At 40.5% G+C, this 57,671-nt stretch carries 54 protein-coding genes, 1 tRNA gene and 2 other annotated features (1 of these 57 cut by a window edge); of the genes, 45 read left to right on the top strand and 10 right to left on the bottom strand.

Going from position 1 to position 57,671, the window contains the following annotated elements; genetic code table 11:
- Positions 1 to 782 precede the first annotated feature (782 nt).
- The 3 genes from DWX65_RS01700 (at position 783) to DWX65_RS01690 (ending at position 3,468) form a co-directional block, all read left to right on the top strand.
- Positions 783 to 1,598 carry a hypothetical protein gene (locus tag DWX65_RS01700; RefSeq protein ID WP_118172651.1) on the top strand — a complete coding sequence of 272 codons (816 nt, stop codon included), beginning with the start codon at positions 783 to 785 and terminating at the stop codon, positions 1,596 to 1,598.
- Between the two features lie 140 nt (positions 1,599 to 1,738).
- Positions 1,739 to 2,104: a GntR family transcriptional regulator gene (locus DWX65_RS01695; protein ID WP_117697075.1), complete on the top strand. Its 366-nt coding sequence runs from the start codon at positions 1,739 to 1,741 to the stop codon at positions 2,102 to 2,104.
- Between the two features lie 5 nt (positions 2,105 to 2,109).
- Positions 2,110 to 3,468, top strand: coding sequence for a DUF5808 domain-containing protein (locus tag DWX65_RS01690; RefSeq protein WP_158564682.1), 1,359 nt, complete (start codon positions 2,110 to 2,112; stop codon positions 3,466 to 3,468).
- Between the two features lie 116 nt (positions 3,469 to 3,584).
- Here the strand turns inward: DWX65_RS01690 and DWX65_RS01685 are convergent, their stop codons facing one another.
- The 3 genes from DWX65_RS01685 to DWX65_RS01675 are packed head-to-tail and all read right to left on the bottom strand — an operon-like array spanning position 3,585 to position 6,007.
- A complete protein-coding gene (locus DWX65_RS01685) occupies positions 3,585 to 3,818 on the bottom strand; it encodes a hypothetical protein (protein ID WP_117697081.1) in 234 nt (77 codons plus the stop codon).
- Positions 3,819 to 3,833: 15 nt separating this feature from the next.
- Positions 3,834 to 5,024, bottom strand: a complete 1,191-nt coding sequence (gltS, locus tag DWX65_RS01680; RefSeq protein ID WP_117697084.1) for a sodium/glutamate symporter — start codon at positions 5,022 to 5,024, stop codon at positions 3,834 to 3,836.
- Positions 5,025 to 5,035: 11 nt separating this feature from the next.
- Positions 5,036 to 6,007 (bottom strand): TAXI family TRAP transporter solute-binding subunit, encoded by a 972-nt coding sequence (locus tag DWX65_RS01675; protein WP_118172649.1) that lies wholly within the window; start codon positions 6,005 to 6,007, stop codon positions 5,036 to 5,038.
- Positions 6,008 to 6,184: 177 nt separating this feature from the next.
- Between DWX65_RS01675 and DWX65_RS01670 the strand changes: the two genes are divergently transcribed.
- The 3 genes from DWX65_RS01670 to DWX65_RS01660 all read left to right on the top strand — a co-directional run bounded on the left by DWX65_RS01670 (position 6,185) and on the right by DWX65_RS01660 (position 8,217).
- Positions 6,185 to 6,442 (top strand): heavy-metal-associated domain-containing protein, encoded by a 258-nt coding sequence (locus DWX65_RS01670; protein WP_117840965.1) that lies wholly within the window; start codon positions 6,185 to 6,187, stop codon positions 6,440 to 6,442.
- Positions 6,443 to 6,532: 90 nt separating this feature from the next.
- The gene (locus tag DWX65_RS01665) at positions 6,533 to 7,363 is read left to right on the top strand and encodes an undecaprenyl-diphosphate phosphatase (protein ID WP_118172648.1); all 831 of its coding nucleotides are present in this window, start codon (positions 6,533 to 6,535) and stop codon (positions 7,361 to 7,363) included.
- Between the two features lie 101 nt (positions 7,364 to 7,464).
- Positions 7,465 to 8,217 carry a DUF6033 family protein gene (locus DWX65_RS01660; RefSeq protein WP_118056764.1) on the top strand — a complete coding sequence of 251 codons (753 nt, stop codon included), beginning with the start codon at positions 7,465 to 7,467 and terminating at the stop codon, positions 8,215 to 8,217.
- Between the two features lie 85 nt (positions 8,218 to 8,302).
- Here DWX65_RS01660 and DWX65_RS01655 read toward each other — a convergent pair whose 3' ends face one another.
- A complete protein-coding gene (locus tag DWX65_RS01655) occupies positions 8,303 to 9,244 on the bottom strand; it encodes an AraC family transcriptional regulator (RefSeq protein ID WP_117840968.1) in 942 nt (313 codons plus the stop codon).
- A gap of 130 nt (positions 9,245 to 9,374) precedes the next feature.
- Here DWX65_RS01655 and DWX65_RS01650 point away from each other — a divergent pair, with 130 nt between their 5' ends.
- Both DWX65_RS01650 and DWX65_RS01645 read left to right on the top strand, forming a co-directional pair.
- Positions 9,375 to 9,683 carry a hypothetical protein gene (locus tag DWX65_RS01650; protein ID WP_147339115.1) on the top strand — a complete coding sequence of 103 codons (309 nt, stop codon included), beginning with the start codon at positions 9,375 to 9,377 and terminating at the stop codon, positions 9,681 to 9,683.
- Between the two features lie 78 nt (positions 9,684 to 9,761).
- Entirely contained in the window at positions 9,762 to 11,459 is a 1,698-nt protein-coding gene (locus tag DWX65_RS01645) for an alpha-glucosidase (RefSeq protein ID WP_118172647.1), read from the top strand.
- Positions 11,460 to 11,488: 29 nt separating this feature from the next.
- Here DWX65_RS01645 and DWX65_RS01640 read toward each other — a convergent pair whose 3' ends face one another.
- Positions 11,489 to 12,268, bottom strand: a complete 780-nt coding sequence (locus tag DWX65_RS01640) for an ATP-binding protein (protein WP_118172646.1) — start codon at positions 12,266 to 12,268, stop codon at positions 11,489 to 11,491.
- Positions 12,269 to 12,354: 86 nt separating this feature from the next.
- Between DWX65_RS01640 and DWX65_RS01635 the strand changes: the two genes are divergently transcribed.
- The 7 genes from DWX65_RS01635 to DWX65_RS01605 all read left to right on the top strand — a co-directional run bounded on the left by DWX65_RS01635 (position 12,355) and on the right by DWX65_RS01605 (position 18,898).
- Entirely contained in the window at positions 12,355 to 13,029 is a 675-nt protein-coding gene (locus DWX65_RS01635) for a Crp/Fnr family transcriptional regulator (RefSeq protein ID WP_117697103.1), read from the top strand.
- A gap of 115 nt (positions 13,030 to 13,144) precedes the next feature.
- Complete coding sequence (pta, locus tag DWX65_RS01630; RefSeq protein ID WP_117697104.1) at positions 13,145 to 14,128, top strand: phosphate acetyltransferase; 984 nt, start codon at positions 13,145 to 13,147, stop codon at positions 14,126 to 14,128.
- A 25-nt stretch (positions 14,129 to 14,153) separates the two neighbouring features.
- A complete protein-coding gene (locus DWX65_RS01625; protein WP_118172645.1) occupies positions 14,154 to 14,654 on the top strand; it encodes a GreA/GreB family elongation factor in 501 nt (166 codons plus the stop codon).
- Between the two features lie 285 nt (positions 14,655 to 14,939).
- A complete protein-coding gene (locus tag DWX65_RS01620) occupies positions 14,940 to 15,689 on the top strand; it encodes a DeoR/GlpR family DNA-binding transcription regulator (RefSeq protein ID WP_118172644.1) in 750 nt (249 codons plus the stop codon).
- Positions 15,686 to 16,600 carry a 1-phosphofructokinase gene (pfkB, locus tag DWX65_RS01615; RefSeq protein WP_118172643.1) on the top strand — a complete coding sequence of 305 codons (915 nt, stop codon included), beginning with the start codon at positions 15,686 to 15,688 and terminating at the stop codon, positions 16,598 to 16,600. The genes DWX65_RS01620 and pfkB overlap by 4 nt, the downstream gene beginning before the upstream one ends.
- Before the next feature lie 18 nt (positions 16,601 to 16,618).
- Positions 16,619 to 18,529 carry a PTS fructose transporter subunit IIABC gene (locus tag DWX65_RS01610; RefSeq protein ID WP_118172642.1) on the top strand — a complete coding sequence of 637 codons (1,911 nt, stop codon included), beginning with the start codon at positions 16,619 to 16,621 and terminating at the stop codon, positions 18,527 to 18,529.
- Between the two features lie 111 nt (positions 18,530 to 18,640).
- On the top strand, positions 18,641 to 18,898 hold the full coding sequence (locus DWX65_RS01605; RefSeq protein ID WP_117697112.1) for an HPr family phosphocarrier protein: 258 nt from the start codon (positions 18,641 to 18,643) through the stop codon (positions 18,896 to 18,898).
- A 124-nt stretch (positions 18,899 to 19,022) separates the two neighbouring features.
- Here the strand turns inward: DWX65_RS01605 and DWX65_RS01600 are convergent, their stop codons facing one another.
- Positions 19,023 to 20,510 carry a hypothetical protein gene (locus DWX65_RS01600; RefSeq protein WP_118172641.1) on the bottom strand — a complete coding sequence of 496 codons (1,488 nt, stop codon included), beginning with the start codon at positions 20,508 to 20,510 and terminating at the stop codon, positions 19,023 to 19,025.
- Between the two features lie 183 nt (positions 20,511 to 20,693).
- Positions 20,694 to 20,996, top strand: a binding site (T-box leader).
- A gap of 79 nt (positions 20,997 to 21,075) precedes the next feature.
- Between DWX65_RS01600 and trpE the strand changes: the two genes are divergently transcribed.
- From trpE to trpD, 7 genes are read left to right on the top strand one after another with little or no spacing between them, the layout of a single operon-like run.
- Positions 21,076 to 22,482, top strand: coding sequence for an anthranilate synthase component I (gene trpE / locus DWX65_RS01595; protein WP_118172640.1), 1,407 nt, complete (start codon positions 21,076 to 21,078; stop codon positions 22,480 to 22,482).
- On the top strand, positions 22,479 to 23,048 hold the full coding sequence (locus tag DWX65_RS01590; protein ID WP_117840978.1) for an anthranilate synthase component II: 570 nt from the start codon (positions 22,479 to 22,481) through the stop codon (positions 23,046 to 23,048). Before trpE ends, DWX65_RS01590 begins: the two co-directional genes overlap by 4 nt.
- Positions 23,049 to 23,051: 3 nt before the next feature.
- On the top strand, positions 23,052 to 23,864 hold the full coding sequence (gene trpC / locus DWX65_RS01585; RefSeq protein ID WP_118172639.1) for an indole-3-glycerol phosphate synthase TrpC: 813 nt from the start codon (positions 23,052 to 23,054) through the stop codon (positions 23,862 to 23,864).
- 11 nt (positions 23,865 to 23,875) lie between these two features.
- Positions 23,876 to 24,487 carry a phosphoribosylanthranilate isomerase gene (locus tag DWX65_RS01580; RefSeq protein WP_118172638.1) on the top strand — a complete coding sequence of 204 codons (612 nt, stop codon included), beginning with the start codon at positions 23,876 to 23,878 and terminating at the stop codon, positions 24,485 to 24,487.
- Positions 24,480 to 25,667, top strand: coding sequence for a tryptophan synthase subunit beta (trpB, locus tag DWX65_RS01575; RefSeq protein ID WP_022242610.1), 1,188 nt, complete (start codon positions 24,480 to 24,482; stop codon positions 25,665 to 25,667). Before DWX65_RS01580 ends, trpB begins: the two co-directional genes overlap by 8 nt.
- A gap of 10 nt (positions 25,668 to 25,677) precedes the next feature.
- Entirely contained in the window at positions 25,678 to 26,469 is a 792-nt protein-coding gene (trpA, locus tag DWX65_RS01570; protein ID WP_118172637.1) for a tryptophan synthase subunit alpha, read from the top strand.
- A gap of 14 nt (positions 26,470 to 26,483) precedes the next feature.
- Positions 26,484 to 27,497 (top strand): anthranilate phosphoribosyltransferase, encoded by a 1,014-nt coding sequence (gene trpD / locus DWX65_RS01565; RefSeq protein ID WP_118172636.1) that lies wholly within the window; start codon positions 26,484 to 26,486, stop codon positions 27,495 to 27,497.
- 258 nt (positions 27,498 to 27,755) lie between these two features.
- On the opposite strand, the gene DWX65_RS14805 is transcribed toward trpD, so the two are convergent.
- On the bottom strand, positions 27,756 to 27,950 hold the full coding sequence (locus tag DWX65_RS14805; RefSeq protein WP_147337963.1) for a hypothetical protein: 195 nt from the start codon (positions 27,948 to 27,950) through the stop codon (positions 27,756 to 27,758).
- Between the two features lie 210 nt (positions 27,951 to 28,160).
- Here DWX65_RS14805 and DWX65_RS01560 point away from each other — a divergent pair, with 210 nt between their 5' ends.
- Complete coding sequence (locus DWX65_RS01560; RefSeq protein ID WP_117697125.1) at positions 28,161 to 28,700, top strand: biotin transporter BioY; 540 nt, start codon at positions 28,161 to 28,163, stop codon at positions 28,698 to 28,700.
- Here DWX65_RS01560 and sigG read toward each other — a convergent pair.
- A complete protein-coding gene (gene sigG / locus DWX65_RS01555; protein ID WP_118087404.1) occupies positions 28,679 to 29,464 on the bottom strand; it encodes an RNA polymerase sporulation sigma factor SigG in 786 nt (261 codons plus the stop codon). The two genes, DWX65_RS01560 and sigG, sit on opposite strands and share 22 nt — an antisense overlap.
- A 123-nt stretch (positions 29,465 to 29,587) precedes the next feature.
- On the opposite strand from sigG, the gene DWX65_RS01550 reads away from it, so the two are divergent.
- From DWX65_RS01550 to DWX65_RS01515, 8 genes are all read left to right on the top strand, one after another.
- Positions 29,588 to 30,088, top strand: coding sequence for a hypothetical protein (locus DWX65_RS01550; protein WP_118172635.1), 501 nt, complete (start codon positions 29,588 to 29,590; stop codon positions 30,086 to 30,088).
- 65 nt (positions 30,089 to 30,153) lie between these two features.
- Positions 30,154 to 31,002: a diaminopimelate epimerase gene (gene dapF / locus DWX65_RS01545; RefSeq protein ID WP_022242604.1), complete on the top strand. Its 849-nt coding sequence runs from the start codon at positions 30,154 to 30,156 to the stop codon at positions 31,000 to 31,002.
- A gap of 67 nt (positions 31,003 to 31,069) precedes the next feature.
- Positions 31,070 to 32,839 (top strand): arginine--tRNA ligase, encoded by a 1,770-nt coding sequence (gene argS, locus DWX65_RS01540; protein WP_118172634.1) that lies wholly within the window; start codon positions 31,070 to 31,072, stop codon positions 32,837 to 32,839.
- Between the two features lie 10 nt (positions 32,840 to 32,849).
- A complete protein-coding gene (locus DWX65_RS01535) occupies positions 32,850 to 33,497 on the top strand; it encodes an HAD family hydrolase (RefSeq protein ID WP_118172633.1) in 648 nt (215 codons plus the stop codon).
- A gap of 113 nt (positions 33,498 to 33,610) precedes the next feature.
- Positions 33,611 to 34,552, top strand: coding sequence for an ABC transporter ATP-binding protein (locus DWX65_RS01530; RefSeq protein ID WP_118172632.1), 942 nt, complete (start codon positions 33,611 to 33,613; stop codon positions 34,550 to 34,552).
- Positions 34,552 to 36,657, top strand: coding sequence for a Gldg family protein (locus DWX65_RS01525; protein WP_118172631.1), 2,106 nt, complete (start codon positions 34,552 to 34,554; stop codon positions 36,655 to 36,657). The genes DWX65_RS01530 and DWX65_RS01525 overlap by 1 nt, the downstream gene beginning before the upstream one ends.
- Positions 36,657 to 37,295, top strand: coding sequence for a DUF4340 domain-containing protein (locus tag DWX65_RS01520; protein ID WP_118172630.1), 639 nt, complete (start codon positions 36,657 to 36,659; stop codon positions 37,293 to 37,295). Before DWX65_RS01525 ends, DWX65_RS01520 begins: the two co-directional genes overlap by 1 nt.
- 38 nt (positions 37,296 to 37,333) lie before the next feature.
- Positions 37,334 to 37,561: a binding site (T-box leader), on the top strand.
- Between the two features lie 72 nt (positions 37,562 to 37,633).
- Positions 37,634 to 39,337, top strand: coding sequence for a proline--tRNA ligase (locus DWX65_RS01515; protein ID WP_117697141.1), 1,704 nt, complete (start codon positions 37,634 to 37,636; stop codon positions 39,335 to 39,337).
- 172 nt (positions 39,338 to 39,509) lie between these two features.
- Here DWX65_RS01515 and DWX65_RS01510 read toward each other — a convergent pair whose 3' ends face one another.
- Positions 39,510 to 40,784 (bottom strand): chloride channel protein, encoded by a 1,275-nt coding sequence (locus DWX65_RS01510; protein WP_117697143.1) that lies wholly within the window; start codon positions 40,782 to 40,784, stop codon positions 39,510 to 39,512.
- A gap of 228 nt (positions 40,785 to 41,012) precedes the next feature.
- On the opposite strand from DWX65_RS01510, the gene DWX65_RS01505 reads away from it, so the two are divergent.
- From DWX65_RS01505 to spoIVA, 9 genes are all read left to right on the top strand, one after another.
- On the top strand, positions 41,013 to 41,750 hold the full coding sequence (locus DWX65_RS01505) for a class II aldolase/adducin family protein (protein WP_117697145.1): 738 nt from the start codon (positions 41,013 to 41,015) through the stop codon (positions 41,748 to 41,750).
- A 90-nt stretch (positions 41,751 to 41,840) separates the two neighbouring features.
- A complete protein-coding gene (locus DWX65_RS01500) occupies positions 41,841 to 42,251 on the top strand; it encodes a C-GCAxxG-C-C family protein (protein WP_117946894.1) in 411 nt (136 codons plus the stop codon).
- Between the two features lie 230 nt (positions 42,252 to 42,481).
- Positions 42,482 to 43,876 (top strand): ABC transporter substrate-binding protein, encoded by a 1,395-nt coding sequence (locus DWX65_RS01495; protein WP_117840992.1) that lies wholly within the window; start codon positions 42,482 to 42,484, stop codon positions 43,874 to 43,876.
- An 85-nt stretch (positions 43,877 to 43,961) separates the two neighbouring features.
- Positions 43,962 to 44,804, top strand: coding sequence for a carbohydrate ABC transporter permease (locus tag DWX65_RS01490; RefSeq protein ID WP_117697151.1), 843 nt, complete (start codon positions 43,962 to 43,964; stop codon positions 44,802 to 44,804).
- Positions 44,804 to 45,688, top strand: a complete 885-nt coding sequence (locus DWX65_RS01485) for a carbohydrate ABC transporter permease (RefSeq protein ID WP_117840993.1) — start codon at positions 44,804 to 44,806, stop codon at positions 45,686 to 45,688. Before DWX65_RS01490 ends, DWX65_RS01485 begins: the two co-directional genes overlap by 1 nt.
- Positions 45,689 to 45,742: 54 nt before the next feature.
- Positions 45,743 to 46,753, top strand: coding sequence for a LacI family DNA-binding transcriptional regulator (locus DWX65_RS01480; RefSeq protein ID WP_117697153.1), 1,011 nt, complete (start codon positions 45,743 to 45,745; stop codon positions 46,751 to 46,753).
- 25 nt (positions 46,754 to 46,778) lie between these two features.
- Positions 46,779 to 48,296, top strand: a complete 1,518-nt coding sequence (gene malQ, locus DWX65_RS01475; RefSeq protein WP_117840994.1) for a 4-alpha-glucanotransferase — start codon at positions 46,779 to 46,781, stop codon at positions 48,294 to 48,296.
- Between the two features lies 1 nt (position 48,297).
- A complete protein-coding gene (locus DWX65_RS01470; RefSeq protein WP_118172629.1) occupies positions 48,298 to 49,227 on the top strand; it encodes a diacylglycerol/lipid kinase family protein in 930 nt (309 codons plus the stop codon).
- 52 nt (positions 49,228 to 49,279) lie between these two features.
- Entirely contained in the window at positions 49,280 to 50,767 is a 1,488-nt protein-coding gene (gene spoIVA / locus DWX65_RS01465) for a stage IV sporulation protein A (RefSeq protein WP_118172628.1), read from the top strand.
- On the opposite strand, the gene DWX65_RS01460 is transcribed toward spoIVA, so the two are convergent.
- A complete protein-coding gene (locus tag DWX65_RS01460; RefSeq protein ID WP_117697160.1) occupies positions 50,747 to 51,589 on the bottom strand; it encodes an AraC family transcriptional regulator in 843 nt (280 codons plus the stop codon). The genes spoIVA and DWX65_RS01460 overlap by 21 nt on opposite strands.
- A 184-nt stretch (positions 51,590 to 51,773) precedes the next feature.
- On the opposite strand from DWX65_RS01460, the gene galE reads away from it, so the two are divergent.
- The 5 genes from galE to nusA form a co-directional block, all read left to right on the top strand.
- Complete coding sequence (gene galE, locus DWX65_RS01455) at positions 51,774 to 52,790, top strand: UDP-glucose 4-epimerase GalE (protein ID WP_022242586.1); 1,017 nt, start codon at positions 51,774 to 51,776, stop codon at positions 52,788 to 52,790.
- Positions 52,791 to 52,874: 84 nt separating this feature from the next.
- A tRNA-Glu gene (locus DWX65_RS01450) sits at positions 52,875 to 52,946 on the top strand.
- A 318-nt stretch (positions 52,947 to 53,264) separates the two neighbouring features.
- Positions 53,265 to 55,982 carry a type I pullulanase gene (pulA, locus tag DWX65_RS01445; protein ID WP_118172627.1) on the top strand — a complete coding sequence of 906 codons (2,718 nt, stop codon included), beginning with the start codon at positions 53,265 to 53,267 and terminating at the stop codon, positions 55,980 to 55,982.
- A gap of 144 nt (positions 55,983 to 56,126) precedes the next feature.
- Positions 56,127 to 56,594 carry a ribosome maturation factor RimP gene (rimP, locus tag DWX65_RS01440; RefSeq protein WP_022242582.1) on the top strand — a complete coding sequence of 156 codons (468 nt, stop codon included), beginning with the start codon at positions 56,127 to 56,129 and terminating at the stop codon, positions 56,592 to 56,594.
- Between the two features lie 51 nt (positions 56,595 to 56,645).
- Positions 56,646 to 57,671, top strand: partial view of a transcription termination factor NusA gene (gene nusA, locus DWX65_RS01435; protein WP_117697162.1) — the 5' portion only. It continues 135 nt past the right edge of the window; the window shows 1,026 of its 1,161 coding nt (coding positions 1–1,026); the start codon lies at positions 56,646 to 56,648; its stop codon lies off the right edge, out of view.

The following is a 57,671-nucleotide window of genomic DNA, read 5'->3' as shown; positions in this document are numbered from 1 at the left end:
TGCAGGATAAGCCTCACCGTATGGTGAGGCTTATCTATCTTGTGAAATGGTACTTATATTGTATAGTATTTTTGTATTGCATAGCATTTTTATATTGCATAGTGCTTTTTAGCTTGTGCAGCATGATTGTTATATGACCTTATATTTCGCTTGCTGCCAGCTTCTTATTCTTCAGGCAGGATGATAACAGAATATTCTTATTACGAATCCATTCGCTTATTTGTTGAAAAATCTTAAGTTTCTTTATCAAATTCCATTTAATTACAAAATTCAGTTAAGGCATAATATTCAAGTAATTATATTTTGAAAGTAATCATATCATTTAGTTTAATTATATTATTTAGTTTAATCATATTATATGGTCAAATCATATTGTTTGGTTTAATCATATTATATAGTCAAATCATATTGTTTAGTCTAATCATACTAATTCAGTTCTTTTAAAGTTTCTAGTATGAAAAAATCTCCATTTATATCAAAAAAATCCCTGAAAAATGAAAAAAATCATACTAAACAGTAGAATCTAGTTTTTTAGTATGAAGAAAGCTGAAAAAGTGTTGAAAAAATCATACCAGATATATGTTGCAAGAGAAAGAAGTATGATTATGGCATAAGGCAGACTATCATGCGAAGTATGTGACAATAGGAATCGTTGTTTAAATATGAAAATATAAGAGCTATAAAAACTATAAGAGCTGTAAAGAATACAAGAATTGTAAAAGCTATAAGAACTGTAAAGAATATAAGAACTTTAAATCTTATAAAAGAAAGGAATAATGCTTATGAAAAATTGGATACAAAATGAAATAAATGAATTGCAGAAGATACTCAATGATATAAAGCATTTTGAAGAGAAAGCACCAAGTGGTACGCTGAGAATTCATAATAAAAATGGAAAAACGTATTATTACAGGCAGATGAAAGATGAAGAAGGGAAGATGATACAACAATATCTTCCACTAAGAGAAATGAATTTTATTCGTATTCTGGCACAGAAGAGCTATTGCAAAAAGCTTAAGACCAAAGCAGAGAGAAATTTAAAAATACTTCAGCAGGTGGAGGCTGATTATGATATAGGATGGATGAGAGAGATTTATGAGGAGCAGGAATACCAGAGGAAGAAGTTGATCACACCATATCTAAAACCGGAAGAAGTTGTTTTGAAGGAATGGGAAGAGGAAAAATATGAGCAGAATATAGAATATCCGGAGAATTTACGATATGAGACGGAGCATGGGGAACTGGTGCGTTCCAAGTCAGAAGTGCTTATAGCTAATATGCTGCATCAGAAAAAAGACATTCTGCTATATAAGTATGAACGCCCATTAAAGTTAAAAAAGAAAGGAAAAGAGATAGAAATATATCCGGATTTTACAATTTTAAATAAGGAAACCGGGCGGATTCTTTATTGGGAACATGCTGGAATGATGGATAATATATCTTATGTAGGAAATTTTATCCGAAAGCAGAATTTATATATAGAAAATTATCTTATGCCGGGGCGGGATGTTATTTTTACTTATGAATCTTCGGAAAGTCCATTTGATATTTCATGTGTAAAGAAGATGATACATATGATGATTGATGAAACAGAATAATATGCTGTCAGATTGGATATATGATGTGAATATATTCCTTGCATCTTTGTCTCATTTGTATTATAATTAATAACACAAATGAGACAAAGAAAATTTTAGAAAGAAAATTTAGAAAGGAAGTTTAGAAAGGAAGTTTTCAGATGGTCATATCGATTGATGAGACAGCGGAAGTGCCGATTTACCAGCAGATTCGTAATCAGATTGTACTGGGAATTTCGGATGGCAGGTTAAAGCCAGGTGAGCAGCTTCCAACGGTCCGGGCTTTGGCAGGAGAGATAGGAATCAATTCTATGACAGTAAATAAGGCATATGCATTATTAAAGCAGGAAGGATATATTTATACCGACCGGCGGAATGGCGCTCATGTGCGGAATGAATTTACTGAGACAAAGGAACTGCAGGAGAAATCCAAAATAATATTACAACAGGTGATTTCCGAGGCAAAGATATGTGGCATAACGCAGGAAGAATTTTTAGCATTATGCAGGAATATGTATAAGGGGTGATGAAGATGTTTCTTAATATTATATTTTTTGCAACATTGTATCCGGTATTATTTATTGTATATGTGGTAATGGCGCTGCAAAGCGGACAGAAGAATGGAAGTATTTTTGGTGTAAATATGAAACCGGAATGGTTCGAAGAGGATGAAGTAAAGGCAATTCAGAAGCGGTTTAAAAGAGAAATGAGATGGTATGGGCTGCTGCTTGCGGTAATTCCTTTTAGCAGTCTTTTGACACCGTATTTTTCCATCCAGATGACGATCTGGCTGGTATGGATGTTTGGAGCAATTATATTACTGATGCTGCCATTGGTCTTTGCCAATAGCCGGCTGAAAGAATGGAAGCGGCAAAAGGGATACTATGAGACACAGTCAACAGAGCGATATGTGGAACTAAAGAATGCGGGAGCCATTCGGTGCATACATTTTTTCCAATTCTTTCTTCCGCTTGCCATAGGCATTATAGGCGCAGCTTTAGCACTGCCGGTTTATAAAATGGTTGGAATATCCTGTCTGATTGGAGCTGCCTGTGGATTCATTTATTTTCTGGTCGCAGTTATTATGGACAGACAGCCGATACAGGTCATCAGTTCAGATAGTGACATTAATATCAATTATAGCAGGGCAAAGAAAAATATCTGGAAAAATTTCTGGCTTTGCTGTATCTGGATGAATACCATATTGATATTATTTCTTCTGGCAATTTCATTCGTAGATAAGAAGGTAGAAAGCATAATGCTTATTGCCATGATAGTGTATGTAGTTCTCCTGCTGGTGATATGCATTCCGGTATTTATCAGACTGGGAAAAGTGGAAAAGGCTTATGCAGGCAAACATGATTTAAGCAACGGAACAGAAGATGATAGAAACTGGATAGGCGGTGTTCTTTATTATAATCCTAATGATCCGCATACGATGGTAGATAAAAAAGTCGGCATTGGAACAACTGTAAATATGGCGTCAAAAGCTGGAAAAGCAACAATGCTATTTACAGCACTGGTATTTCTTACTATTCCAATTTTATGTGCCTGGGTGATTGCAGAAGAGTTTACACCGATTCATCTGGAAATAGAAAATGGCAATCTTTGTGCAGAGCATATCCGCACCGATTATGAGCTTCCGCTGGATACCATAGAAGAGGTGGAAATGGTGACAGAACTTCCGCGCAGGTCTAAGATAAATGGAACAGGAATGGATAATCTTGAGAAAGGAACATTTAAGATTTATGAGCAGGGAGAATGTCAGGAGTTTTTAAATCCGCAGAATAAGAAATTTCTGCATTTTTCGGCAAATGGAAAACAATATTATATGAGCGGAGTGGATGATGCACAGACAGAAGAAATTTATAAGGAAATTCTGAGCAGATAGAAAGAGATTGAAAATAGAAAATTGAAAAAATAGGAAAGATTGAAAACGGCCGGCAGGAAAAACACATAAGAAAGGAATGTGTTTTTCCTGCCGGCGGTCTGTATTCAAAAGTGAAATTAGTTTTTCTTTCGTATATGAATTTCCGGAATCGCAACATTATCAAAGCTGACACTGGAAGTCTGTTCATCGGAAGATTCAGATGGAAAGGCAGCAGTGGTATTTTCTGCTGTATCCGGAGTGGAAGATGTCTTGTGCACCTCTGGAATGGCAACATTATCATAAGTCAGATCATAATTTTTCTTTTCACGTTCTTTTCTTGCATTCTTGATTTTATTTTTAAAATGAAACATAAGGTGCTCCTTTATTTACAAAATATTAATAAAAAATGTAATTACAAGGCTGTTGATGAAATCGGCAAACAGACTTCCCACCAGTGGAATCAGAAGGTATGCTTTGACGGATGGAACATAGCGGTCGCAGAGAGCCTGCATATTTGCCATGGCATTTGGTGTGGCACCCATACCGAATCCGCAGGTACCTGCAACAAGGACTGCTGCATCATAATCCCGCCCCATAATATTGAACTCAATAAAGTAAGTAAATACAGCAATCAGAATGACCTGTGAGCTTAATAAAATGATAAGCGGAAGTGCCAGAGAAGCCAGTTCCCATAATTTTAAAGTAATCATAGCCATACCAAGAAATAATGACAGGGAAATACCACCCAGGTCATTAATTTCTCCCATGTGGATCGTGGCATTGCCATGGGAGTATTCCACAATATTACGAATCAGTGCGGCTGCTAACATGGCACCAATATAAATTGGAAAAGTCAGTCCTGTTTTTGTTAGAAAATAGGAGAAAATAGTACCAAGTCCAATGGCAAGGATAAGCTGGAAAACAGCGGAAGCATACATGTTGGTATGGCGTTCGTGTTTTTTCTCATCTTCCACTAAGAGGCTGTCATCTTCGGAAGCAACAGTAGAGAGAAGATTTTTCTTTTCTACCAGGCGTTTTCCTAAAGGACCGCCAATCAGGCTTCCTGTAATCAGACCGAAGGTAGCAGCAGCGGTACAGATGGTAGTGGCACCATGGATATTGAAATCCTCCAGTACCGGTCCAAAAGCACCTGCTGTACCATGTCCGCCCACCATTGGAATGGAACCGGTACACATACCGATTAATGGATTTAATCCTAATAGTTTGGATAATCCAACGGCAAGAAAGTTCTGGGTAATAATAAGGGTAATGACCAGTCCTAAAAATACTGCCATGGATTTCCCACCACTTTTTAAGACTTTTAAGTTAGCCTGAAATCCTACGGAAGTAAAGAAGAATACCATACATACTTCCCGCAGGGTATCATCAAAGGAAAATTCTGCAACTCCGGTGCTGTAACAGATACAGGTGAAAATCGCAAAGAGCAGACCGCCGATAACGGGTGCCGGAATACAGAATTTTTCCAGAAAATGTATTCTTTTTCGTAAAAAACTTCCCAGCATGAGTACCAGCACAGCAACAGCTAAGGTCTGGTACATATCTAAATGTATATTCATAGTGTTCCTTTCTAGTTTGGTGTATTGCTTTCGGAAGAAAGCGTAATGCCCTGCTTCTCATAATAGGCAACAGCACCCGGATGGAATGGAATCGGTATGCCATCAGTAGCATAAGTTTCATCTAATTGCAGGCTTAAAGAAGTTGCATACTGTAAATCCTTCGCATGGGAAAAAAGCCATTTCGTTAAGTGTTCTACTGTATCGGTAGAGAGCCTGTCGGAAGCAAGGAGAACCGCTTTGACACCAAGGGTATGGATATCTTCCGTCTGTCCGGTGTAAGTATTGGCAGGAATGGTATATTCACTATAGGATGGATAAGCAGACAGCAATTTATTCCTGCATTTCTCATCAATATCCAAAAGACGGATATCACATTCTTTGGCTAATTCTTCGATTACAGTTGTCTGGATACCGGCAGTACAGAAAAATGCATCGATTTTTCCATTGATAAGCTGGTCAGCAGCATCGGTATAATCGAGGTTTACTGTTTTCACCAGTTCAGTGGTAAGTCCACTCATGGTCAGAATCTGGTTAGCGTTCTGTTCAGTACCGGAATCCTCCGCACCGATGCTGACGGTTTTGCCCTGTAAATCATCCAGCGTCTGAATATTGGAGTCTGCACGGATGACAATCTGACAGGCTTCCGTATATAGCCCGGCAATAGCGGAATATCCCTGACAAGGATCTCCCTCAAAAATTCCACTGCCTTCATAGGCGGAGGCAATCAGGTCAGACTGGGCTAAACCAAGTTCGATATATCCACCGGAGAGCAGCCTTAGATTGGCAGCAGAGCCTGCGGTTGTCTTAACTTCAAACTGATAGGTATCATCCTCCGAGGAGGCAAGTCCGGTAAAGGTATTGGCAAAGGTATAGTAGATTCCACCTATGTCAGCGGCACCAAAGCGGATGGTTTTCTGATAACCACTGCATCCACTCACAAAAAGCAGTGCAAGACATAGAAGAAGACGGAATGGTTTCTTCATATATAAAATCCTTTCTTTTTAAAATTTAATCCCAAAGAAATATTTTACAATAATTTTTTCAGAAAAGGAAGAGCGAAAATAGTGGCAAAGTGGTGAGAAAAAATATCGTTAATTCTATATTTTTTTAGAAAAAAAGAGATTATAATGTGATGGAAGGAAATGAAGGAGGAAGGATTTATGCAGAAAATAACAGTAAAAGTAGATGGTATGCAGTGTGGAATGTGTGAGGCACATGTAAATGATGCAGTGCGGGCAGCGTTTCCGGTAAAGAAAGTAACTTCATCCCACAGTAAAAAAGAGACCGTAATTATTACCGATACTGATATTCCGGAGGAAAAAATCAAGGAAGTGATTAAAAACAGTGGATATGATGCGTTAGAAGTAACAAAAGAACCATATGAGAAGAAGGGATTATTTTCAGCATTCCGCAAATAAACAGAATATCTTAAGAAAAATAATATATATATTATCGGCATAGTATGTTAAAATGAGAAATCGGAAATAATAGGAAAAGAGGACAACAAAATGTTATTGGATTTTGTAGAAATGCTGAAGGTTATTTTTCTTGGAATTGTAGAAGGAATTACAGAATGGCTTCCAATCAGCAGCACAGGACATATGCTTTTAGTGGATGAATTTATCAGGCTTGATATGACAGATTCATTCAAAGAGATGTTTTTCGTGGTGATACAGTTGGGAGCTATTCTTGCGGTAGTGCTTTTGTTCTGGAAGAAAATGTTCCCGTTTCAGTTTAAAGACAAGACACAGCCGGTCGTCCGGAAAGATATTTTTTCTTTATGGTTTAAGGTTGTAGCTGCCTGCATACCGGGAGCTGTGGTAACGCTTTTGTTTGATGATTATGTGGATGCACATTTTCATACACCGCTTGTGATTGCTGCTGCATTGATTTTCTATGGTTTTGCGTTTATTCTGATTGAAAACTGGAATAAAAAGCGGAAAGTAAGGGTGGAAAGCATAAATGATATTACTTATCAGACAGCATTTCTTATCGGATTGTTTCAGGTACTTGCAATTATTCCGGGAACCTCCCGTTCCGGTGCAACCATTATCGGAGCACTTTTAATCGGAGTATCCCGTGTGGCTGCAGCAGAGTTTACATTTTTCCTGGCTGTGCCGGTTATGTTTGGCTGGAGCCTGATCAAACTTATTAAGTTCGGCTTTGCGTTTTCTGCTCAGGAACTTTGTGCCTTAGGCTTAGGCTGCGTGGTAGCATTTGCGGTATCTGTAGTAGTCATCCGTTTCCTGATGGGCTATATCAAAAAACACGATTTTAAAGTATTTGGCTGGTACCGGATTATTCTTGGAGCCATTGTTTTAGGCTATTTTGCACTATAGGAACCGCTTAAGAAAATGAGAGATTCTTCCGATATAAAGAATGGAACAGATTATTTTAAGCAAAAGGATTTGCTTATAGATATTTTCAAGGAGGAATTTTTATGAACACAAACGCAGTAAATCAGGTGGCAGAAAACGTTTCTGGTTATACGGAATCGGAAAAGAGCAGCAAAGTCTCCGGAAAAACCATTGGAGAGCCAAAGCTTTCGGATAAGGCGAAAGAGTATTATGAGAAGCTGAAAAAGAAATTTAGCACGATGGATTTCATTCTGGTATCCAAGGATATGAAAGAGACAGCAAAAGCCAATGCAGGACAGTATGCCAATGCCAACAAAATGGTGGTTCTAATTGATGAAGAGAAGATTGAGCGGATGGCAGAAGATGAGTCTTACCGGAAACAGTACGAGGGAATCATAGCCAATGCATCCAGTCAGCTTGCAACCATGCAGAGTCGGTTTGCTAATGGACAGAGTGGTGTGAAGGCATATGGCATTCAGGTAAATGATGGCGGCAATGCATCATTTTTTGCAGTTGTAGATAAGTCTTTATCTCTTCAGAAGAAACGTATCGAAAAGAAACAGGAAGAAAACCGTGCAGAACGTAAGAAAGCTCAGAAGGAAGCTTATGAGAAACGAATGAATAAGGAGGATGAAGATACATCTTCCGTTAAGAAATCGGACAGGACTGACAGCACGGATAAAACTGGTAAGAGTGAAGAGCTTGTAACGGTTACTGCTGGTTCGTTGGAAGAACTGGAAAAGAAAATCCAGGATATGTTATATGACAGCATGAGCGATTATGTATTTACACCACAGGAAAAACAGGTTGGCTGGAATGTAGATTTTCGTGGATAATTAATAAAAGGCAGGATACAATATGGAAAAGAACCCCTATATATTGCACTCCGGGCAGCCCTGACTTTCTTAATCCACTGGGAAATCAAAGTGGAGAAAAAGGACTGCCTGGAGTAGAGGTACGATTCGTATGCTGACGTTCCGGAAGGGAATGGATAAACTGGCGTGGTGTCATGCCATAGCGTTTTTTAAATTCCCGGTAGAAGTAGGAAAGGCTGCTGAAACCGGCAGTCATGGCGGCATCTGTAATGGAAAGCTCCTGCTGTTCTAAGAGGTCGGCAGCCTTTTGCAGGCGAAGGCTCTTGATATAATCTAAGCATGACATTCCGACATATTTCTTAAAAAAGCGCATGAAATGGTATTCGCTGAAATAGCAGGAGGATGCCAGGCTTTCAATAGAAATATTTTCGGTATAATGTAATCCGATATATTCTAAGACACCCTTAATCTTCTGGGTATGTTCGCTTTGAAGCTGTGGCTGCTCAGAACTTTTGCTGCAGTACGGAAGTAGAAGGGTAAGAAGCTTTAACAGCAGGGATTTTAACATTAGTTCATATCCCGGCTGGGCAGCGGAATAACAGCTGCTGATTTCATAGAACAATGCGAGGGCATCCGGGTAGACCGGGTGCTCTTTTACTATATGAAAAGGGGGAATCAGCTGCTGCTTGGCAAGGGGCATCAGATATCGCATGGCACAGATATCTGCAGAGGATGCACCAAGGAAATCAAGGTGAAAGACATATGTTTCCGAATGCATATGCCCGGCAGGTAATATGGCAATGGAATGCAGAGCCAGAGGAGGAATGAAAACGAAATCTCCAGGCATAGCCTGAAAGCTTTCAAGGTCAACCTGATACGTACAGACACCGCTGGTAATCAGGGTAAATTCAGCCTCTTCATGCCAGTGTGGCGTAACAATGGGATACCGTTCCTGCAACGTAGTAAGATATTTCTTTAATGGAAAAATTCGTTCGCCATGAACGGCCTTTTCTTTTTGCTCCAGAGGGAGTTGTTTTTTATCTTTCATGGGAATCTCCTTTTAATGTTGCTTATTTAAACAGCATTTATCCTGATTTATGATAAGGATTGTTAGGCGCACTTAGAATTTCATACAGCAATAGCCAACGCTGGCACAGGGACGTGCCGGCGAGGCGCATATGAACATGGATGTGAATTTGCGCCGGTTGGCAGATAAAATAATATTAATACTGAAATTCTTAGTGCGCCTTACTATCTTTATGCAGCATCCACACTCGACGGACGGTGCAGATATCCTCGTCAAAGCAAGCGGAAAGACAGTTTATAATCAAGAAAAAATGTATCTAAGAAATGCTGCTATTTTGTATCCTATAACCTACCTTCCACCGTCTGCATCTGAAATCCATAATCTTATCGTTTATTTTGTTTTATATAAAAGAGCAGGATTGTGCAATAAAAACGCAAATATCACGGAAGAAACTTCCTAAAACTTCGTATATAATAACAGTATCATACAAAGAACGAAGTGTAAATACAGGAATAATGGAAATATGGAGGATGGGAACATGAAGAAAAAATGGTGGCATGACAAGGTGGCATATCAGATTTATCCAAAGAGCTTTCAGGACAGCAACGGAGATGGAATCGGTGATTTGAGAGGAATCATATCCAGACTGGATTATTTAAAGGAACTGGGTATCGATATCGTATGGCTTTCGCCGATTTATAAATCCCCATTTGTAGACCAGGGATATGATATTTCAGATTATTATAATATTGCTGAAGAATTCGGAACCATGGAAGAGTTTGATGAGCTGCTTGCAGAAGCAAAGAAACGTGATATGTATATCGTAATGGATCTTGTGGTAAATCATTGCTCCGACCAGCATGAGTGGTTCCAGAAAGCACTGGCAGACCCGGATGGAGAGTATGCAGATTATTTCTATTTTGTGAAAGGAAAAGATGGCAGGGCTCCAAGTAATTACCGTTCCTATTTTGGCGGAAGCACCTGGGAGAAGGTGCCAAACAGTGATAAATACTATCTTCATATGTTCGCCAAAGAGCAGCCGGATTTAAACTGGGAGAATCCGGTAGTACGTCAGAAAATCTATGAAATGGTAAACTGGTGGTTAGACAAAGGCGTGGCAGGATTCCGTATTGATGCAATTATCAATATTAAGAAAGATATTAATTTCCCGTCCTTTGAGCCGGATGGACCGGACGGACTTGTAACCTGCATCAGGATGGTAGAAGAGGTAAATGGAGTAGGAGATTTTCTCGAAGAATTAAAACATGAGACTTTTGAAAAGTATGATGCCTTTACGGTAGGAGAAGTCTTTAATATGAAGGAAGATGAACTCTTGGAATTTATCGGAGAGGATGGACATTTCTCTACGATGTTTGATTTCAGCGCTCATGTGCTTACTTTTGGTGAGCATGGCTGGTACGACCAGAAACCATTACGTTTTGAGGAATGGCGGAAAGTAATTTTCGATTCCCAGCAGGAATTACAGGGAAAATGCTTTAAGGCAAACATTATTGAAAATCATGATGAACCAAGAGGAGCAACTCATTATCTGCCGGAGCATGCCAGAAATGATGCAGGAAAGAAGATGCTTGGAACTGTATCCGTTCTTTTGCGTGGAATTCCATTTATCTATCAGGGACAGGAAATCGGGATGACCAACTGCAAACGAAATGATATTTCAGAATATGATGACATCAGCACCATCGACCAGTATCAGGAGGCGTTGCGTGCAGGACTCAGTGAAGAAGAAGCCTTGAAATGCTGCTATGAGAACAGCCGTGATAATGCCAGAACACCAATGCAGTGGTCCGATGGAAAAAATGGCGGATTTACCGATGGAACTCCATGGCTTGCCATGAATCCGAATTACATGGAAATCAACGTAGCAGCCCAGGAACATAAGGCAGATTCTGTATTGGCTTATTATAGGAAATTAATTGCACTGCGTAAGGCAAAAGAATACAAAGATACTTTCACTTATGGTATTTTTAAACCAAAATATGAAAATGCAGATGACATATTTGCTTTTGAACGGGTAAATGAAGAAAGCGGTCAGAAGCTTTTGATTCTTGCAAACTTTGGAACAGAAGAGCATACCATCACATTAGAGCAAAGAATTGCCAAGGTATTGTTAACCAATGAAGGCCGCCAGGAAGCAATCAATGCTGAGGCAGCCTTAAATGGAACAATTACATTAGACAGCTGTGAAACCGTTGTCTTAGAATTAGAAAAGTAAGATTTGTGGAAGCAATTTAATCTGGAAATTTATTCCATAATCTTGCCATCAACAGAGATGGTAACAACCTGCCATGGAATCATTTTCCCGCTTTGCTTTAAGGCATTCTGGACAGCCATTACAATGCCGCCGCAGCACGGAACCTCCATGCGCACAATACTGATATCTCTGATATTGTTATTGCGGATAATTTCAGTAAGCTTTTCACTGTAATCCACATCATCCAGTTTGGGACATCCAATCAGGGTGATGTGGTTTTTTATGAATTTTTCATGGAAATTGCCATAGGCAAAAGCTGTACAGTCTGCAGCAATCAGCAGTCTTGCATTGTCAAAATACGGAGCATTTGTAGGTGCTAATTTAATCTGAACCGGCCACTGGGTAAGCTGGCTTTCCGGTGCGTTTCCTGCTGTGACTGCGTTGGATGCAGTATCGGATGCGGTATTAGGGCCTGCAGAAGTATTTTCCGTGTTTTTACGCTGCATGGAGCGCATCCGGCTGCCCGGACATCCGCTGAAAACCGGAGCTGCGTGATTGGCTGAAACTGCAGGTTTTACCGAAGCCGCTTCACGGTTCTTTAAGTGCTCTTTTACAGCGGCTTCGTCATAAGCTGCGGCTTCCCTCTGTACAAAGGTAATAGCACAGGTAGGACATGCCGGAAGACAGTCACCTAACCCATCGCAGTAATCCTCTCTTAAAAGCTGGGCTTTTCCATCGACCATGCCGATGGCACCTTCGTGGCAGGCGGATGCACATAAACCGCATCCATTACATTTTTCTTTATCAATATGAATTATTTTACGAATCATTTTAGATTCCTCCTCGTTGATTTTGTATAGTCAGTATACTATAATAGCAATAAATAATCGGTTGGAAAAACAACGGAGGTTATAAAATGAAAAAATTTCCTGTAGAAATGAAAAATTCACCTTTTTTTGAAGGAATTGAGGAAACAGAAGAGGAGAAAGTCTTAAAGGGATTAGATGCCCATGAGATGACTTATGATAAAGAAAATTATATTCTGCACTGCGGAGAGCAGGTAAAAGAAATGGGGCTGCTGGTTTCTGGCGGACTTTTGATTGTGCAGGAGGATTTCTGGGGAAACCGGAATCTGGTTGCAAAAATAGAACCGGGGGATGTTTTTGCAGAGACTTTTGCCTGTATGCAGAGGCGGAATATTAATGTAAGTGTGATTGCAGAAGAGGCAGCAAATGTGCTGTGGCTGAACGTTCGGAATATATTGGATGCAGATGGAGAAACGGAAGGCTGGAAGCTGGTTCTGCTTCGGAATTTATTAGAGAATATGGCAGAAAAGAATCTTCGCTTTAATGAAAAATTAACCCATATGGGAAAACGCAATACCAGGGAAAAGTTATTGTCCTATCTGTCAGCAGAGGCACAGAAGCATGGAACATCAGAGTTTGATATTCCATTTTCCAGACAGCAGTTAGCAGATTATCTTTCTGTGGAACGGAGTGCGATGTCAACGGAGCTTGGAAAATTAAGAGATGAGGGACGGCTTTCTTTCCGGAAGAATCATTTTTGCTTGAACAGAGATGCATATTTGTAATAGAAGAAAATGCACTCTTGAGAAATTGTACTGAATTCAAAACTTGATTTTTATTTAAAAGAGGGTACAATAATATGCAGTTAAAATAATACATAGAAAAAGAGGAGAGAAAGATATGTTTGGTTTTGGTCAACTGATTGATATTTTAAAGAAAAGCCCAAAGAAAATTGTGTTTACAGAGGGAAATGACCCAAGAATTTTAGAGGCAGCATCCCGCCTGCTGGCAAGTAATTTCTTAAGCCCGATTCTGGTTGGAAATGAGGCTGAGATTCAGAAAGCAGCAGAGGAGAGCGGATTTAATATTCGTGGAGCCAAAATTATCGATCCATTACATTTTGAAAAATTTGATGAAATGGTTACCATGTTCTGTGATTTAAGAAAGAGCAAAGGCGTAACACCGGAGCAGGCAAAAGGAATTCTTTCACAGGCTAATTATTTCGGAACCATGTTAGTAAAAATGGGATATGCTGATGCACTGTTAGGTGGAGCAACCTATTCTACAGCAGATACTGTTCGTCCAGCATTACAGTTAATTAAGACAAAACCGGGTAACAGCATTGTATCATCCTGCTTTATTCTGGTACGTCCTTCTGCAACCGGCGAGAATGAAGTACTGGCAATGGCTGATTGTGCAATCAACATTCATCCGACAGAAGATGAACTGGTTGAAATTGCCGGAGAAGCAGCAGAGTGTGCAAAGATATTCGGTGTAGATCCAAAGGTGGCATTCTTAAGCTATTCTACATTAGGCTCCGGAAAGGGCGAGGATGTAGATAAGATGCGTAATGCTGCAAACAAGACAAGAGAAAAATATCCGGAGCTTCCAATCGAGGGAGAGCTTCAGTTTGATGCAGCGGTATCTCCAAGAGTTGCACGTACCAAATGTCCGGAATCCAAAGTGGCAGGACATGCAAATACCTTTATTTTCCCAGATATCAATGCCGGAAATATCGGATATAAGATTGCACAGCGTCTTGGTAACTTCGATGCATATGGTCCGATTCTTCTTGGATTGAATGCACCAATCAATGACTTATCCCGCGGATGTAATGCGTCAGAAGTATATTCTATGGCAATTATTACAGCTGCATTAGCTTAAACTGTTAGAATGAAAAGGTGACGGTATGCATAACGAATTAACACAAAGTGATATCAAGAAGATGGAAGAAGAAATTGAATATCGGAAATTAGTGGTACGAAAGAATGCAATCCGTGCTGTACAGGAAGCAAGAGAACAGGGTGACTTAAGTGAAAACTTCGAGTATTATGCCGCCAAGAAAGATAAGAATAAAAACGAAAGCAGAATTCGTTATTTAGAGCGCATGATTCGTACTGCAGTCGTTGTATCAGATGATTCTAAGGAAGACGAGGCAGGTATCAATAATACGGTGACGGTTTATATTGAAGAAGATGATATGGAAGAATCCTTCAAATTGGTGACTACCATGCGTGGAAATTCGCTGAAAGGATTAATCAGTATTGAATCTCCTATGGGGAAAGCAGTGCTTGGTCATAAGGTAGGAGACCGTGTCAGTGTGAAGGTAAATAACGATTACAGTTATGATGTTATAATCCGTAAAATTGAAAATACCGGAGAAGAGAACGAGAAAATCCGAAGCTTCTAAAAGATAATAAGAATAAGAACCGGAAAACGGTTTAAAAAGGCGAGAAGAGGTCTGTAAAAGGTGATGCTTTTGCAGGCTTCTTTTTTTACGTTACAGGAAATTGCTTTCCTGTAACGTAAAAAACGCTCCGCGAGGATGTACCAAGGTGTATCCTGTTTTGTATATTTTGCACAAATTGTGAAATGGATTTTTGTGAATGAAAATGACGGAATATGATTGACTGTGACGGCTTTTGAACGTATAATAAAACCATAGAAAGCAGAAAATAGGAATGGGAGGGATGATATGCTGACAGAGGAAAGATATGGAAAAATCCTTTCCCTGCTGGAAGAACAGGGTAGTGTTAAAGTGACTGAGCTGATGCAGCTTTTCGATGCTTCCGAATCAACGGTACGAAGAGATTTGAATACTTTAGACGAAAATGGAAAGCTTTTGAAGGTTCATGGCGGTGCAATTTTAAGAGGAACAGTTTTTCATACACAGGATGATGATGTGTTACTTCGAAGAAACATGCATCGTGATGAGAAGGCAGTCATAGCGAAGTATGCAGCATCCTTAATTACAGCAGATGATTTTATTTATCTGGATGCAGGAACTACAACAGACTGCATGATTGATTTTATGGATGTGAAGCCATCCTGTGTGGTAACCAACGCAGTAGCCCATGCAAAACGGCTCTCTGAACTGGGATGTGAGGTTTATATCATCGGCGGAGAGTTCAAGGCATCCACAGAAGCTGTGGTAGGTGCTGAGGCAGTGGAGTCCTTGGATAAATATAACTTTACAAAAGGCTTCTTCGGAACCAATGGAATTAATGTAGAAAAAGGATATACCACACCGGATGTGAAAGAGGCTATGGTAAAGAAGAAAGCAATGGCAAATTGCAGACAGTGTTATATCCTGGGAGATAAGAGTAAATTTGCACAGATATCCAGTGTGACATTTGCACCATTTGCTTCAGCAGATGTGATTACAACAGGTCTTACCTTAGAATCTTATCGGAAGTATAAAAATATAAAGGAGGTGGAAGAATGATTTATACCGTAACGTTTAATCCGTCACTGGATTATGTTGTGGATGTAAAAACCTTCAAAACCGGTCAGGTAAATCGGACGGAACAGGAGAAAATGTTTCCGGGAGGAAAGGGAATCAACGTATCCATCGTATTGAATCATCTGGGATTAAAGAGTACCGCATGGGGCTTCTTAGCAGGCTTTACCGGAGAAGAAATCAGCAAACGCCTGGATGAAGAGGGTGTAAATACCGATTTCATTCAGGTAGAGAAAGGAATATCCAGAATTAATGTGAAGCTTCGTTCCACAGAAGAGACAGAAATCAATGGCCAGGGGCCGATGATCCGCAGCACAGATATCGAGAAGCTTTATGCCAAATTAGATACCTTAAAAACCGGAGATGTGCTGGTACTGGCAGGAAGCATACCGGATGTTATGCCTCAGTCCATATATATGGATATCATGAAATACCTGGAAGGAAAGGATGTCATGATTGCTGTAGATGCAACCAGAGAACTTCTGGCAAATGTACTTCCGCTTCATCCATTCCTGATTAAACCGAATAATCATGAATTAGGACAGTTATTTGGTGTGACAATCAGCAGCAAAGAGGATGTAAAGAAATACGCAGCGAAGCTGCAGGAGCAGGGTGCAAGAAATGTACTTGTTTCCATGGCAGGTGACGGGGCTGTGCTTTTGACAGAAGAGGGAAAAGCTTTTGAGAGCGAAGCTCCGAAGGGTAAAGTAAAGAATTCCGTAGGAGCAGGAGACTCCATGGTGGCAGGTTTCCTAGCAGGATATTTAAAGAATAAGGATTATGCGCAGGCGTTTAAGATGGGAGTCTGTACCGGAAGCGCCAGTGCATTTTCAGAAGAACTTGCAACGAAAGAAGAAGTAGAACAATTATTAAAGAATCATGCATTTTCATTTTAAGAAAAAGGAGGAAGATATATGAGAATCAGAGATTTGATGGCACCGGAAAGCATTCAGTTGAATGGCTCAGCAACCGGAAAGGAAGATGTATTAAACCAGATGGTTTCCCTGATGGTAAAGAGTGGAAAAATAGCAGATGAAGAGACTTACCGGAAAGGAGTCTTTGCAAGAGAGGAAGAGAGTACCACAGGAATTGGAGAGGGCATTGCAATTCCTCATTGCAAATCAGCAGCCGTAAAGAAACCGGGATTGAGTGCAATGGTATTAAAGGATGGGGTAGATTTTGATGCCTTAGATGGAGAGAAGGTTCATTTAATCTTCTTAATTGCAGCACCGGATACAGAAGATAATGTACATCTTGACGTATTAAGCCGTCTGTCTGTTCTTCTGATGGACGAGAATTTCACCAACGGATTAAAACAGGCTGCTTCGGTTGAAGAATTCTTAAAAGTCATTGATGAAGCAGAGTCTGAGAAGGAAGAAAAGGAAGAACAGAAGGAAACAGAAATAAAGGAACCGGAAGTAAATCAGAAAAAGATTCTTGCAGTAACCGGATGTCCGACTGGAATTGCCCATACATACATGGCAGCAGAAAGTCTGGAAAAGAAGGCAGCAGAATTAGGTTGCTTTATTAAGGTGGAAACAAGAGGCTCCGGCGGAGCAAAAAATGTGCTTACTGCAAAAGAAATTGAAGAGGCAGACTGTATTATTGTAGCAGCCGATACCAAAGTCCCGATGGATCGTTTTGCCGGAAAACCGGTTATCATCTGTCAGGTTTCCGATGGAATCAGTAAAGCAGATAAATTAATACAGCGCGCTATGGCAAAGGATGCACCAATTTATAAAGGCAGCGGGGAAGCATCAGAAAATGAAAGCATGGGCGGAGAAAGCTTTGGACACAAAGTTTACAAGCATCTGATGAACGGTGTTTCCCATATGCTTCCATTTGTTGTCGGTGGTGGTATTATGATTGCCATTGCATTCTTAATCGACAGCTTTGGTGTAGACCTTGCATCACTTCCTACGGATGAGCGTGCTAATTTTGGTACAATTCTTCCGGCAGCAGCATTCTTTAAGTCCATTGGAGGACTGGCATTTGGCTTTATGCTTCCTGTACTGGCTGGCTATATTGCCATGAGTATTGCAGACCGTCCTGGACTGGTAGTAGGTTTCGTTGGAGGAGCAATTGCAGCAAATGGAAAATCAGGTTTCCTTGGAGCCTTAGTAGCCGGATTTGCTGCAGGTCTTATCATCCAGTTATTAAAGAAAATCTTTGACAAACTGCCAAAAGGTCTGGATGGATTGAAACCGGTTCTACTGTATCCGCTGCTTGGTGTATTGTTAATAGGTGCATTGATGACCTTTATCATCGAACCGCCGGTTGGAGCATTAAATACTGCAATTAATACCGGACTGGCACATATGAATGGCGTAAGCTCTGTATTACTGGGAGCATTGGTAGCAGGAATGATGGCTGTGGATATGGGCGGCCCTGTAAATAAAGCAGCATATGTATTTGGAACTGCATCCATTGCCGCTGGAAACTATAATATTATGGCAGCCGTTATGATTGGCGGTATGGTACCACCAATTGCCATTGCACTTGGAACCTTATTTTTCAAAAATAAATTTACAGCAGAAGAAAGAAAAGCCGGACCGACAAACTTTATTATGGGATTATCCTTTATTACAGAAGGTGCAATACCGTTTGCAGCAGCGGATCCGCTGCGCGTGATTCCAGCCTGTGTGGTAGGTTCTGCAATTGCAGGAGCAATGTCTATGGCATTTAACTGTACACTGATGGCACCACATGGTGGAATCTTCGTATTCTTAGTAATGGGTAATGCAATCTGGTATCTTTTATCATTGATTGTAGGTTCAGCAGTATCTTGTCTGCTTTTGGGATTGTTAAAAAAGAAGATTGTATGATATAATAAGTGATGTACTCACGAATAGTGAGCATAAGCGAGTCAACATACTTGCAAATTAAAACTATGGTATAAAAAACGGGAAAAAATATAACTTTTTAGGAGGAAGAACATGAAGGAATTTACTTACACAATCACAGATGAGCAGGGAATCCATGCAAGACCGGCAGGATTACTGGTAAAGGAAGCTGCAGGATTTGCAAGTGCAATTACCATTGAAAAGGATGGTAAGAAAGTAGATGCAAAGAGAATCCTTGGCGTTATGGGGCTGGGTGCTAAGAAAGGTGCAGAAATCACACTTCGTGCTGAAGGTGAAGATGAAGATGCAGCAATTGAAAAATTAAGTGCATTCTTACAGGAGAATCTGTAAAGCCAGGAAGAATATTTAAGCTGAAGTGCATTTCGGAAAAGGTGTTCACAGCGATGAAAAGGGACCTGTCACTTATGATAAGTGGCAGGTCCTTTTATGATGATTTGTATTATTTTAAAATTCCTTAGTTATTTGAGATAAATGTTAATTCATCAGAGGAATAGAATGTCTCATAAGAATCATAATCACGTACTTCAAATTTAATAGAAGCATTGGTTACATCATCAATAGATGTAATATCATCATTTGCTTCAATTGACATAAAGGTACCGGTTCCAGGAAGAAGATATCCATATCCGTAATCATCCTGCATAAAGTCATTGATTGAGAAATCATCGGATTCAGCAACACAGGTTTTATCTGTAGTGTTCTCAATATAGAATACAAATACAAGTGTATCATCCCAACCGGTTGTTGTGCCGACATAATATGCATTGATGCCATTAGAGGAATCTAATGCAACTGCACCCGGAACAGAGGAAATAGAGAATGGGGTATAGGAATCGGAAAGATTGATATCCTGTACAACACCATCATCAATCAAAGTATCATAAGTATCAGAATCATAGAAGCTTACCTGAAGTTTAATATTATCGATGCTGTCAAAACCGGTTAAAGTGAAATCATCAGAAGAAATGCTAAGTTCTTCGTTGCTTTTTTTGCCGGCAGCAACGTCACCTGAAATATAACCATACATGGTTACACCATTGATTGCACAATAATCAACATTGATTCCAAGGTCGTTAGAAGTATTGTTTTCAACAGTAACTTTAATTTCCGGAATTACAGAATCATCATAGTAGCTGTATACAATACTGGTAGCTGTAATGGTAACATCATTAGCTGAGTATAATACAACATTATCTAAAGGAACTTCTTTGTCATCGCCATAGCTGTAATCACTGTCATCATAGTCATCACTATCATCTGAATCGGAATCAAAATCAAAGTCATCAAGATCAGATGTGATACCACTGTTGTCAAAAAGTTCTTTTCCAGCATTGCTTAAGGTTTTAGAAACATTGATAACTGCATATACAATAACACCGATAGAAAAGATGGTTGCCAGAATGGAAATGATTAATCCGGCAATTGCTGCACCACGGAGGTCACGGTTCTTGCCCATTCCAAGAATGGAAAGAATGATAGCAGCGATACCAAGAATGATTCCGATAATTGGAACAAACCATCCGAAAGGTAAAGCTGCGATACCAAGAATCAGACCAAGGACACCAAAAACACAGGATTTTTTCGGCGCATCACCGTTGATATTGTAGGAAGGTGCTGCATTGTAGCTGTTTCCATTATAGGTGTTTCCATTGTTAAATGCCTGCTGTCCGTAATCTGGCTGATTGTAAGCCGACTGATTATAAGCGTTCTGATTAAAGCTGTTTGGATTATAATCGGTCTGGTTGAATGCCTGCTGCTGATTTGCATTTGGTGCATCATAGGTCTGAGGACCATTTTCCGGCTGGTTGTACGTCTGCTGCTCAGGAGCCGGCTGACCATAGTTCATCTGAGCATTGTTGTCTGGGTTTGGAGTTCCGGCAGGTTCATTTCCGGAAAAACCATTTGGATTGTCGTTTACATTTTCTCCATTTAAATTATACATAACTTTCTCCTTTTCATATATTACGTGAATGGTTGTACTCTATTAAGGTATCATATTAAAGTCAGCTTGACAATGTTTTTCTTTTTTTGCTTTTTTTGCAGAAAAAAATCAAAACATTTATAAAAATACATTGACATCATCACTTTACAGTGATAAACTATGCTCAATTAATGAACTGAATAAATAAAATCAGTGAGCAAAAGTAGTACGGTAAATGATTTCTTTACAGAGAGCCGGCGTTGGTGGAAGCCGGTAAGATAGTTTATTCGGAATGGATTTGTCAGATGCAAAGTGAACAATAGTAGCGGATGCCGTTTTCCTACGTTACAGGGACGAGGATATCGAAGGAGACTTCTGTATCCAAGAGGTTATGTTTGAATTAGTGGCGGATATTTTCTGATTGAAAATATCCGCTTTTTTAGTTACTTACAGGTAAAAAGCAGACATAGCGAAGATGGGTGGCACCACGCGATAAGCGTCCCTGACTGGAAAAGAACATTTTCCGGTCAGGGACTTTTTCTTTGCACGAGCAGCATTTATAAAGCCGGTTTATAGGAGGATGATTATGGTAAGAAACAGAAAAGTATTCAAAAAAACAGTGAGCATTGTCAATGAAAAATCAACAGACATGTACGAAAGTCTGGTAGGAGATAAAAAAGGCTTCCTGTTAGAAAGTTACGATAAGAATTATGACCGCTATACTTTCTTTGGCATGGAGCCGGAAGAAATTGTAACATCAAGAGGAAATGCACTGGTGATTACAAAAGCAGATGGCACAGAGGAAGTAAGAGAAGGAAATCCGCTGGAGCGTCTGAAAGAATATTACAGTGAATTTCATATCGAAAAAGAAGACGAAGAGCTGTCCTTCTCCGGCGGACTGGTTGGAAATCTTGGATATGATTTCGTAAGATATTCTGAAGTGCTTCCGGACAATAACACGGATGAAATCGGAATCGAAACCATACAGATGATGTTGATGACTTCTTTCCTTATGGTAGACCATGTAGCAGAAACACTGACTGCTGTAGTATTAGAAGAGCCTTCGGAAGAAGGAAGAGAGCAGGCAATGGAAAAGGCAGGAAAGATGATAAAGAAAGCCATGGAAAAGAAGGAATGCAAACGGAACTTCTACCACGATGGAAAAATTATTAAGAAGTCGGACAGTATCGAAGAATATGGCGAAAAGGTAGAGAAAATCAAACATTATATCAGAGAAGGCCATGTGTTCCAGACCGTATTGTCACAGCGCTGGACGATTGAAACCAGACAGACCGGTTTTGAATTATATAAGGAATTAAGAGAATTAAATCCTTCTCCATATCTTTATTATTTTAATTACGGAATCTTTGAAGTAATCGGAAGTTCACCGGAAATGATTGTAAAGAAGCAGGGAAATAAAGTGTTCACCTGTCCGATTGCAGGAACCCGGAAGAGAGGAAAAGATGAAGCAGAAGACAAACGGCTGCGGGATGAACTACTTTCCGATGAAAAAGAGCGGGCAGAACATGTTATGTTAGTAGACCTTGCAAGAAATGATATGGGAAGAATCAGTGAATTTGGAACCGTAAAGGTAACACAGTTTATGGAAGTACAGAATTATTCCCATGTAATGCATATTGTTTCCCAGGTAGAGGGACGCAAGAAAGGAGAATCCCATCCATTAGATTTGGTGGCATCCTTCCTTCCGGCAGGAACCTTAAGCGGAGCACCAAAGATTCGAGCCATGGAAATCATTGATGAATTAGAAAGTGTACGAAGAGGCTTATATGGTGGAGCAACCGGATATATTGATTTCGGTGGAGACATGGATTTCTGTATTACAATCCGGACCATGGTAAAGAAAGGAAATGAGGTATACCTTCAGGCAGGAGCCGGAATCGTAGCAGATTCCGTACCGGAAAATGAATATTATGAATGCTGCAATAAAGTAATGGCATTGGCAAAGACTTTGGTTGAGGAGGAGAACTTATGATACTGCTGATTGATAACTACGATTCATTTACCTATAACCTGTATCAGTATATAGGAACTTTTACGAAGGACATTATCGTAAAACGGAATGACAAGATTACAATAGAAGAAATCCGCACCATAAACCCGGAACGCATCATTCTTTCTCCGGGACCAAAAGCACCGAAGGATGCCGGCATCTGTATGGATGTGGTGAAGGAATTTTATAAGACAATTCCAATCCTTGGCATCTGCTTAGGACATCAGTGTATCGGGGAAGCCTTTGGCGGCGTAGTGAGCTATGCAAAGGAATTATATCATGGAAAACAGTCCCTGATTGCCCATGACGGCACAGGAATCTTTCAGGGAATTGAAAGCCCGATTCAGGTGGCAAGATATCATTCCCTGGCTGTTCAGAAAGATAGTCTTCCGGAGTGCCTTGTGGTAACGGCGGAGACAGAGGATGGAGAAATCATGGCAATGCGCCATAAAGATTATCCGGTAGCTGGATTACAGTTCCATCCGGAATCCATTTATACACAGCATGGAAAGCGTATGATAGAGAATTTCTTGAATGGGAGGATATAGAACATGATATTAGATGAAATTGTTGCAGATAAAAGAGAGCAGCTATTTCGTGATAAGCAGAAAACAGATCTGACCGTGATGCGGACTTTGGCAGAAGAGAAGTTAAGGGAAGAAGCAGCAAAGAAAGAAAATGTAAGAAGCTTTTATCAGAATCTTGCCAAAGATGGACTTTCCATTATTGGAGAATTTAAAAATGCATCCCCAAGCCTTGGAAAGATAGAAAGCAGGATTACATTGGAAGAGCGGATGGAAGATTATACCGCTTCTGTGGATGCGGTATCCTGCCTGACAGAAGAGAAGCATTTCCTTGGAAATACTGATTATTTCCGGAAAGTAAGAAATCTGACTCCGCTTCCAATGTTACGGAAGGATTTCATGATTGAAGAATATCAGTTTTATGAAGCAAAAGCCATTAATGCAGATGCGGTATTACTGATAGCAGCAATCTTAGATGACAAGGAAATGTATGACTTTTATCAGCTTGCAAAGGAATTAAAGTTAGATGTACTGGTGGAAACCCATGATGAATGGGAAATGGAACGGGCATTGAAGCTGGATGCAGACATCATTGGAATCAACAACCGTAATCTTAAAGATTTTACCATTTCGCTGGAACGAACCAAAACACTTTCTAAGATGGTGCCAAAGGATAAACTCTTAATCGCAGAAAGCGGAATTGTAAGAGATGATGATGTGGCATATCTTGCAGATTGCGGTGTCAGCGGATTCTTAATCGGAAGAGCATTTATGGAACATGAAAATCCCAAGGCGCTGGCAGCCCACTGGAAACAGGTTTATAAGGAAGCCGCAAAGTAAGGAGAAATGGCATGACAAAGATTAAGATTTGTGGCATCACAAGAGAATCTGAGACAGAAGTGCTGAACCGGATGCAGGTAGATTATGCAGGCTTTGTATTCTTTGAAAAAAGCAAACGAAACATTTCGATAGAGCAGGCAAAAGAAATTAAGAAACATTTGAAGCCTTCTATTAAAACTGTGGCAGTTACTGTAAATCCGGCACTGGATTTGATAGATGAAATCATAGAAGCAGGTTTTGATATTCTGCAGATTCATAAGATGCAGGAATTCCATGAAAATCTTAAAATTCCGGTCTGGGTAGCATATCAGGTGCGAAACAGGGAAGAAGCGGAAGAAATAAATGTTCCGGATGGTATTTCCGGCATTTTATTAGACGCACCGGAATATGGCAGTGGAAAGACTTTTTCCTGGCAGGATTTTCCGATGAAAAAAAGAAGGGAATGGCAGGAAAGAAGGATACCATTTATTTTAGCCGGCGGCTTAAGCAGTGAAAATGTAGAAGAAGGTATCCGGTTATTTGAACCTGATGTAGTAGATGTCAGTTCTTCGGTAGAAGGAGAACATGGAAAAGATTATAAAAAAGTAGAAGCATTTGTAAGAAAGGTGAGAGAACATGAATAAGAAGAGTTATTATGGAGCATTTGGTGGACAGTATGTAGCAGAATCATTGATGAATACTTTAAAAGAGTTGGATGATGCTTTTGAAAAGTATACAAAGGATGAAGAATTTTTAAAGGAAGTGGACTATTATCTGAAACAATATGTAGGAAGAGAGACACCACTTTATTTTGCCAGCCGTCTGAGTGAGGCATATGGAACAAAGATTTATTTAAAAAGAGAGGATTTAAACCATACCGGAGCCCATAAGATTAACAACGTAATCGGTCAGATTCTTCTGGCAAAGAGAATGGGAAAAACCAAGGTAATCGCAGAAACCGGAGCCGGTCAGCATGGTGTGGCAACTGCAACTGGAGCAGCTCTTTTTAATATGGAATGTACCGTATATATGGGAGCGGAGGATATGAAACGTCAGTCACTGAATGTAATGCGTATGGAAATGCTGGGAGCTAAAGTAGTGCCGGTTACATCCGGAAGTAATACCTTAAAGGATGCTACTAATGAGGCAATTCGTACCTGGGCAAAAACCGCAGAGGATACCTTTTATGTAATCGGTTCCGCTGTTGGACCGTATCCTTATCCGAAGATGGTAAAATATTTCCAGAGCGTCATCAGCAAAGAAGCAAAGAAACAGATTTTAGAGCAGGAAGGAAGACTGCCTGATGTGGTTATGGCATGTGTTGGCGGAGGTTCTAATTCTATCGGAATGTTTGCAGATTTTATTGAAGAAAAGGATGTAAAACTGATTGGTGTAGAAGCTGCCGGAAAGGGAATTGAGACAGGGGAGCATGCCAGTGCCATGGCATTGGGCGAGCCTGGCGTATTACATGGTATGCGTTCCTATTTATTACAGGATGAGGATGGAAATGTGCAGCTTGCCCATTCCATTTCCGCAGGACTGGATTATCCGGGGGTTGGACCGGAGCATGCCTATCTTAAGGACAGCGGCAGAGCAGAATATGTTGCAATCAAGGATGATGAAGCCATGGATGCATTAATGGAGCTTTGTAAATTAGAGGGTATCATACCGGCAATCGAAAGTGCCCATGCAGTGGCATATGCAAAGAAGCAGGCGAAGAAAATGAAGCCGGATGATATTATGGTGGTTTGCCTTTCCGGAAGAGGCGACAAGGATGTAAATACAATTGCAGATTATCTTGCAGGAAAGGGTTATTTAAACTAGGAGGTGCAGCATGAACAGAATCGAAGAAAAATTAGCACAGTTAAAAGAACAGAACAAAAAAGCATTTATTACATATATGACAGCAGGAATGCCGGACTTTGATAAAATGCAGGAGATTATCCGCACACAGGAGCAGGCGGGGACAGACATCATCGAGCTTGGAATTCCATTTTCAGACCCGGTAGCAGACGGTCCGGTTATTCAGGATGCTTCCTATCATGCCATCTTAAAAGGTGTGAATTTAAAGAAAGTATTAGAAGCCATGAAAAAGCTTCGCAGTGCAAAAATTGAGATTCCAATCGTATTTATGATGTATTACAATACCATACTTCACTATGGTGTGGAAACCTTTGTGGATGCCTGCATTGAAAGTGGAGTAGACGGACTGATCATTCCGGATCTGCCATTAGAGGAACAGGATGAGATAAAGGAATTTTTACATAAGGAAAATGCACCGATTCTTATCCAGCTGGTATCTCCGGTTTCTAAGGACAGAATCCCTGGGATTTTAAAGGATGCAAGAGGATTTGTTTACTGCGTATCTTCTATGGGTGTAACCGGACAGGAAGCAACCTTCCATAAGAGTGTAATAGATTATCTTGGCAGTGTGAAAGCGGTATCAAAAATTCCTGTCATGATGGGATTTGGTATCCGCACTGCAGAGGATGTTGCACCGATGAAAAATATTATCGACGGAGCAATTGTAGGCTCACATTTCATCAGGCTGATGGAAGAAAATAATTATGATTTACAGGCAATCGAAACTTATTGTGCTGCATTTAAAAAAGAACTGAATCAGTAAAGGAGAAATTTGCGATGAAAGAATATATTGAACTGGTTGCAGAAGGAAAAGATTTAACAGAAGAACAGGCAAAAGCAGCAATGGAAATCTTATTAAGCGGGGAAGCATCCCAGGCACAGATTGGTGCGTTTTTAATGGGACTTCGTATGAAAGGTGAGACCTTAGATGAATTAACCGGGTTTGCAGGAGTACTCCGGGATAAGGCAGATACTATTTCACCGAAGATTTCTGATTATGTGGATCTGGTAGGCACCGGTGGAGACTGTACTTATACTTTTAATGTGTCTACCACTTCTGCATTTGTCGTTGCAGCAGCCGGACTCCCGGTGGCAAAGCATGGCAATCGTTCTATTTCTTCAAAGAGCGGAGCCGGCGATGTATTAGAGGCACTGGGCGTAAATATTATGGCAGAGCCGGCAAAAGTAGAAGCCTGCGTGGAAAAAGCCGGAATCGGGTTTATGTTTGCACAGCTCTTTAACAAGTCCATGAAATATGTAGGTCAGGCAAGAAAGGAAATGGGTGTGCGTACTGTGTTCAATATTTTAGGACCTCTTGCCAATCCTTCCAGAGCAAAAAATATGGTGGTAGGTGTTTATGATGCAGCCCTGACAGAAAAAATTGCCCTTGCCATGAGCAGACTTGGCGTTGAACGTGCCTTTGTAGTAAGCGGCAAAGACAATATGGATGAAATCACAACAACAACTGAGACCGTAATATCTGAAATCAAGGATGGAAAAGTAAATACATTTACCATAACACCGGAGCAGTTTGGTTTAAAACGTGCTTCCTTAGAAGAACTGCGTGGTGGCGATGGAACAGAAAACGCCGTTATCACAAAGAAAATTCTCTCCGGAGAAGAAAAAGGTGCAAAACGCGACATCGTATTACTGAATGCCGGTGCAACCCTGTATGTTGGTGGAGCAGCATCCACCATTGAAGATGGAATCACCCTTGCAAAAGAAGCAATCGACAGTGGAAAAGCAGCAGAGAAGTTATCAGAGCTGGTGAAGGTATCAAACGAAGCGTAAAAACAGAAATAAATCTGCACCGTAAAATGAAATGTTAACCTTTTACAAAATACAGGTTGACAATATAAACCAGAATACCCTATAATACCCTATGGATAAAATCTATAGGGTATTTTTAGGCGATTGTGAAAAGAAATACCAATATTACCAATAAAATATTCAGATATTCAAAGGACTATATTTTATCCGGCACCAGATGTCAGCAATTCTTAGCGGCATGTTTTCCTTGAATGCAGACTGTCTTTCCGTTGCTTTGACTTAGATAGCGGCACTGTCCGTTGAATACGGATGCAGCCGAACGTCTGCAAGGGGCACTAAGAATTTCGGAACATATATGGATTCGTCTGGCAACCGGCGCATATTCACATCCATGTTCAGATGCGCCTCGCTGGCACATCCCTGTGCCAGCGTTGCCGGGTGACAGACGAAATTCCAAGTGCCCCTAACAGTCATTCTAATGCATCCGTACCTTCAACGGACAGCGCCGCTATCTTGTCAAACATTGGAAAGACTGTTTTCATAGCAAAAAGGAAAACATGCTGTTTAGAATTGCAGCATCTGGTGGCTTAAAAGATAGTCTTTTGAATAGCTGAAATTTTAGTGAATGATAGGGTATTTCCTTTCATAATCGCCTGAAAAAAACACAATGATAGGAGCATTATTATGGAAAAAAGAAAAATAACAACACAGCAGATGGCACTGGTTGCTATCATGACAGCACTTACCTGTATTCTGGCACCATTTTCACTGCCAATTGGTCCGGTGCCGATTTCACTTACCAATCTGGTTATCTATTTCTCACTGTACCTGCTGGGATGGAAGCTTGGAACTTTAAGCTACGTCATTTACCTTCTGATTGGACTGGTTGGTGTACCGGTATTTTCAGGATTTTCCGCAGGACCGGCGAAACTTTTTGGCCCAACCGGTGGATATTTAATCGGATTTATCCCAATGGCAATCATTGCCGGTATTGTAATTGATAAATATACTGAGAAATGGCTCTTATGTCTGCTGGCAATGATTGTTGGAACGATTGTCTGCTATGCGTTAGGAACAGCATGGCTTGCTTATGAAGCAAAGATGGACATGATGGCAGCATTATGGGCTGGTGTAATTCCTTTTATTCCTGGTGACCTGGTAAAAATGGCACTGGCAATTTTAATTGCACCAAAAATCAGAGCTCAGGTATGCAGGGCAAGATAATTTTTCATAGTTTTTAGAGCAGTTTTTTCCAGACGGCTGACCTGAGCCTGGGAAATATGAATCTCATCAGCAATCTCCATCTGGGTTTTGCCTTCAAAGAACCGTAGCTTAACGATATGATTTTCTCTGTCGTTGAGCCGGTTCATTGCATCGGAGAGGGCAAGCCCTTCCACCCAGTTATCTTCTTTATTCTTTTTATCACTAATCTGATCCATCACATAGAGTGTATCACCACCATCCGTATAGACGGGGTCATAAAGACTGACCGGACTTTGAATGGCATCTAGGGCATAGACAATTTCTTCTTTGGTAAGCCCGGCTTCTTCTGCAATTTCCTGTAAAGTAGGCTCCTGCATGGAATTTTTCATCAGGATTTCTTTGGCATGAATGGCTTTATAGGCAGTATCCCGCAGGGAACGGCTGACACGGATGCTGTTATTATCCCGCAGATAACGGCGGATTTCGCCAATAATCATAGGGACGGCATAGGTGGAAAATTTTACTCCAAGTGTATCATCAAAATTGTCAATGGATTTAATCAGTCCGATGCATCCAATCTGAAAGAGGTCATCTATATTTTCCTGATTTCCGGAAAAACGTTTAATCACACTTAAGACCAGACGAAGATTTCCTTTGATATATGTTTCTCTTGCAGTCATATCCCCCTGTTTGATTCTGGCAAATAGAGCAGCCTTTTCTTCCTCCTTTAGGATTGGAAGCTTTGCGGTATTTACGCCGCAGATTTCAACTTTGTAGACGGACATGATGCGTACCTCCGGGTTAAAATGTTTTTGCAGCCATTGGCTGATACAGAAAGGATGTCCTTATTTACATAAAAATATGCCGGAAACAATAAAAATTTAATAATTTTTCATCTTGAAAAACGAATGGGTGAAAGCTATGATATACATAAAGAGAAAAAATGGAAGTGGAATAATATGCAGGATGCAATAGATAAGAGAAATGAAAGAGATCGAATTGCTCATAGTATTGTGAAACGCTGGAATGTTCATTACATGTCAGAAGAAGAGATTTTAGCAGCACGCAGGAAACAGCAGGATGAACAGCGGGCACAGGAGATTCTTGATCGTCTTGCAAGAGTGGCTGCAGAGGAAGAAGAAAAAAAGCAGCGTGAGATTGATGCGGCAGTAAGGCGGCAGATTGAGGAAGAAAGAGCACGTTTACAGAAAAAAGAAGCAGCTGAAATGATTTCAGATGATAAGTTATCTGCTATTTTAGGAGAAAAGAGTCCTGAACGAAAAGAAACACCGCAGGTAGCGGAAGTGTCACAGGAGGTGGAAACACCGCAGGTGGTGGAGAAACAGACGGACAGCGGAGAACAAGTGCCTGAGGTCATAGAAGCGACCGCTGAAACAGAACAGGAATAAGTCGGGTTCTAAGGGACAATATTTCATTCATATATTGTAATAAGAAGTAAAACTGGAGAATAAGTATGGATGATGCCTTGCTGTTACAGAAGTATCATGGATTAGGAAATGATTATCTTGTACTCGACCCGAATAAGAATAAGATACATTTATTGGAACGTCATATTGTAAAGCTGTGCAGAAGAAATATTGGTGCAGGAGCTGATGGCATTTTATATGGACCGATATGGCAGGATGAGAAGCTTTATGTAAAGATATTTAACCCGGATGGAAGTGAAGCAGAGCGCAGCGGAAATGGTGTTCGGATCTTTGCAAAATATTTATTAGATGCCGGATATATCAGACACAGACCGTTTAGCCTTTATACCAAGGCAGGCGAAGTAAGGATTGATTTTTTAAATGAAGACGGAAGTCTTATGAAAGTAAATATGGGAATACCACAATTTACCGGAGGGGTACTTGCTTATGTAGGTACGCCTCCGGAAATTATAAACAGGCCTCTGGTTTTTCATGGCCATCCTTACCGGGCAACCTGTGTTTCCATGGGAAATCCGAACTGCGTGATTCATTTAGATGAAATCAGTAAAGAAAAGGCAATGGAATTAGGACCTTATGTGGAAAATGCATCTTATTTTCCAAACCGGATTAATATGCAGCTTTGTAAAGTAATGGACAGAGGTCATATCCGGGTGGAAATCTATGAGCGGGGAGCCGGATATACCTTAGCTTCCGGAACCGGAGCCTGTGCAGCAGCGGCAGCATCCCATAAGCTGGGACTGGTGGATGACAGAATTGAAGTCACGATGCCGGGTGGGCAGTTACTGATAGAAATCGGAGAGGATGGCAGCGTGTTCCTTACCGGAGAGGTGCAGAAAATCGGAACAATTCTGATGGCAGAACACTTTCTGGCGTAGTTGACAACTGCTTGCCTTTGAGTATAAAATGGAAAAATAGAATGCTCAGAAAGGAACATGAGAAAGAATGAGAAAGATACTGGATTTAATAACAGATGAGATGGTGAAAGCATTTGAAGCAGACGGACTTGATGCAAAATATGCAAAAGTAACTGTTTCAAACAGACCGGACTTATGTGAATATCAGTGCAACGGCGCTATGGCTGCTGCAAAAGAATATAAGAAAGCACCGATTATGATTGCGGAGGAAGTAGTAGCACAGCTTAAGGATAACGCAATGTTTGAATCCGTAGAAGCTGTAAAACCTGGCTTCCTTAACTTAAAGCTGAATAATGAATTTGTGGCTTCCTATATCAGTAAGATGCAGGAGGATACAGAGCGTTTAGGCTGTGATAAGGTGGAAAATCCAAAGACCATCATGATTGACTATGGTGGACCAAACGTTGCAAAACCACTTCATGTAGGACATTTACGTTCCGCTATTATCGGTGAAAGCATCAAACGTATTGGTAAATTCATGGGACACAATATGATTGGTGATGTGCATCTGGGAGACTGGGGTCTTCAGATGGGACTGATTATTACTGAGTTAAAGCTCCGTAAACCGGAACTTTGCTATTTTGATGAAAATTATAAGGGAGAATATCCGGTTGAGCCTCCATTTACCATTTCCGAGCTGGAAGAAATTTATCCGACAGCCAGCGGAAAATCCAAAGAGGATGCAGCTTATAAAGAAGCTGCCATGCAGGCAACTTATGAACTGCAGCATGGAAGAAGAGGCTATCAGGCATTACTTTCCCATATTTTAAATGTATCTGTAACGGATTTAAAGAAGAATTATGCTAATTTAAATGTATCTTTTGAATTATGGAAGGGTGAGTCTGACGCACAGCCATATATCCCGGACATGGTACAGAAGATGAAGGATGACGGTTATGCATATATCAGTGATGGTGCACTGGTAGTAGATGTCAAAGAAGAGACTGATACGAAAGAAATTCCTCCATGTATGATTTTAAAATCCGATGGGGCTTCTCTTTATAACACAACAGACCTTGCGACGATTGTATGGCGTATGAAAGACTATCATCCGGATAAAATTATCTATGTAGTGGATAAACGTCAGGAACTGTATTTTACACAGGTGTTCCGTTGTGCCAGAAAGACACATCTTGTGGATGATGATACAGAGCTTCAGTTCTTAGGCTTTGGTACCATGAATGGAAAAGACGGAAAACCATTTAAGACCAGAGAGGGTGGTGTCATGCGGTTAGAGACACTGCTTTCCAGTATCAATGATGAGATGTACCGCAAGATTGCAGAGAACCGTACGGTAGAAGAAGCGGAAGCAAAGGCAACCGCAAAAGTAGTTGCACTTTCTGCAGTAAAATACGGAGACCTTTCCAATCAGGCTTCCAAGGATTATATTTTTGATATCGACCGTTTTACTTCATTTGAAGGAAATACAGGTCCATATATTCTTTATACCATTGTCCGGATTAAATCCATTCTGAACAAATATAAAGAAGCAGGAAAAGAAGCAGGAACAGCAGCAATTCTTCCGGCACATTCCGAAAGTGAGAAGGCATTGATGTTAGAGCTGACCCGTTTCAATGCCATGATGGAAAATGCCTACGAAGAGACAGCACCACATAAGGTATGTTCTTATATCTATGACTTGGCAAATGCATTGAATCATTTTTATCATGAGACAAAGATTATGGCAGAAGAAGACGAGGCAGTGCAGGCTTCCTATGTTCGTTTATTAACACTGACCAGGCGGACATTAGAGGTTTGTATCGATGTATTAGGTTTCTCTGCACCAGACAGAATGTAAAGGAAAATATATGATTGACAATAGAATGGGTGCCATCTTTGATTTAGATGGCACTCTTTTAGACTCCATGGGAGTATGGCGGAAAATTGATGAGGATTTTCTTGGAAAAAGAGGATTTATAGTGCCGGATGATTATCTGGTAGCAATTACTTCAAAGAACTTTGACGCGGCAGCAGAATATACCAAAGAGCGTTTCAATCTGCCGGAGTCCGAAGAAGAGATTATCAAAGAATGGTTTGATATGGCGATTGAAGCTTATACCAATGAAGTAAAGTTGAAAGCCGGTGTTATAGATTATCTGAAGCAATTAAAGGCAGAAGGAATTAAGATTGCAGCAGCAACTTCTTCCGATGAGAGGCTGTTTCGTCCCTGTCTTACCAATTGCGGCATCATGGAATATTTTGATGCATTTACAGTGACGCAGGAAGTGAAGCGGGGAAAAGGATTCCCGGATGTGTACCAGCTTGCAGCAGAAAAGCTTTCTTTGAAACCAAAGCAGTGTGTGGTATATGAAGATATTTTAAAAGGTGTGGAAGGTGCAAAGATGGATGATTTCTATGTGGTAGGTGTGGAAGATATCCATTCCTCCTATGAGAAAAATGAAATCATGCAGCTGTCCGACCGCTATATCCTAAGCTTTGAAGAATTATTAGATTAATTCCGTCACACAAAAAACACAGTTTGACCGCATTTTTATCACAAAATCATCGTCTTTTTAACACAACTTTCTCATAGACTTTCTGAGGTAAGATGTTATAAGGAGGAAGAGACGTGATAGAGATTAGTCATTTGACGAAAAAATACGGGACGCATGTAGCGGTAGATGATTTGAATCTTACTATTGAGCCGGGAAGAATTTATGGTTTCTTAGGACCGAATGGCGCAGGCAAATCAACTACAATGAACATGATTACCGGATATCTGGGGGTAACAGAGGGAACCATTAAAATCAATGGATTTGATATTTTGGCACAGCCGGAGGAAGCAAAGAAATGTATTGGCTATTTGCCAGAGCTGCCACCTTTATACATGGATATGACGGTAGAAGAATATCTTTTGTTTGCAGCAGAACTTAAGAAGATTTCAAAGGAGAACCGGAAACCATATGTAGAAGATGCCATGGCAACCACAAAGATTACTGATATGAAAGGCAGACTGATTAAAAATCTGTCCAAAGGATACCGGCAGAGAGTCGGACTGGCACAGGCAATTTTAGGTTATCCAGAAGTTATTATCTTAGATGAGCCTACAGTAGGCTTAGACCCAAAACAGATTATTGAAATCCGTGATCTGATTCAGAGTCTTGGCAAGAAGCATACTGTAATTTTAAGTTCCCATATCCTTTCGGAAGTCCGGGCAGTATGTGATTACATATTTATTATTTCCCATGGAAAATTAGTTGCATCGGAAGAAACAGAAGAACTGGTAGAGCGGATGTCCGGTGGACAGGTAATCGAGCTTAAATTAAAAGCTGAAGAAGAAAAAGTAAAAGAAGTTTTTGCAGATGCAGAACATATTACTGCAGTAGAGACGAAAGAACTGCCGGAGGATGGAGTTACTGAGGTGACTGTAACGGCAGAAAAAAATAAAGATGTCAGAGAAGAAATTTTTCATATTTGCGCAGAAAGTGATATGCCGATTTTGGAAATGATAAATGGTGGTAAATCACTGGAAGATATCTTTCTTGAACTTACATCAAAGGAGGAAGAATAATGCGTGCAATATGGAAAAGAGAATTAAAATCTTATTTTCAGACAGTGACCGGATGGCTTTTTATTGCAGCAACACTGGCACTGTTTGGCCTTTATTTTTATGTATACAATATGTATTATGGTTCGACCGATATCAGCAGTACTTTATCAGCAGTAACGTTTCTGTTTTTGGTTACTGTGCCGATTCTTACGATGCGTACCCTGGCAGAGGAGCGGAAGAATAAGACAGACCAGCTGATTTTAACTTCGCCGGTATCAGTAGAAAAAGTGGTTCTGGCAAAATATCTCGCCACCGGAACCGTATTTACCATCAGTGCAGCGGTTATGTGTCTGGCACCGTTAATTATGTCAGCATATGGAAACGTTGCTTTTGCAAAGAGCTATGTGGGAGTACTGGGTTTCTGGTTATATGGTATGACCTGTATTGCCATTGGAGCCTTTGTATCTTCACTGACAGAAAGTATTGTAATTTCTGCAGTATTAACCTTTGTATTTCTCTTTGTGGGATATCTGATGACCGGAATTACCAATCTGATTTCACAGAATGGAAATATGATTACAAAGATTTTAGGCTGTTATGATTTGACAAAACACATGGATATGCTGATGCAGGGAATTCTTGATGTTGCAGGCATCGTATATTACATATCCATGATTATCCTGTTTTTGTTCCTGACAGTACAGTCCATACAGAAGCGCCGCTGGAGCATGAGCAGTAAGAAATTAAAGCTTGGCGTATTCAGTTCAGCCATGGTTGTAATCGGAATCGTTGTTACAGTTGCAGTAAACCTTGTAGCAAATGCATTGCCATCTTCCATTACGTCTATTGATTTGACAGCCCAGAAGATGTATTCCATTTCTGATGATACAAAAGAGATTCTTCATAATCTGGATGAGGATGTCACAATTTATGTTCTGGAAGCGGAAGGAAATATGGATGATACCCTTGCAACGACATTAAAGCGTTATGAAGGCGAATCTTCCCATATTTCAGTAGAATATAAAGACCCATCCGTTTATCCGAATTTTTACCGGGATTATACGGATGATACCTCTATCACCAGAAAGAGTCTGATTGTAGAAAGCAGCAAACGTTCCAAAGTAATTAATTACAGCAATATTTATGAGACCAGTATAGATTACAGTACTTATAGCAGCCAGACTACAGGTTATGATGGAGAGGGACAGCTTACCAGTGCCATTTCCTATGTCATATCGGATGAAATGCCGGTTATGTACGAACTACAGGGACATGGTGAGACAGCATTGAGTGGTGATTTTAAAGATGCTATTGAGAAAGCAAATGTCACTTTAAACAGCCTCAACCTGATGCAGGCAGACAGCATTCCGGAAGATGCACAGGCACTTATTATCAATGGACCGACCTCTGATTTTTCATCCGATGATGCGTCAAAAGTAATTGATTATATCAATAAAGGTGGAAAACTTTTGGTAACGCTATCTTATACAGATGCTGATATGAGTAATTTCTATTCGGTTTTAAATGAGTTTGGCATTACTGCAGTAGACGGAATGGTGATGGAGAGCAATACCGGCTCTTATTATCAGGCACCATATTATCTTTTGCCAAATGTAGAAAGCAGTGCACTGACCTCCGGTGTGGATGGCTATGTATTTACACCGTATGCAGTAGGTCTTACCTATAATACCGATACCGAAAATGTAACCTATACACCTTTACTTACCACTTCGGATGCAGCGTACAGTAAGACAGATACTACAAGCTCCTTAGAGCAGACGGAGGATGATATTGCAGGACTGTTTACGGTAGGATTAAAGGCGGAAAAAACCATGGATGATACAAGCGCAGATATTCTTGTATATTCTTCCATGAGTATGTTTACGGATGATGCAGACAGTATGGTATCCGGAAATAATTTATCCGTATTTTCAAAATCCATTGCAAACTATATTCCGGAAGACAGCGGTTCAGCAGTTGTGATTCCGGTCAAAGAATATGACAGCAGTACCCTGACCGTACCGGCTTCGGTTGTCATTGCATCAGCTGTAATCGGCATTGCAGTAATTCCGTTATTGCTTCTTGCAATCGGTATCGTAATCTGGATGAGAAGGAGAAAGAAGTAATGAAGAAACAGAAAAAACAGTTGATTGCTTTATGCATCCTGCTTCTTATCTGCATTGTGGCATGGGTTGGCCTGACGAAGTGGAATAAGAGCCAGGAACAGAAAAAACAGGAAGAGGAAGAAGCTTCAAAAGTAACGGTGACAGATGTTAACACAGAAGATGTAAATGCATTTTCTTATCAATATAATAATGAGACACTGTCTTTTGTAAAAGAAGATGATACATGGTATTATGAGGCAGATAAAAGCATTTCTTTAGACCAGGATACTATGGAAACATTGATTGCCACCACAGCACAACTTACGGCAGAGCAGGAAATCAAGGATTATGAGGACTTATCAGAGTATGGACTTGAAACGCCGTCAAATACCATTACACTGACGACAGGGGATGGAACAACAACACTTCTGATCGGAAATAAAAATGACATGCTGAGCCAGTATTATGTAAAGACGAATCAGTCTGACAGTATTTATCTGGCAGGAAGTGCAGTATATACCACTTATCAGAAAGGCATTGCGGATCTTACAGTAACGGAGAGTACTGAGAAATCGGCGACTGAACAGCCGGAAGAGACAGAAGAAGCTGATACTCTACAAGACGGGGATACGGAAAGCACAACCGAAATTGCAGAATAAAAGGATTGACAAGTAAAATATCCGTTGGTAAAATATATGAGAAAGTGTGGAAGAGAAATAGTAATCATTGGAAGCCTTCAGAGAGAAAACGGCAGGTGAGAGTTTTTGACGGAAGATGATGAACCAGTCTTGGAGCTGCATATCCAAGCAGAAGTGAAGGTATGTCGGGTTCTCCCGTTACAGAGAGAAGGCATAAGAAGATGTGCCGGAGTGCAGGAACAGTCCTGAATTTAGGTGGTACCACGGATGAAACATTCGCCCTAAGCTAAATCATAGCTTAGGGCTTTTATATTGCTTTAAGCAGATGAGTTGCAAGAATAGAAAAAGGAGATAAGAAAATGAAACTGGAAAAATTAGTTGGTGACCGGTTTAAAGAGAGACCGGCAGATTGTGTGATTGACAGTCATGCACTTATGGTAAAAGGTGGATACATCAAATATGTGGCAAATGGTATCTATTCTTCATTCCTGCCATTAAAGAGAATTACACGTAAGATTGAGCAGATTCTTCGTGAAGAGATGGACAAGGTAGACGGACAGGAAGTACAGTTCCCGGTTGTTATGCCTGCATCTATCTGGGAAGAATCCGGAAGATATGAAAGCATCGGAGACGAGCTGCTTCGTTTTACAGACAGAAACGGTGCCAGGATGGTACTTGGCATGACCCACGAAGAAGCAGCCGTACAGCTGGTTCGTGAGTATGCACAGAGCTATACCAAATATCCTTTTATGATTTATCAGATTCAGACCAAATTCCGTGATGAAGCAAGACCTCGTGCCGGATTAATCCGTGTAAGAGAGTTTACCATGAAGGATGCATATTCCTTCCATACCAGCCAGGAAGATTTGGAGCAGTATTATCAGAGAGTACACAAGGCATATGAGCGTATTTTTGAAAGAGCCGGTATTCCGGAAGTGGTATCCGTTGCATCTGATTCCGGTATGATGGGCGGAAGCCTTTCCCATGAGTTCATGCTTCTTACTCCGATTGGAGAAGATTCCATTGTACTTTGTGATGATTGTGGATACAAAGCAAATATGGAAGCTGCAGAAAATATTTCTGATATTCCAAGAGCCGCAGAATCAGCAGAACTGGAAAAGGTTCATACACCAAATATCCATACAATTGAAGATATCTGTGAATTCTTTGGCGATAAGACAAACAACTCCTGTAAAGCAGTTGTTTATCAGAAAAATTCAGATGACAGCTATGTGGTTGTATTTATCCGTGGCGATCTGGAAATCAATGAGACCAAGCTTGTTAATTATCTTGGTGATCAGATTCATGCTGCTGTTATTACAGAAGAGTGCGGATTAAATGCAGGCTATATCGGACCGGTTGGCTTACATATCAATGCACCTCATGTGGTTTTATATGATAAGTCTCTGGAAGGAAGAAATAACTTATCCTGCGGAGCAAATGAAGAGGAATACCACTTCAAAGGACTTGATATGGAGCGTGATGTAAAAGACGCAGAATATCATGATTTTGCTAAGGTATACGAAGGTGGAATCTGCCCGAAATGTGGTAAGAAGACCGTCCGTATTTCTAAAGGTATTGAAGTGGGAAATATCTTCCAGCTCGGAACCAAATATACCAAGTCCATGAAGATGACTTATGTAGATAAAGATGGTGAGAGACAGACTCCAATCATGGGCTGCTATGGAATCGGTGTCGGAAGACTTGCTGCTGCTGTATGTGAAGCCCATCATGATGAGTATGGTCCAATCTGGCCAAAGGAAATTGCTCCATGGCAGGTCCACCTTTGCGCAGTAAGACCGGATAATGAAGAAGTAAAGGCTTTTGCTGATGATTTATATGAGAAAATGCAGAATGCCGGTATTGAAGTTATCTATGATGACCGTACCGTAAGTGCCGGCGTTATGTTTGCCGATGCAGACCTTCTTGGAATTCCACTTCGTGTTATCGTAAGCCCAAGAAATATGAAACAGGGAATTGTTGAAGTGACATCCCGTGATAAGACCTTAAAGGAACAGGTTCCGGTAGAAAACGTATTTGAAGAGATTCAGAAGTACTTATAAGAAGAGATTAAAAATAGCATATTGTGAATGAATATGAGAAGAACTCCTGCCGGTTGGAAAACAATCAGCAGAAGTTCTTTTTGTGCGAGTAGCGAGAAAAATCGCATGCCTGCATGCAGATTTGGCGAGCATCGCGATAACTCGAGAAACTCGCAAAGCGTGTTTCTCGTAGTTAGTGCGTCTGTTTATTAATATAGCTTGTCTTAAATTTTGAATACATAATCTTCTGGCTGCGGTACAGTCCGTAATAGCCGGAGAGCATATAACTGAATGCAATCGCAAGAAGCAGGAACGGCATTGCAGCAAAGCCGAACATTTCAAAGCTGATCAGCAAAGAAGTAATCGGGCTGTTGGTGACACCACAGAAAATGGCGGCCATACCGATGGCGGCACATAAGGTTGGGGAGAAACCGGTCAACGTTCCAAAGAGACAGCCGAAGCTTGCACCGATAAAGAAAGTAGGAACAATTTCGCCACCTTTGAAGCCGGCACCAAGAGTCAGGGCAGTAAAAATAATTTTTAAAAGAAAAGCTTCCGGTGCCACTGTGCCGTCAAAGCATTTGGAAATAATATTAACGCCGGTTCCGTTGTAATCCTGATTACCTGCCAGAAGGGTGAGGAGAATAATGATGCAGCCGCCTGCCGCAGCACGAAGGTAAGGATTTTTGATAAATTTACGGTAAATGGTTTCACTGTAATGTAAGGAAATACAGAACAGGATACTGACCAATGCACATAAAACGGCAAGAATCGTTACGGTAACTGCAGAAGAAATTCCGAATTCCGGAATGTCTGAAATAGCAAAGGACGGCGGCGCAATCTGAAAGTGTAATGCCAGACCATGTGCTACTAAAGCAGAGATAACGCATGGCACTAATGCAGAATAGTGCATGATGCCGACACTGACTACTTCCAGCGGAAAAATAGCGGCAGCCATCGGTGTTCCGAATAAGGCGGAAAAAGCAGCACTCATGCCGCACATAATCATAATATGTTTATCTTTTTCATCAAAACGGAAAAGTCTTCCGAGAGAATTTCCGATGCTTCCGCCAAGCTGAAGTGCTGCACCTTCCCGGCCGGCAGAACCACCAAAAAGGTGTGTGATTAAGGTGGAGATAAAAATAAGCGGAGCCATACGCAGTGGAATTTCATCCCCAGAATGGATGGCGGAAAGCACCAGGTTTGTTCCAGTATCCTTTTCATCATGGAGAAGATGATAGAGCAGTACAATCACGATTCCACCCAGCGGAAGAAAGAAGATGAGCCATGGATAAGCAGTTCTTGTATCGGTGACCCATGTCATGCCAAAGTAAAAGGCAATTCCCACCATACCGATGAGAAGACCGGACAGAATAGAAAAAATAATCCATTTTATGGCGGTACGCAGACGACGCAGATTATGTTTGATTTTATGTATCACAAGTTCTTTGGTAACTGGTTCGTTCATGATGTAGTAACTCCTTTTTTATATAAAGTAAATATTATAAGCAGAAATTGTTTGTATTTTTTGAAAAATATATATTCTATAAGAAATAGTAGCATTCTGGAAATAAATTTACAAGATGAATGAAGAGATAAATGAAGAGAATTTTATTTGCAAAAAATAACCGGGGTGACTATAATAAGTGAAGGCTTTCTATAAAATCTGGAAATTACAGGCAATGGAGGAAGAAAGATGGAATCAGAAATCAGGATACGCCGGCAGATGATAGAGATTGGAAAAAGAATTTATCAGAGTGGAATGGTGGCTGCCAATGATGGTAATCTTTCTGTGCGTATATCAGAGAATGAAATTTTGTGTACGCCAACCGGAATATCTAAAGGATATATGACGGAAGAATGTTTATGTAAGATAAATCTGCAGGGAGAAGTCTTATCCTGTCAGGATGGGTTCCGCCCGTCTTCTGAAATGAAGATGCATTTGAAAGTATATGAAAAACGTCCGGATGTAAGAGCAGTTGTACATGCGCATCCGCCATATGCCACAACCTTTGCGATTGGCGGTCAGGCATTAAATCGTGCAATCATATCAGAATCCATTGTAAGTCTTGGCTGTGTGCCGGTAGCAGAATATGGGCTGCCGTCTACGCAGGAAATACCGGATGCCATTGCACCATATCTTGACTATTTTGATGCGTTGCTCTTAGCACATCATGGGGCACTGACTTATGGAAAGGACCTGACGGAAGCTTATTACCGGATGGAGTCGGTAGAATTATATGCAAGACTTCTTTACCAGAGTAAAATGATGGAAATGGACCGGGAGCTGGATGCAGATACGGTACACAAATTATGTCTGATGCGGGAAAAGGCAGGAATGAAGAATCCGGAAACAGTCTGTGGCAGTAAGAAATTATTATTTGAAAGCTGCCGTGAGTGTATCCGCAGGAAAAATCTTTTACCAGATGGATAGAAAAGAAAACGTTTGGCAGAAGGCAGCATTTTATAAGCAAGAAAAAGTTATTACAGAGAATAGCAGGAAACAGAAAAAGGAGATTAGAAGATGACAATAGAAGAAAGAGTAAAATTAGCAGAAGAAAAACATCACAGTGGTTATAACTGTGCGCAGGCAGTATTATGCAGTTACAGTGATAAGCTTGGAATTGACGAGGAAACTTTATTCCGTCTGTCCGAAGGATTCGGCGCAGGAATGGCAGATATGCAGGGAACCTGTGGAGCAGTAACCGGCATGTATATGATTGCAGGAGCACTGGGAAGCTCGGGAGCAATTGAAAAGGGCATGACCAAAGGCAGAACATATCAGACAGTAAAGGGACTGACAGCAGCATTTGATGAAAAAAACGGCTCTCATATCTGTAAAGAATTGAAAGGAATTGAAACCGGAAAGGTTTTGCGGAGCTGCGATGGCTGTATTGAAGATGCAGTCCGTATTGCAGAGCGCTTGTTTTCATAGAAAAAACACAATTTAATGGTAAAAGTGCACAAAAATGGAATGCCAAAATTATATAAGTGTACAAAATGTTGAAAACCCCATTGCTATTTTTGAGTAATGGGGTTATATTATATACATCCACTGAAAACGTTACCGAGAACGTAACCAACTAGGTTCCAGACAAGTCGGTATACAGATTGGGGAAGAGGTTTTCAGGAAGGACAGCATATTATATTTTAGGAGGATGTACTATGAAAAGAAAATTAGTATCTCTTATGTTAGTTGTATCTATGACAGCAGCTATGGTTGCTGGATGTGGAAGCGACGACAAGAAAGCAGCTGACAATAATGCAGCAGGAACAGAGAAGACAGATGACAGCAAAGAAGCAGCAAGTGGTTCTGTTTACTACTTGAACTTCAAACCAGAACAGGATCAGCAGTGGCAGGATCTTGCAAAAGCTTACACAGATGAGACTGGTGTCCCAGTTGAAGTTGTTACAGCAGCATCTGGTACATATGAAGAGACTTTAAAGTCTGAGATGGCTAAATCTGATGCACCTACACTTTTCCAGGTAAACGGACCGGTTGGTCTTGCAACATGGAAAGATTACTGCGCAGACTTATCAGGAACAGATGTTTATTCACATGTTAAGAGTGATGACTTTGTACTGAAAGATGGAGACGAAGTAAAAGGTATCGCATATGTACTTGAGACTTATGGTCTTATTTACAACAAAACCGTATTAAACGCATATTGCGGAATGGACGGAGCTAAAGTTACTTCTATCGATGAAATCAACAGCTTTGCAAAATTAAAAGAAGTAGCAGATGATATTCAGTCAAGACTTGCAGAAGTAAGTGAAGCAGCTGGTCCTGAATATGACCTTAAGGGTGCATTTACTTCAGCTGGTATGGATTCATCTTCTGACTGGAGATTCAAAACCCATTTAGCAAACCTTCCAATCTACTATGAATACAAAGCAGATGGAATCGGATCTACAGATGCTATCAAAGGAACTTACCTTGATAACTACAAACAGATCTGGGATTTATACACAACAGATTCTACTTGCGAAGGCTCTATGTTAGCAAGCAAGACTGGTGATGATGCAACAGCTGAATTTGGCTTAGGCGAAGCTGTATTCTATCAGAATGGTACATGGGCATACAATGATATTATCAATGCTGGTGTATTAACAGATGATGACCTTGGAATGATGCCTATCTACATCGGAGTTGATGGAGAAGAGAATCAGGGACTTTGTACAGGATCTGAGAACTACTGGTGTATTAATGCTAATGCTTCTGAAGAAAACATCAAAGCAACAGAAGATTTCTTGAACTGGGTTATTACAAGTGACACAGGACGTGACGTTGTTGCTAACCAGATGGGCTTCACAACACCATTTGATTCATTTGATGATGGATATCAGGCAAGCAATGCATTCATGGATGCAGCTAACCAGTACATTGCAGATGGTAAGACTTCTGTAGCTTGGTGCTTTACAACAATGCCTTCTGAGGCTTGGAAAGATGGCGTAGGTTCTGCATTAACAGCTTATGCTGCTGGAACAGGTTCCTGGGATGATGTTGTAACTGCATTCGTTGATGGCTGGGCTTCTGAGTACGCAGCAGCAAACGAGTAAGACTTATCGCATATAATTAAAACAATATGTGAAAAAAGGGCGGGCGGATATCGCCTGCCCTTTATAAAGGGAAAGGAAAAATATTATGAACAAATCAATTAAAAAATATTTTCCTCTTTTTGCACTTCCAACGTTAGTTGCATTTACAATTGGTTTTATAATTCCTTTTGCTATGGGTATCTATCTTTCTTTTTGTAAATTCACAACTGTTACGGATGCAAAGTTTGTAGGACTATCTAACTATACCAAAATCTTTGGAGATGAGACATTTGTTCACTCATTATGGTATACAGCACTCTTTACAATTGTTTCTGTGCTTGCCATTAACTTTTTTGCATTCGTAATTGCGATGCTTTTAACAAAGGGTATTAGAGGAACAAATGCGTTCCGTACCATTTTCTTCATGCCGAACCTGATTGGTGGTATTGTATTAGGATATATCTGGCAGTTGATTTTCAATGGTATTCTCGCAAATTACAGCAGAACATTGGTATATAATGAAAAATATGGTTTCTGGGGTATGATTATCCTGATGTGCTGGCAGCAGATAGGTTATATGATGATTATCTATATCGCAGGTATCCAGAATATTCCTGGAGATTTGATTGAAGCTGCAGAAATCGACGGGGCAACTTCCTGGCAGGTACTTAAAAATGTAACCTTACCGATGGTAATGCCATCTATTACCGTATGTACATTTTTAACACTGACCAACGGATTTAAATTATTCGACCAGAACTTAGCATTGACAGCAGGTGAACCTGCAAAGAGATCACAGCTTTTAGCATTGAACATCTATGATACTTTCTATGGTAGAAACGGATGGGAAGGCGTTGGTCAGGCAAAAGCAGTTGTATTCTTTATTCTGGTAGCAATAATTGCACTTGGACAGAACTATCTGACCAGACGTAAGGAGGTGCAGCAGTAATGAGTAATGTAAGAAAAGCAAAACATGGCTGGATTTTTACCATTATATTTACTATTTTAAGTGTACTGTGGGTACTTCCAATTGTAATCGTATTTATGAACTCCTTTAAATTAAAGGCATATATTAACCGATTCCCGTTCCAGTTAGGACCGTTTAAAATGACTGACGGATGGGACAGATTTGTTGCCGGAGTACAGAAGGCATTTGTTGGATTAACCAACTATGCAGAAGGTATCCGCAAGATTAACTTCTTTAATGCGTTTGGAACATCATTATTTATCACAGTATGTTCTGTTGCAGTAATTATTCTCTGCACATCTATGTGTGCATGGTATATCATCCGCGTGAATGATAAGTTTTCAAAAGGTTTATATTGCCTTTGCCTGTTTTCCATGATTGTACCTTTCCAGATGGTAATGTTTACATTATCCAAGCTGTCCAATATGTTACATCTTGGAAATCCGGTTGGAATCATTTTAGTATATCTTGGATTTGGAGCAGGACTTGCGGTATTCATGTTTACCGGCTTTGTAAAGAGTATCCCGCTTGAAATCGAAGAAGCAGCAATGATTGATGGATGCAGCCCGATTCAGACATATTTCCAGGTTGTATTCCCGATTTTAAAGCCTACGGCAATTACAGTTGCAATTCTTCAGGTAATGTGGATTTGGAATGACTACCTTCTTCCATATCTGGTACTCGATATCAGAAAATGGAAAACGATTCCGATTGCAATTCAGTATTTGAAAGGTGGATATGGCTCTATCGACTGGGGTGCAATGATGGCTATGCTGGTACTGGCAATTCTTCCAATTATCATTTTCTATGGAATCTGCCAGAAATATATTATCGAAGGCGTTGTTGCAGGAGCTGTAAAAGGTTAAGCATTTATATAATAAGTATTTCGCTATAGATATAGTGTAAAGGCAGGACAAAACATGACAATAAAAGATATTGCAAAAGAATCCGGATATTCAGTAAGTACTGTGTCGAGGGTTCTGAATAACAGGGATGATGTGAGTCCGGAAGCAGAAAAGAAGATTCGGCGGATTGTTGCAGAACACAATTTTGTTCCAAATGGAAATGCCAAACATTTGAAACAGATTGCCTCTAAAACCATCTGCGTACTGGTAAAAGGTACGTCAAATATGGTTTTTTCAGGGATAGCAGAAGAAATTCAGACGATTGTAAATAAGACCAGTTATACATTGAATATGATATATCTGGATGAAGAAGAAAATGAAGTAGAACAGGCAATTATTCAGTGTCGTGAAAGAAAACCTCTGGGGATTTTATTCCTCGGAGGTAATCCTGCATTTTTCAGGGAAAAGTTTCATGAAGTAAAAGTTCCATCGGTATTAGTGTCTACAGCAGGAAAAGATCTTGGCTTTCCGAACCTGTCCAGTGTAGCAACAGATGATGTGGAAGCAGCGAAATGTGCCATGAATTATCTGGTGAATCAGGGGCATGTTCATATTGGGGTAATTGGAGGAAATTTAAGTTCCTCTTATGTCAGTGAACAGCGTTATATCGGGTGCGAGAAATGCTTTGGTGAAAAGGGAAGAATATTTGATTACGATAAATATTTTGTGAAAGCAAGATTTGACTTTGGAAGTGCATATCGGGCTACGGAAAAACTTTTGGAGAAGGCAAAGGATGTGACTGCTATATTTGCGATGAGTGATGTCATGGCAATTGGAGCAATTCGTGCGATACGAGACAGAGGCCTGTTGGTACCGGATGATATTTCCGTTGTGGGGTTTGACGGAATACCAATGGCGGATTACTATAATCCAAAGCTGACCACTATAAGACAGCGGTACCAGACGATGGCACAACGCAGTCTTGAAATACTATTTCGTACAATTGACTTGAAAACCAAGGCAGTACATGAGATAATACCTTTTGAACTTGCACTGGGGGAAAGTGTTCGTGAGATAGGAAAATAATCTAGTTTGCAGGAGGAATTTAATTATGAGAACAAGTGGGATATTAATGCATATATCTTCACTTCCGTCACCATACGGAATTGGTACAATGGGAAAGGAAGCCAGAAAATTTGTAGACTTTTTGGATAAAGCAGGACAGACTTACTGGCAGATATTACCGATATGCCCAACCAGTTATGGAGATTCTCCGTATCAGTCATTTTCAAGCTTTGCGGGGAATCCATATTTTATTGACTTAGATTATCTTTGTAAGGATAAGTTACTGACAAAAAAGGAATGTTTAAGCTATGAATGGGGAGAAAATCCGGAATTTGTAGAGTATGGAACACTTTATGAAAACCGTTTTCCTTTATTGAAAAAAGCATATCAGCGCTTTAAAAAAGCATTACCGGATGATTTTGCGGACTTTTGTGAGAAAAACAGTGACTGGTTAGAGGACTATGCACTGTTTATGGCATTGAAGGATGCAAATGGCGGGGTTGCATGGTTTGAATGGAAGAAAGATTTAAAACTCCGCAAACCATCAGCAATTGAAAATGCGAAAGAAGAATTTGCAGATGATGTTGAATTCTGGAAAATGCTGCAGTATCTGTTCTTCAAACAGTGGACAGAGCTGAAAGCATATGCTAATGAAAAAGGCATTCAGATTATCGGTGATGTACCTATTTATGTTGCTGGTGACAGCGCAGATGTATGGGCAAATCCGGGACAGTTCTATTTAGATGAGAACCTGGATCCGATTGATGTATCCGGATGTCCTCCAGATGCATTCTCCGATGATGGACAGTTATGGGGTAACCCGTTATTCCGTTGGGATGCTATGAAGAAGGATGGTTATACCTGGTGGACAAAACGTATCAAAGCAATGTCTGAATTGTATGATGTTGTTCGTATTGACCACTTCAGAGGTTTTGATTCATATTACGCAATTCCTGCAAAGGATAAGACAGCAAGAAATGGAGAGTGGAGAGAAGGTCCTGGTATGGACCTGTTCAATGCTCTGGAAAAGAAACTTGGCAGATTAAATATTATTGTAGAAGATCTGGGTTATTTAACACCGTCCGTAAAACAGTTGTTAAAGGATACCGGTTTCCCTGGAATGAAGTTAATCCAGTTTGCTTTTGACAGCAGAGAAGAGAGTGATTACCTTCCACATACATATCAAAAGAATTGTGTTGTTTATACTGGAACTCATGATAATGATACCATTATGGGATGGTTCAAGACGGCTCCAAAGGAAAGCGTTAAATATGCCAAAGAATATTTAAGATTAAACAAAGAAGAAGGATATAACTGGGGCACCATGAAAGCAGTATGGGGCTGTGTTGGTGATATGGCTATTGTTCCGATGCAGGATATTCTTGGAATTGGCAGTGAAGGACGTATGAATACACCATCTACACTTGGCATGAACTGGAAATGGCGTGCAGTAGATGGACAGATTACTTCGGCACTTGCAAAGAAAGTCTGCAAAAATATGGAAATCTACTGTAGAAAGAGAAAAACAAAAGAAGAGCTGGAAGCTTTAGAAACAGCAGAATAAAATGTATCATTTTATAGTAAACAATACCTCGGGAGGCGGCAGGTCCAAACGGGTCTGGGAGGAACTGCAGAATTACCTTCTGGAGCATGAAATAAGGTATAAAGCACATTTTACAGAGTATGAGGGCCATGCGAAGAAGCTTGCAGACCGTGTATGTGATATTGATAGAGAAAAAGTGTATCTTATTGTGGTCGGTGGTGATGGTACGTTAAATGAAGTACTGAACGGGATGCATGATTTTGAAAAAATCCGGTTTGGATACATACCGACCGGCTCCGGGAATGATTTCGCAAGAGGTATGAAAATCAATGGAACACCTACAGAAAATTTAGAGCGGATACTTCAGGCGGAAGAGACAACGCCGATTGACTTGGGCTGTGTCAGCTGGGTGGAAGAAGGACAGAAGGAACAGAAGATTTTTGCAATTAGTTCCGGTCTTGGACTGGATGCGGATGTATGTAAACAGGCACTACATTCCGGATTAAAGAAAGCATTAAATAAACTGGGACTTGGTTCATTAACCTACGTCTGTCTTACGATAAAATCCTTGTTTACCATGCCGACAGCAGAGGCGAAGATAGTATTTGATGATGAAGTGGAAGAGCCGATTTCCCGGATGATTTTTATTGCTGGAATGAATCAGTATTGTGAAGGCGGCGGAGTAGCGATGGCTCCGGATGCAGTGGCTATGGACGGAGAATTTTCGGTCTGCTGTGGCTATGGAGTGGCAAGGTGGCGTACCTTTTTTCTGCTGCCATTTCTGGTAAAGGGAAAACATACAGGATTTAAGTGCTTTGATATCCATAATTGCAGAAAATTCAGCGTGGATTTGGAAAAGCCAATGGTATTGCATGCTGACGGAGAATATTGCGGGGATGTGACGCACGCAGAGTTTAGATGTCTTTCTGGAAAACTGAATATTTTGTTATAAAGGTGACTTCCTCCTGCATATACATATAACAGTATAGGCAGGAGGAATTTATATGGAAAATTTTAATACAGGCACTTATGATATGTATAAAGATATCAGTGCAAGGACAAATGGGGAAATTTACATAGGTGTGATTGGAGCTGTGCGGACCGGAAAGTCATCTTTTATCAAACGTTTCATGGAGCTGATGGTACTTCCGTTTATGGAGGATGAAAACAGCCGCCAGCGTGCGGTGGATGAAATGCCACAGGCGGCCCAGGGGAAAACCATTATGACAACAGAGCCGAAGTTTATTCCAAAAGATGCTGCAAAAATCCGGCTTGGCGAAGATACCGAAGTAAAAGTGAGGCTGATTGACTGTGTGGGTTATATGGTAGAGGGTGCCACCGGACATCTGGAAAATGGCGTGGAGCGAATGGTAAAGACGCCTTGGTTTGAAGAGGAAATTCCTTTTACAAAGGCAGCAGAGGTCGGGACCAGAAAGGTTATTAATGACCATGCAACCATTGGAATTGTAGTAACTGCAGATGGCAGTTTCACAGATATCCCGCGGGAGAATTATGTGAAAGGTGAGGAAGAAACCATAAAAGAGCTGCAGAGAATCGGAAAACCCTTTGTTATGGTACTGAATTCCGTAAAACCATACAGCGAGGAAACGGCACAACTGGCAAAAGAATTAGAAGAAAAATATGAAGTCAGTGTATTTCCACTGAATTGTGAGCAGCTTCGAAAAGAAGATGTCTATGCAGTACTGAAGGGTATCCTCTATGAATTCCCGGTTGTGAAGATGAATTTCTTTCTTCCGAAATGGGTAGAAATGTTGGAAATGAGTCATCCAATCAAAGAAAATGTGGTTGCAAATGCTGGGAAAATGCTGTCGGAAGTAACACTGATAAAAGATTTGATGGATTACAAGATGGCTCCGGAGGGAGATTATATTTCCAATATGATGATGCAGGCGGTGAATCTGGAAAATGGCACAGCAGATATCCGGCTGGATATTGCAGATCAGTATTATTATGAAAATATCAGTGAACTGACTGGAACAGAAGTGACCGGGGAATACCAGCTTATTTCCATGATAAAGGAGCTTTCTGAGAAACGTAAGGAATATGAGAAAGTAGCGGATGCGGTACAATCGGTAGAAATGAAAGGATATGGAGTGGTGAGTCCGAAGCTTTCAGATATTAAAATGGATGATCCGGTGCTGATTAAACATGGTAATAAATTCGGCGTAAAAATTAAGGCAGTAGCACCGTCTGTTCATATGATCCGGGCAAATATTGAAACGGAGATTGCACCGATTGTAGGAAGTGAAGAGCAGGCAAACGACCTGATTCATTATATCAAAGAGGGACAGAGCACAGAAGAGGGAGTCTGGGGAACCAGCATTTTTGGAAAATCCATTGGAGAACTGATGGAAGACGGTATCCGCAGCAAGATTGGCATGATGGATGATGAAAGCCAGATGAAGCTGCAGGATACCATGCAGAAGGTTGTAAATGATAATAATGGCGGATTAGTCTGTATTATTATTTAAGGATGCAAGCCGGTAATCCCGGGGCGATATTCCTTTCAGCTTGTGGAACGTCTTGGAAAAATGCAGCCCATTGTCAAAGCCTACGGAATTAGCTACAGCAGTAATGGATAGGCTGGAGTGTTCTAAGAGATAGCATGCCTGTTTTAAACGAAACTGGGTCAGATAATTTTTCGGAGACTGACCCAGTATGGTTTCAAAAGAGCGGTACAGATGGCTCCGGCTTACGCCTACATAATCAGCAATATCATCTACGCGGATCGGATAGGAATAGTTGGCGGAAATATAGGCAATTCCTTTCTGGACATAGTTGCTGGAACTGTTATACTGTTCATTATTGCTGGCATGTTTCATAAAAAGAGCCAGCGTCTGATAGAGTCGTCCGGTCATTTCTACAGAATCCATGAAATCATTTCCGCGGGCTTCATAGATACCGAGAAGGTGTTCCCGGATGGATTCGGAAAGCGGCGTCTGGTGAATCAGTGGAAAATCCCTGGAAAAATCTGTGGCATTCAAAATAATGGCAGCGTCACTGCCATTAAAGCCTACCCAGGCATATTCCCACGGGTCTTTTTCGTCTGCATAATAGGTGATTTCGGTCTGAGGGTAGACAAGGAAGGTATCTCCGGTGGAAAGGGCATAAACTTTACCACCAACAGAATAATATCCTTTGCCGGATAGAATGTGATGAATCAGATAATGGTCACGGATTCCCGGTCCCCACTGGTAAAGAGGTTCACATTTCTGGAAACCGACATTATAGACGGAAAGGGAAACCAGTTCTTTTTTATTTACTTTATAAGAATTCTTATATTTTGGGTCCATCGTATGCCTCCCTTCTGGAATTTGCAGATAGATTATAGATATATTATAGAGGCTGTCCTTTGCAGATGCAACAAAAATACATATTGTTTATACAATAGATACTGTTCAAATACAGGAATATAAGGTATACTCTTATTTGTAAGGAACACGAAAATACATATTTTAGTACAAAGGAGTGGAGAATATGTCTATTTTAGTTACAGGTGGAGCAGGTTATATCGGAAGTCATACCTGCGTGGAATTACAGCAGGCAGGCTATGACGTAGTAGTGCTGGATAATTTATCCAATGCCAGCGAAAAATCATTAGAGCGTGTAAAAGCGCTTACTGGAAAAGAAGTTACATTTTACCGTGGAGATATATTAGACCGTGATATCTTAAATGAAATCATGGAAAAAGAGAAGATTGACTGCTGCATTCATTTTGCAGGATTAAAAGCAGTTGGAGAATCTGTGGTAAAGCCATGGGAATATTATAATAACAACATTGCAGGAACATTGACATTAGTAGATGTGATGCGCCAGCACGGCTGCAAGAATATTATCTTTTCTTCCTCCGCGACCGTATATGGTGATCCGGCACAGATTCCAATCACAGAGGAATGCCCGAAGGGACAGTGTACCAATCCATATGGCTGGACGAAATCCATGTTAGAGCAGATTCTTATGGATATGCAGAAAGCTGATCCGGAATGGAATGTTATCTTATTAAGATATTTTAACCCAATCGGAGCACATCAGAGCGGAACTATGGGAGAAAACCCGAATGGAATTCCGAACAATCTGATGCCATATATTACCCAGGTGGCAGTTGGAAAGTTAAAAGAGCTTGGCGTATTTGGAAATGATTATGATACACCGGACGGAACCGGGGTAAGAGACTACATTCATGTAGTAGACCTGGCAAAGGGACATGTAAAGGCATTAAAGAAGATTGAGGAAAATGCCGGCTTAAGTATTTACAATCTTGGTACCGGACATGGTTATAGTGTACTTGATATTGTAAAGAATTTTGAAGAAGCAACAGGCGTAAAGATTCCTTATTCCATTAAGCCACGTCGTGCCGGCGACATTGCGACCTGTTATTGCGACCCTTCAAAGGCAGAGCGGGAGCTTGGCTGGAAAGCAGAGTTTGGCATTCGTGAAATGTGTGCCGATTCCTGGAGATGGCAGAAGAATAATCCGAATGGATATGAGGACTAGAAAGAAGCTGAAGAAAAAAATTGCAAAAAAATTAAAAAAAGTGCTTGCAATTTAGAGGGCGTCGTGTTATAGTATCACTTGTCCGGTTCATTGGTCAAGCGGTTAAGACGCCGCCCTCTCACGGCGGAAACAGGGGTTCGATTCCCCTATGAACTGCTCACTATTAATAATTTAATAGCCCAACCCATAGAAGATGCTGAAAGCCAGATAATGGTTTTACAGCATTTTTTATTTACGCGAGTAGCGAGAAAAATCGCATGCTTGCATGCATATTTGGCAAGCACTGCGATAACTCGAGAAACTCGCAAAGTGTGTTTATACTATTTTGCGTAAAAATTCGAATTGCAATAATTAACTAAAATTTACGAAAATATCTCTTCCAAATCAGCATATATTATGTTATAATTTACTATGTTTCCGGTAATAAACAAGGAAAAAATAAGCAAATCTAACAAATGTATGATGGAGGGTGACATGAAGAGAAGAGGAAAAGCATTGGGGATGGCATTGCTGCTTATCATGATGACTGTTTTTTCAGTAGTCTCAGATGCGGCAATGGTAAAGGCTGACGAACTTTTGATTAAGCTGCATTACCACAGAGCAGACGACAATTACGATGGATGGGATGTCTGGATGTGGGGAGAAGGTGCGGATGGTGCAGCTTATGAACTGGCAGAGGAAGATGGTGACCATGTGGCAACCATGGAAGTAACACCGGGTACAACCTCTGTGGGATTTATTGTGCGTACAGCAGACTGGACCAAGGATGTTGATGAAGACCAGTTCATTGATATTTCTGAGATGGTATCCGGCACTGTGGATATTTATGTGGAGTCCGGTGTGAAAGGATATACCAAAGAATATGGTGATGATGCTGTAACCGGAACTAAATTATCCGGAGCCAAATATGATGGGGAAAGCGCAGTAACCGTTCAGATGACCGGAGCAATTGAAGGGGATCTGATGCAGGCATTTTCCATTAAGAGTGCCGATGGTGTGGCGGTTACTATCAAAGAAGTAACACAAGATGATGATTTCGTATATCAGGTAGTTGTGGAAGAACCATTAGATGCTTATAAGAGCTACCAGATTACATACGAAGGAACTGAATATAAAGTAGTGATGCCGAGCGTATATTCCACCAAAGAATTTGAAGAAGAATATACTTATGACGGAGATGACCTTGGTGCAACCTGGACAAAAGACAGCACCGCGTTCCGTCTCTGGGCACCAACCGCACAGGCTGTTTCTGTAAATCTCTATGAATCAGGAATAGAAGGAACCGATGATTTAATCGAATCCATTCCAATGACTGCAGATATAAACGGAACCTGGGTGGCATCAAAGGATGGAGATTTAAATGGTACCTATTATACTTATACCGTTACCATTAATGGTGAGGAAAAAGAAGCCAATGACCCATATGCAAGAACCACAGGTGTCAACGGAAAACGTGCCATGATAATTGATTTGGAATCCACCAATCCGGAAGGGTGGGACAGTGACGGTAACCCACATGCCGGAGAGGGTATTAATGATGCTGTTATTTATGAAATGCATATCCGTGACGTATCTTCAGATTCCAGTTCCGGAATTGAAAACGTTGGAAAATATTTAGGACTGACAGAGACCGGAACCACAACTGAAAATGGTGTTCCGACCGGACTTGACCATATCAAGGATTTGGGAATCACACATTTACATTTACTTCCGTTTTATGATTATGGTTCCGTAGATGAAACAAAGCTGGATACACCACAGTTTAACTGGGGATATGATCCGGTCAACTACAACGTACCGGAAGGCTCTTATTCCACGGATCCATATCATGGAGAAGTCCGGGTGAAAGAAGCTAAAGAAATGGTAAAGACGTTACATGATAATGATATCAGTGTCGTTATGGACGTGGTTTACAATCATGTATACAATGCAGGAGAATTCTGTTTTAACGTAATTGTGCCGGAGTATTTCTCAAGAGTAAATGATAATGGGACTTATTCTAATGGTTCCGGCTGTGGAAATGACACAGCATCCGAGCGTTCCATGGTGAAGAAATATATTGTGGACTCTGTGAAATACTGGGCAGATGAATATCATATTGATGGCTTCCGTTTTGACCTGGTAGGACTTTTGGATACGGAAACCATGAACGAGGTAATCGAGGAAGTGCACAAAGACCACCCGGATGTTATCTTCTACGGAGAAGGATGGTCGATGCAGACAAGCCTTACCAAAGAAGGATATTCCATGACAACACAGACCAATTCCACAGAAGTACCGGAAATGGCTTTTTTCAGTGATACTTTAAGAGATTTGTTAAAAGGAAATACATTTTCAACGACAGAAAAGGGTTTTGTATCCGGAGCAAATGGCAAAGAGAAGACCTTGCAGAAATGCTTTATGGGATTATCACCGGAATGGTGTACTACACCTTCCCAGTCCGTTAACTACGCATCCTGTCACGATAATCTTTCCCTGATGGATCGTATTATCCGTTCTACTCCGGAAGCTTCCGTGGAGGAGCGAATCCGCATGAACAATCTTGCAGCAGCCATTTATATGACGGCAGAGGGTGTTCCGTTTATGCAGGCAGGAGAAGAATTCTTAAGAAGCAAAGTGAAAGCAGATGGTGGTCTAGATGAAAACAGCTATGCCTCACCAGATTCAGTAAACAGCTTAAAATGGAGCAATCTGGAAGATGAACAGTATCAGAATGTTTACCAGTATTATAAAGGACTGATTGCATTCCGTAAGGCACATCCGGTGCTTCGCCTTGACAATGCAGAGGATGTAAAAGCACATGTAACTCCGGTAGAAGATTTAGATGATAATGTAGTAGCGTTTGCAATTACCGGTGATGTTGACGGAGAGACAGCAGATGGAATGTATGTGATCTTCAATGCCAATAATGAGAAAAAAGAAATAACTCTTCCGGAAGGAAACTGGAATGTATGCATTAATGATACCTTAGCAGGAACAGATACGATTGAAACAATTTCTGGAACAGCAGAAGTAGCTCCGGTTTCTGCATTGATTTTAGTAAAAGGTGATGGAAACGGCAGCACAGCAGTAGTATCTGCAGGAACATTACCAGCATGGATGGCATATGTATTTACAATTCTGGTTGCCGTAGTGATTGGAGCATGTTCTGTCTGGTCACAGAAAAAGGCAGGAAAAGCCGGCAGAAAGTAGATAATTTGGAAATAAAATCTTGCAATTTAAGAAAATAGTGCTATAATAATACAGTACATGATGATTTAGGCTTTGAGAGTGGGCGTTGCGTCCACTCTCAATTCATGTTTAGAACAAAATTTAAGCAGATGGAAAGGTGGTTACATGTCCAGAAAAGAAATTTATGAACAGAAGACAGAAAGCTTCATTCAGCCAATCGTTGATAAGTATCATTTTGAACTGGTAGATGTGGAATATGTCAAGGAAGGTTCCGACTGGTACTTACGGGCTTACATTGATAAGGAAGGCGGAATTACCGTCAATGACTGTGAAATGGTAGCACGGGAAATGAATGAGATTCTGGATCGGGAAGATTATGTGGAAGACTCTTATATTTTTGAAGTGAGTTCGCCGGGACTTGGCAGACCGTTGAAGAAAGAAAAGGACTATGTCCGTTCTATGGGAAAAGAAGTGGAGATACGTCTGTATCGTGCCATAGATCATGAAAAGGAATTTTGTGGAGTCTTAAGTGCATATGATGAGAATACCGTAACAATTGAAGACGAATCTTATGGACAGAAGGTATTTGATAAGAAGGATATTGCATTAATCCGTCTTGCCATCGATTTTTAATCATTAACATAGCATACAACTTAGAAAATAAGTATATAGGAGGATAAAGAAATGAATAACGAGTTGTTGGAAGCATTGACAATACTGGAGCAGGAAAAAAATATCAGCAAAGAGACTTTACTTGAGGCAATTGAGAATTCTCTGCTGACTGCATGCAAAAACCATTTTGGAAAGGCAGATAATATTAAAGTAAATATTGACCCGGAAACATGCGAGTTCCATGTGCTTGCTGAGAAGACCGTAGTGGAAAAAGTAGAAGATGATGTAACAGAAATCAGCCTTGCAAATGCACGCATGATTGATTCTGAGTACAATCTTGGTGATGTGGTAAATGTAGAAGTTAAATCCAAAGAATTTGGACGTATTGCAACACAGAATGCAAAGAACGTAATTTTACAGAAGATTCGTGAGGAAGAAAGAAAAGCAATTTACAGCGAATATTATAGCATGGAAAAAGACGTTGTAACCGGAATTGTACAGAGATATGTTGGAAAAAATATTTCCATTAATCTTGGTAAAGCAGATGCCATTCTTACTGAAAATGAGCAGGTAAAGGGTGAAGTATTCAAACCGACCGAACGTATCAAGGTATATATTCTGGAAGTAAAATCTACACCAAAGGGACCAAAGATTATGGTTTCAAGAACACATCCGGAATTAGTAAAACGTCTGTTTGAAGCAGAAGTTACTGAAGTAAAGGATGGTATTGTAGAGATTAAGAGTATTGCCCGTGAAGCAGGAAGCAGAACAAAGATTGCTGTTTACTCCAATGACCCTGATGTAGATCCGGTAGGAGCATGTGTAGGTATGAACGGAGCCAGGGTAAATGCTATCGTAAGTGAATTACGCGGTGAGAAAATTGATATCATTAACTGGAATGAGAATCCTGCTATGTTAATCGAGAACGCATTAAGCCCAGCAAAAGTTATTTCCGTAATCGCAGATGGCGAAGAGAAGAGCGCAAAGGTTGTTGTTCCGGATTATCAGTTATCCCTTGCTATCGGTAAAGAAGGACAGAATGCAAGACTTGCTGCAAGACTGACCGGATTCAAGATTGATATCAAGAGTGAGACACAG

Source organism: Roseburia sp. AF20-18LB, from assembly GCF_003461185.1.
Classification (GTDB): Bacteria; Bacillota; Clostridia; order Lachnospirales; family Lachnospiraceae; genus Roseburia_C; species Roseburia_C amylophila.
The sequence above is the reverse complement of the archived record's forward strand: the minus strand, read 5'-3'. Positions and strand labels throughout refer to the sequence as shown.

Coding starts and splice junctions, on each gene's coding strand:
- DWX65_RS14805 (WP_147337963.1), bottom strand. CDS start 27,950: ATGACTGTTAGGGGCACTTGGAATTTCGTCTGTCACCCGGCAACGCTG.
- trpB (WP_022242610.1), top strand. CDS start 24,480: ATGAATAAGAAGAGTTATTATGGAGCATTTGGTGGACAGTATGTAGCA.
- DWX65_RS01550 (WP_118172635.1), top strand. CDS start 29,588: ATGGGTGAAAGCTATGATATACATAAAGAGAAAAAATGGAAGTGGAAT.
- pulA (WP_118172627.1), top strand. CDS start 53,265: ATGAAGAGAAGAGGAAAAGCATTGGGGATGGCATTGCTGCTTATCATG.
- malQ (WP_117840994.1), top strand. CDS start 46,779: ATGAGAACAAGTGGGATATTAATGCATATATCTTCACTTCCGTCACCA.
- DWX65_RS01605 (WP_117697112.1), top strand. CDS start 18,641: ATGAAGGAATTTACTTACACAATCACAGATGAGCAGGGAATCCATGCA.
- DWX65_RS01490 (WP_117697151.1), top strand. CDS start 43,962: ATGAACAAATCAATTAAAAAATATTTTCCTCTTTTTGCACTTCCAACG.
- DWX65_RS01675 (WP_118172649.1), bottom strand. CDS start 6,007: ATGAAGAAACCATTCCGTCTTCTTCTATGTCTTGCACTGCTTTTTGTG.
- DWX65_RS01635 (WP_117697103.1), top strand. CDS start 12,355: ATGAAAAAATTTCCTGTAGAAATGAAAAATTCACCTTTTTTTGAAGGA.
- pta (WP_117697104.1), top strand. CDS start 13,145: ATGTTTGGTTTTGGTCAACTGATTGATATTTTAAAGAAAAGCCCAAAG.
- DWX65_RS01640 (WP_118172646.1), bottom strand. CDS start 12,268: ATGATTCGTAAAATAATTCATATTGATAAAGAAAAATGTAATGGATGC.
- pfkB (WP_118172643.1), top strand. CDS start 15,686: ATGATTTATACCGTAACGTTTAATCCGTCACTGGATTATGTTGTGGAT.
- DWX65_RS01495 (WP_117840992.1), top strand. CDS start 42,482: ATGAAAAGAAAATTAGTATCTCTTATGTTAGTTGTATCTATGACAGCA.
- DWX65_RS01535 (WP_118172633.1), top strand. CDS start 32,850: ATGATTGACAATAGAATGGGTGCCATCTTTGATTTAGATGGCACTCTT.
- galE (WP_022242586.1), top strand. CDS start 51,774: ATGTCTATTTTAGTTACAGGTGGAGCAGGTTATATCGGAAGTCATACC.
- DWX65_RS01620 (WP_118172644.1), top strand. CDS start 14,940: ATGCTGACAGAGGAAAGATATGGAAAAATCCTTTCCCTGCTGGAAGAA.
- DWX65_RS01470 (WP_118172629.1), top strand. CDS start 48,298: ATGTATCATTTTATAGTAAACAATACCTCGGGAGGCGGCAGGTCCAAA.
- DWX65_RS01645 (WP_118172647.1), top strand. CDS start 9,762: ATGAAGAAAAAATGGTGGCATGACAAGGTGGCATATCAGATTTATCCA.
- DWX65_RS01560 (WP_117697125.1), top strand. CDS start 28,161: ATGGAAAAAAGAAAAATAACAACACAGCAGATGGCACTGGTTGCTATC.
- dapF (WP_022242604.1), top strand. CDS start 30,154: ATGGATGATGCCTTGCTGTTACAGAAGTATCATGGATTAGGAAATGAT.
- sigG (WP_118087404.1), bottom strand. CDS start 29,464: ATGTCCGTCTACAAAGTTGAAATCTGCGGCGTAAATACCGCAAAGCTT.
- DWX65_RS01480 (WP_117697153.1), top strand. CDS start 45,743: ATGACAATAAAAGATATTGCAAAAGAATCCGGATATTCAGTAAGTACT.
- trpE (WP_118172640.1), top strand. CDS start 21,076: ATGGTAAGAAACAGAAAAGTATTCAAAAAAACAGTGAGCATTGTCAAT.
- DWX65_RS01460 (WP_117697160.1), bottom strand. CDS start 51,589: ATGGACCCAAAATATAAGAATTCTTATAAAGTAAATAAAAAAGAACTG.
- DWX65_RS01695 (WP_117697075.1), top strand. CDS start 1,739: ATGGTCATATCGATTGATGAGACAGCGGAAGTGCCGATTTACCAGCAG.
- DWX65_RS01515 (WP_117697141.1), top strand. CDS start 37,634: ATGAAACTGGAAAAATTAGTTGGTGACCGGTTTAAAGAGAGACCGGCA.
- DWX65_RS01690 (WP_158564682.1), top strand. CDS start 2,110: ATGTTTCTTAATATTATATTTTTTGCAACATTGTATCCGGTATTATTT.
- gltS (WP_117697084.1), bottom strand. CDS start 5,024: ATGAATATACATTTAGATATGTACCAGACCTTAGCTGTTGCTGTGCTG.
- trpC (WP_118172639.1), top strand. CDS start 23,052: ATGATATTAGATGAAATTGTTGCAGATAAAAGAGAGCAGCTATTTCGT.
- DWX65_RS01700 (WP_118172651.1), top strand. CDS start 783: ATGAAAAATTGGATACAAAATGAAATAAATGAATTGCAGAAGATACTC.
- DWX65_RS01660 (WP_118056764.1), top strand. CDS start 7,465: ATGAACACAAACGCAGTAAATCAGGTGGCAGAAAACGTTTCTGGTTAT.
- DWX65_RS01505 (WP_117697145.1), top strand. CDS start 41,013: ATGGAATCAGAAATCAGGATACGCCGGCAGATGATAGAGATTGGAAAA.
- DWX65_RS01500 (WP_117946894.1), top strand. CDS start 41,841: ATGACAATAGAAGAAAGAGTAAAATTAGCAGAAGAAAAACATCACAGT.
- DWX65_RS01625 (WP_118172645.1), top strand. CDS start 14,154: ATGCATAACGAATTAACACAAAGTGATATCAAGAAGATGGAAGAAGAA.
- DWX65_RS01650 (WP_147339115.1), top strand. CDS start 9,375: ATGAACATGGATGTGAATTTGCGCCGGTTGGCAGATAAAATAATATTA.
- DWX65_RS01525 (WP_118172631.1), top strand. CDS start 34,552: ATGCGTGCAATATGGAAAAGAGAATTAAAATCTTATTTTCAGACAGTG.
- trpD (WP_118172636.1), top strand. CDS start 26,484: ATGAAAGAATATATTGAACTGGTTGCAGAAGGAAAAGATTTAACAGAA.
- DWX65_RS01600 (WP_118172641.1), bottom strand. CDS start 20,510: ATGTATAATTTAAATGGAGAAAATGTAAACGACAATCCAAATGGTTTT.
- DWX65_RS01610 (WP_118172642.1), top strand. CDS start 16,619: ATGAGAATCAGAGATTTGATGGCACCGGAAAGCATTCAGTTGAATGGC.
- DWX65_RS01580 (WP_118172638.1), top strand. CDS start 23,876: ATGACAAAGATTAAGATTTGTGGCATCACAAGAGAATCTGAGACAGAA.
- argS (WP_118172634.1), top strand. CDS start 31,070: ATGAGAAAGATACTGGATTTAATAACAGATGAGATGGTGAAAGCATTT.
- rimP (WP_022242582.1), top strand. CDS start 56,127: ATGTCCAGAAAAGAAATTTATGAACAGAAGACAGAAAGCTTCATTCAG.
- DWX65_RS01520 (WP_118172630.1), top strand. CDS start 36,657: ATGAAGAAACAGAAAAAACAGTTGATTGCTTTATGCATCCTGCTTCTT.
- DWX65_RS01590 (WP_117840978.1), top strand. CDS start 22,479: ATGATACTGCTGATTGATAACTACGATTCATTTACCTATAACCTGTAT.
- trpA (WP_118172637.1), top strand. CDS start 25,678: ATGAACAGAATCGAAGAAAAATTAGCACAGTTAAAAGAACAGAACAAA.
- DWX65_RS01485 (WP_117840993.1), top strand. CDS start 44,804: ATGAGTAATGTAAGAAAAGCAAAACATGGCTGGATTTTTACCATTATA.
- DWX65_RS01665 (WP_118172648.1), top strand. CDS start 6,533: ATGTTATTGGATTTTGTAGAAATGCTGAAGGTTATTTTTCTTGGAATT.
- DWX65_RS01670 (WP_117840965.1), top strand. CDS start 6,185: ATGCAGAAAATAACAGTAAAAGTAGATGGTATGCAGTGTGGAATGTGT.
- spoIVA (WP_118172628.1), top strand. CDS start 49,280: ATGGAAAATTTTAATACAGGCACTTATGATATGTATAAAGATATCAGT.
- DWX65_RS01685 (WP_117697081.1), bottom strand. CDS start 3,818: ATGTTTCATTTTAAAAATAAAATCAAGAATGCAAGAAAAGAACGTGAA.
- DWX65_RS01655 (WP_117840968.1), bottom strand. CDS start 9,244: ATGAAAGATAAAAAACAACTCCCTCTGGAGCAAAAAGAAAAGGCCGTT.
- DWX65_RS01510 (WP_117697143.1), bottom strand. CDS start 40,784: ATGAACGAACCAGTTACCAAAGAACTTGTGATACATAAAATCAAACAT.